The 57,671-nt window shown below is 44.1% G+C and carries 41 protein-coding genes (2 of these 41 running past the window's edge); 20 read left to right on the plus strand and 21 right to left on the minus strand.

Annotated features, from left to right (window positions below):
* From EMP01_RS07030 to EMP01_RS07055, 6 genes are all read right to left on the minus strand, one after another.
* On the minus strand, window positions 1–429 hold the 5' portion of the coding sequence (locus tag EMP01_RS07030) for a glycosyltransferase family 2 protein (protein WP_202616020.1). The gene continues 1,005 nt to the left of window position 1, outside the view; only the first 429 of its 1,434 coding nucleotides appear in the window; its start codon is at window positions 427–429; its stop codon lies off the left edge, out of view.
* Window positions 416–1,255, minus strand: coding sequence for a hypothetical protein (locus tag EMP01_RS07035; RefSeq protein ID WP_129020801.1), 840 nt, complete (start codon window positions 1,253–1,255; stop codon window positions 416–418). Before EMP01_RS07035 ends, EMP01_RS07030 begins: the two co-directional genes overlap by 14 nt.
* The gene (locus EMP01_RS07040) at window positions 1,255–2,478 is read right to left on the minus strand and encodes a YaiO family outer membrane beta-barrel protein (protein ID WP_129020802.1); all 1,224 of its coding nucleotides are present in this window, start codon (window positions 2,476–2,478) and stop codon (window positions 1,255–1,257) included. Before EMP01_RS07040 ends, EMP01_RS07035 begins: the two co-directional genes overlap by 1 nt.
* A 24-nt stretch (window positions 2,479–2,502) precedes the next feature.
* Window positions 2,503–2,859 (minus strand): response regulator transcription factor, encoded by a 357-nt coding sequence (locus EMP01_RS07045; RefSeq protein ID WP_129020803.1) that lies wholly within the window; start codon window positions 2,857–2,859, stop codon window positions 2,503–2,505.
* 1 nt (window position 2,860) lies between these two features.
* Window positions 2,861–5,269, minus strand: coding sequence for a response regulator (locus tag EMP01_RS07050; protein WP_129020804.1), 2,409 nt, complete (start codon window positions 5,267–5,269; stop codon window positions 2,861–2,863).
* A gap of 178 nt (window positions 5,270–5,447) precedes the next feature.
* Entirely contained in the window at window positions 5,448–6,245 is a 798-nt protein-coding gene (locus tag EMP01_RS07055) for a class I SAM-dependent methyltransferase (RefSeq protein ID WP_129020805.1), read from the minus strand.
* A 268-nt stretch (window positions 6,246–6,513) separates the two neighbouring features.
* On the opposite strand from EMP01_RS07055, the gene efp reads away from it, so the two are divergent.
* The 3 genes from efp to accC all read left to right on the plus strand — a co-directional run bounded on the left by efp (window position 6,514) and on the right by accC (window position 9,037).
* Complete coding sequence (gene efp, locus EMP01_RS07060; RefSeq protein ID WP_129020806.1) at window positions 6,514–7,080, plus strand: elongation factor P; 567 nt, start codon at window positions 6,514–6,516, stop codon at window positions 7,078–7,080.
* Between the two features lie 51 nt (window positions 7,081–7,131).
* On the plus strand, window positions 7,132–7,611 hold the full coding sequence (gene accB, locus EMP01_RS07065; protein WP_129020807.1) for an acetyl-CoA carboxylase biotin carboxyl carrier protein: 480 nt from the start codon (window positions 7,132–7,134) through the stop codon (window positions 7,609–7,611).
* 88 nt (window positions 7,612–7,699) lie between these two features.
* The gene (accC, locus tag EMP01_RS07070; protein ID WP_129020808.1) at window positions 7,700–9,037 is read left to right on the plus strand and encodes an acetyl-CoA carboxylase biotin carboxylase subunit; all 1,338 of its coding nucleotides are present in this window, start codon (window positions 7,700–7,702) and stop codon (window positions 9,035–9,037) included.
* Window positions 9,038–9,178: 141 nt separating this feature from the next.
* Here the strand turns inward: accC and EMP01_RS07075 are convergent, their stop codons facing one another.
* The gene (locus tag EMP01_RS07075) at window positions 9,179–11,221 is read right to left on the minus strand and encodes a M13 family metallopeptidase (protein ID WP_129020809.1); all 2,043 of its coding nucleotides are present in this window, start codon (window positions 11,219–11,221) and stop codon (window positions 9,179–9,181) included.
* A gap of 272 nt (window positions 11,222–11,493) precedes the next feature.
* Between EMP01_RS07075 and recD the strand changes: the two genes are divergently transcribed.
* The 3 genes from recD to EMP01_RS07090 are packed head-to-tail and all read left to right on the plus strand — an operon-like array spanning window position 11,494 to window position 19,874.
* Entirely contained in the window at window positions 11,494–13,275 is a 1,782-nt protein-coding gene (gene recD / locus EMP01_RS07080) for an exodeoxyribonuclease V subunit alpha (protein ID WP_161971247.1), read from the plus strand.
* Window positions 13,276–13,285: 10 nt separating this feature from the next.
* The gene (locus EMP01_RS07085; protein WP_129020811.1) at window positions 13,286–16,471 is read left to right on the plus strand and encodes an exodeoxyribonuclease V subunit gamma; all 3,186 of its coding nucleotides are present in this window, start codon (window positions 13,286–13,288) and stop codon (window positions 16,469–16,471) included.
* The gene (locus tag EMP01_RS07090) at window positions 16,455–19,874 is read left to right on the plus strand and encodes a UvrD-helicase domain-containing protein (RefSeq protein WP_129020812.1); all 3,420 of its coding nucleotides are present in this window, start codon (window positions 16,455–16,457) and stop codon (window positions 19,872–19,874) included. The genes EMP01_RS07085 and EMP01_RS07090 overlap by 17 nt, the downstream gene beginning before the upstream one ends.
* Before the next feature lie 64 nt (window positions 19,875–19,938).
* Here the strand turns inward: EMP01_RS07090 and EMP01_RS07095 are convergent, their stop codons facing one another.
* The 3 genes from EMP01_RS07095 to EMP01_RS07105 all read right to left on the minus strand — a co-directional run bounded on the left by EMP01_RS07095 (window position 19,939) and on the right by EMP01_RS07105 (window position 25,609).
* Window positions 19,939–20,316 carry a hypothetical protein gene (locus EMP01_RS07095; RefSeq protein ID WP_129020813.1) on the minus strand — a complete coding sequence of 126 codons (378 nt, stop codon included), beginning with the start codon at window positions 20,314–20,316 and terminating at the stop codon, window positions 19,939–19,941.
* Between the two features lie 296 nt (window positions 20,317–20,612).
* Complete coding sequence (locus EMP01_RS07100) at window positions 20,613–23,516, minus strand: T9SS type A sorting domain-containing protein (RefSeq protein ID WP_129020814.1); 2,904 nt, start codon at window positions 23,514–23,516, stop codon at window positions 20,613–20,615.
* Window positions 23,517–24,163: 647 nt separating this feature from the next.
* Window positions 24,164–25,609 (minus strand): glycine--tRNA ligase, encoded by a 1,446-nt coding sequence (locus tag EMP01_RS07105; protein ID WP_129020815.1) that lies wholly within the window; start codon window positions 25,607–25,609, stop codon window positions 24,164–24,166.
* A 926-nt stretch (window positions 25,610–26,535) separates the two neighbouring features.
* Between EMP01_RS07105 and EMP01_RS07110 the strand changes: the two genes are divergently transcribed.
* The 7 genes from EMP01_RS07110 to mfd all read left to right on the plus strand — a co-directional run bounded on the left by EMP01_RS07110 (window position 26,536) and on the right by mfd (window position 37,164).
* Window positions 26,536–28,062, plus strand: a complete 1,527-nt coding sequence (locus tag EMP01_RS07110) for a hypothetical protein (RefSeq protein ID WP_161971248.1) — start codon at window positions 26,536–26,538, stop codon at window positions 28,060–28,062.
* A gap of 49 nt (window positions 28,063–28,111) precedes the next feature.
* Window positions 28,112–29,374 carry a PKD-like domain-containing protein gene (locus EMP01_RS07115; RefSeq protein WP_129020817.1) on the plus strand — a complete coding sequence of 421 codons (1,263 nt, stop codon included), beginning with the start codon at window positions 28,112–28,114 and terminating at the stop codon, window positions 29,372–29,374.
* Between the two features lie 29 nt (window positions 29,375–29,403).
* Window positions 29,404–30,336 carry a T9SS type A sorting domain-containing protein gene (locus tag EMP01_RS07120; protein ID WP_129020818.1) on the plus strand — a complete coding sequence of 311 codons (933 nt, stop codon included), beginning with the start codon at window positions 29,404–29,406 and terminating at the stop codon, window positions 30,334–30,336.
* A gap of 157 nt (window positions 30,337–30,493) precedes the next feature.
* The gene (locus EMP01_RS07125; RefSeq protein WP_129020819.1) at window positions 30,494–31,432 is read left to right on the plus strand and encodes a hypothetical protein; all 939 of its coding nucleotides are present in this window, start codon (window positions 30,494–30,496) and stop codon (window positions 31,430–31,432) included.
* A gap of 63 nt (window positions 31,433–31,495) precedes the next feature.
* Entirely contained in the window at window positions 31,496–32,758 is a 1,263-nt protein-coding gene (locus tag EMP01_RS07130) for a PKD-like domain-containing protein (protein WP_129020820.1), read from the plus strand.
* A gap of 19 nt (window positions 32,759–32,777) precedes the next feature.
* Complete coding sequence (locus EMP01_RS07135; RefSeq protein ID WP_129020821.1) at window positions 32,778–33,710, plus strand: T9SS type A sorting domain-containing protein; 933 nt, start codon at window positions 32,778–32,780, stop codon at window positions 33,708–33,710.
* A 91-nt stretch (window positions 33,711–33,801) separates the two neighbouring features.
* On the plus strand, window positions 33,802–37,164 hold the full coding sequence (gene mfd, locus EMP01_RS07140; protein ID WP_129020822.1) for a transcription-repair coupling factor: 3,363 nt from the start codon (window positions 33,802–33,804) through the stop codon (window positions 37,162–37,164).
* 102 nt (window positions 37,165–37,266) lie between these two features.
* Here the strand turns inward: mfd and EMP01_RS07145 are convergent, their stop codons facing one another.
* The 3 genes from EMP01_RS07145 to EMP01_RS07155 all read right to left on the minus strand — a co-directional run bounded on the left by EMP01_RS07145 (window position 37,267) and on the right by EMP01_RS07155 (window position 40,206).
* Window positions 37,267–38,706 (minus strand): T9SS type A sorting domain-containing protein, encoded by a 1,440-nt coding sequence (locus tag EMP01_RS07145; protein WP_129020823.1) that lies wholly within the window; start codon window positions 38,704–38,706, stop codon window positions 37,267–37,269.
* 24 nt (window positions 38,707–38,730) lie between these two features.
* Window positions 38,731–39,357: a DUF4230 domain-containing protein gene (locus tag EMP01_RS07150; RefSeq protein ID WP_129020824.1), complete on the minus strand. Its 627-nt coding sequence runs from the start codon at window positions 39,355–39,357 to the stop codon at window positions 38,731–38,733.
* A 72-nt stretch (window positions 39,358–39,429) separates the two neighbouring features.
* Window positions 39,430–40,206, minus strand: coding sequence for an enoyl-CoA hydratase-related protein (locus tag EMP01_RS07155; RefSeq protein ID WP_202616021.1), 777 nt, complete (start codon window positions 40,204–40,206; stop codon window positions 39,430–39,432).
* Window positions 40,207–40,316: 110 nt separating this feature from the next.
* On the opposite strand from EMP01_RS07155, the gene EMP01_RS07160 reads away from it, so the two are divergent.
* Both EMP01_RS07160 and EMP01_RS07165 read left to right on the plus strand, forming a co-directional pair.
* Complete coding sequence (locus tag EMP01_RS07160) at window positions 40,317–41,360, plus strand: hypothetical protein (RefSeq protein WP_129020826.1); 1,044 nt, start codon at window positions 40,317–40,319, stop codon at window positions 41,358–41,360.
* A 7-nt stretch (window positions 41,361–41,367) separates the two neighbouring features.
* A complete protein-coding gene (locus EMP01_RS07165; RefSeq protein ID WP_129020827.1) occupies window positions 41,368–42,333 on the plus strand; it encodes a KpsF/GutQ family sugar-phosphate isomerase in 966 nt (321 codons plus the stop codon).
* An 87-nt stretch (window positions 42,334–42,420) separates the two neighbouring features.
* Here EMP01_RS07165 and EMP01_RS07170 read toward each other — a convergent pair whose 3' ends face one another.
* The 5 genes from EMP01_RS07170 to EMP01_RS07190 all read right to left on the minus strand — a co-directional run bounded on the left by EMP01_RS07170 (window position 42,421) and on the right by EMP01_RS07190 (window position 49,311).
* Window positions 42,421–45,078 carry a VWA domain-containing protein gene (locus tag EMP01_RS07170; RefSeq protein WP_161971249.1) on the minus strand — a complete coding sequence of 886 codons (2,658 nt, stop codon included), beginning with the start codon at window positions 45,076–45,078 and terminating at the stop codon, window positions 42,421–42,423.
* A complete protein-coding gene (locus EMP01_RS07175) occupies window positions 45,062–45,616 on the minus strand; it encodes an RNA polymerase sigma factor (RefSeq protein ID WP_129020829.1) in 555 nt (184 codons plus the stop codon). The genes EMP01_RS07170 and EMP01_RS07175 overlap by 17 nt, the downstream gene beginning before the upstream one ends.
* Before the next feature lie 174 nt (window positions 45,617–45,790).
* Complete coding sequence (locus EMP01_RS07180; protein WP_129020830.1) at window positions 45,791–46,321, minus strand: TonB-dependent receptor plug domain-containing protein; 531 nt, start codon at window positions 46,319–46,321, stop codon at window positions 45,791–45,793.
* A 170-nt stretch (window positions 46,322–46,491) separates the two neighbouring features.
* Window positions 46,492–48,516: an excinuclease ABC subunit UvrB gene (uvrB, locus tag EMP01_RS07185; protein WP_129020831.1), complete on the minus strand. Its 2,025-nt coding sequence runs from the start codon at window positions 48,514–48,516 to the stop codon at window positions 46,492–46,494.
* Between the two features lie 15 nt (window positions 48,517–48,531).
* A complete protein-coding gene (locus tag EMP01_RS07190; protein ID WP_129020832.1) occupies window positions 48,532–49,311 on the minus strand; it encodes an alpha/beta fold hydrolase in 780 nt (259 codons plus the stop codon).
* Window positions 49,312–49,444: 133 nt separating this feature from the next.
* Between EMP01_RS07190 and EMP01_RS07195 the strand changes: the two genes are divergently transcribed.
* The 3 genes from EMP01_RS07195 to EMP01_RS07205 all read left to right on the plus strand — a co-directional run bounded on the left by EMP01_RS07195 (window position 49,445) and on the right by EMP01_RS07205 (window position 53,306).
* Window positions 49,445–50,413: an AAA family ATPase gene (locus EMP01_RS07195; protein WP_129020833.1), complete on the plus strand. Its 969-nt coding sequence runs from the start codon at window positions 49,445–49,447 to the stop codon at window positions 50,411–50,413.
* 96 nt (window positions 50,414–50,509) lie between these two features.
* Window positions 50,510–51,280 (plus strand): head GIN domain-containing protein, encoded by a 771-nt coding sequence (locus EMP01_RS07200; protein ID WP_129020834.1) that lies wholly within the window; start codon window positions 50,510–50,512, stop codon window positions 51,278–51,280.
* A gap of 7 nt (window positions 51,281–51,287) precedes the next feature.
* Complete coding sequence (locus EMP01_RS07205; RefSeq protein ID WP_129020835.1) at window positions 51,288–53,306, plus strand: hypothetical protein; 2,019 nt, start codon at window positions 51,288–51,290, stop codon at window positions 53,304–53,306.
* Here EMP01_RS07205 and EMP01_RS07210 read toward each other — a convergent pair.
* Both EMP01_RS07210 and EMP01_RS07215 read right to left on the minus strand, forming a co-directional pair.
* Entirely contained in the window at window positions 53,253–53,759 is a 507-nt protein-coding gene (locus EMP01_RS07210) for a gliding motility lipoprotein GldH (protein WP_129020836.1), read from the minus strand. The genes EMP01_RS07205 and EMP01_RS07210 overlap by 54 nt on opposite strands.
* 10 nt (window positions 53,760–53,769) lie before the next feature.
* A complete protein-coding gene (locus EMP01_RS07215; protein ID WP_129020837.1) occupies window positions 53,770–54,648 on the minus strand; it encodes a YicC/YloC family endoribonuclease in 879 nt (292 codons plus the stop codon).
* 143 nt (window positions 54,649–54,791) lie between these two features.
* Here EMP01_RS07215 and EMP01_RS07220 point away from each other — a divergent pair, with 143 nt between their 5' ends.
* Window positions 54,792–55,631, plus strand: coding sequence for a hypothetical protein (locus tag EMP01_RS07220; RefSeq protein ID WP_129020838.1), 840 nt, complete (start codon window positions 54,792–54,794; stop codon window positions 55,629–55,631).
* Between the two features lie 159 nt (window positions 55,632–55,790).
* Window positions 55,791–57,419, plus strand: a complete 1,629-nt coding sequence (gene pafA, locus EMP01_RS07225; protein ID WP_129020839.1) for an alkaline phosphatase PafA — start codon at window positions 55,791–55,793, stop codon at window positions 57,417–57,419.
* A 74-nt stretch (window positions 57,420–57,493) separates the two neighbouring features.
* On the opposite strand, the gene EMP01_RS07230 is transcribed toward pafA, so the two are convergent.
* On the minus strand, window positions 57,494–57,671 hold the final stretch of the coding sequence (locus EMP01_RS07230) for an aspartate kinase (protein ID WP_129020840.1). The gene runs 1,091 nt beyond the window's last position; 178 of the gene's 1,269 nt are visible here — the last part of the coding sequence; the start codon falls outside the window, past its right edge; its stop codon occupies window positions 57,494–57,496.

A 57,671-nucleotide genomic window follows, 5' to 3' on the forward strand; every position in this document is an offset into this window, starting at 1 on the left:
GCCATACGAGGGGTTAGAAGATACATATATGCCCTTTACCATTTTTGTGGGAACCGTATCTATATACGCAACATCTGAAAGTATAAGGTCGAATGCTTTTGTAAGCACCTCCATGGAATTATCCTTACTACCATCATTTACTACAATAACATTAAAATTGTTGTAATTGATGCTAAGCAGTGAGTGGACATTTTCTTGTATTGTTTTTCCTTCATTATACGCAGGAGCAATCAGTGAGATACTTGGGGCATCCGGTAAGGCCAGCAAACTATTATAGCGTACGAAACGATTACGCCGGAAATACTCTTTTAATGCCGATGTAGAGATGGCCGCAAGGATAATATAAGAAGACATTACTGTTACGGCAAATATCATTATGACTGCATTAAAGTCATGCATCAATGGTAAAAGCTGTTCAGTCGTATTCATTGCTGATAAAGGTTTTAATACGCTCTTTAATACGGGCCAGATCCTGCTGGTGTTTCACAGTGGTCAGTTGCATGCCCGACTGCAACAGTGCCGGGTAGAAGGTGTATAACTGAAAAAAGTCAATGATGCGCGCTGCCAACAGCACCAGGCTTTCATTCCGTGATTTTAGCAGATAGGTAATGTCTTCAGGAAAGGTCTGTTGTTTTCGTTTCATGTTGAATATTATACAACTCTGACTCCAGTCATCGATATCGATCTGGTCTATTTCGGACTGATTCATCAGGGTGATTCCCTCAAGTGAAATCAGGCCGATCAACGCCTCCTTCTTCACAAGCTCGTTGTTATGCCCTAATGCGTCTCTTATTTCTGGTATTGCGTCCGTTACATTCAGCGCAGAAAGATCACGTATGCCCTCCACTTTATGTTTCCACCATATCGACCTTAATTTCAGGAGGGAGTATTCTGAAAGGTCTGATTTGGTGTAGAACTGCTCTAGGATCAGCTTCTGATTACCGGTGTAATTCTGATGTAAGGATACCACAGAGCGGATCATCAGTTTCTTGAACAAGTTGTCTTTGGGTATGGCCCAGTATTGTGCTATAACTTCCTTGATCGTAAGTTGTTCAAATATGAGGGCAAATAACATTGCCTCAATCTGTTCTATATAAACCTGCTTTTTCTTTTGTTTGATCAGTTTCCGTTTTCTCTTAATCAGTGTAGCACATAAAAATAGAATACCGGTAAGTGCAAACAATATGATTCCTGTTATGAGGAATAGCAAAGTAAGGTCTGTATTTTTTAAGGCTTTATAGAAATATATGTACATCAGAACCTTTTTGATAATATTAGTTGAATTGTATATCTGCTGCGATAAGCATCCGGTATGTACTCTTCTTTTTCAAACATCATTGCTGGTTGTACAAAGTAGTTCCTGCAGAGGCGCGCTTTGCCACTCAAACCGATGCGGTAAGCACTCAGACGGGAAAACAGGTCTGTAGTATAAAGGAAATAGGGAAGGTTGCCATACTGTGCATCGAACTGTATATAAGACTCCCTGTTGCTAAATGAGTGGCGCAGATAAGCTACATGCGAGAGTAGCGTTTTATTTTGCTGCAGCAGAATAAACGGCCTGTAATTCAGTGTCCAGGATTGTGCAGTACCTGCAATATGCCCGGTCAGCAGAATCGCGTCGGAATTTCGGGCAAAATACAGGTAACGCCCACCCATAGAAGCACTGAAATGAGGGGCTTCCTGGTAAAGTTCAGCACCAAGTTTAATTGCCGGGAAGACCGAACGCTTGTCTGATACACCTGCATTGAGGTAGACATAATTCTTTTTACCCAGTTTTACGTAAGCATCACTTTCCAGCATAAAACTGCTTTTGTCGTATGCATTAACATAGTTTAGCCGAAATAACTGTGTATGTGATTTAAAGGTACGGCCATACTCTACATATGCAAAGTGCTGTGTGGTGCTTTGGGGTTTGTTTACCCCGGTTTGCATATAACTTACACTGAGAGAATTTTTCTGTTTCTTCAGGATGGTCGTTAGCAGATAGGCCACATCTTTATGATTAGGTGCTGTTGCGGCAATGCTATCCAGTGCAATGATCGCATCTGTATCTTTGCCCGCCTGCTCCAGTGCCTGTGCCTTAAGGAAGAGGAACCTATGCTGCTCTTCAGAGAATAAAACGGATCCCTTTGCAGCCAGCTGAATAGCCTCCTCTGTGTTTTTTTGAGCAAGGGCAGCACGAATCAGCAGATCCAGGGCTTCCAGGTTGCTGGATGATTTGTCATTGCAAATGGTCTTTAATGTATAAGCAGCCTGTTTCGGATCATTGTTCCAGAAATGTAGCCTCGACAAGTATAGCGTATAATCTTCATTTTCTGGATAGCTGTTGTGCAGTTGTTGCATGACCGAAATAGATTCGGGGTACTTCTTATCCGCAGCAAGGCTCCGGGCTTTGCTGAATAGTGTGTCAGGCTGTTGGGCATAAAGCTGCCCTGTGATGCTGCAGCACAGCAACAAAGCAGGTAATAATTTCTGCATCTTGTATTTGATTTTAGCTTGAGATCAGAGGATCATTTTTTCTATTCTCCTTAATAAGGCCTGTGGGCTGAAAGGCTTTGCTATAAAGTCGTCTGCCCCCAGGTCGAATACTTCTACTTCATTAGTCTCTACAGACTGTGATGTGAGTACTACCTTTCTGATATTTCCAAAATCCTTACTGGCGTGCAGTACTTGTTTCCCTCCTGCAAAGGGAAGATTTAAATCTGTTATGATCAGCCTGATATCCTGATGGTGAAGTATGATATGATTAATTGCATCCTCCCCATTATCAAACTCTACTACTTCATACCCCTGAGATCGTAAAAAGAATGCCAGTGATCTGCGTAACATCTCTTCGTCTTCTATGAGTATAATTTTCATTTTACAGTTTATCTATTGTATTATTGATGAATGTTTGTAAATTTTGTATCTGCTCTTCCAGCTGCTGGATCAGTATGGGTTTCTGACTTTCGTCTGTTCCATGCTCCAGTGCATTCAATACAATGGTATTAGCACCTATAAGACTGAAGGAGGAGCGAAGCTTATGTGCTTCCTGTGATAGTTCTGCCGCCTGCTTATTGTTGTAATACTGCTGTATCAATACCATTGATTTAGCACTTTGTTCTATGAACAGTCGTAACATCTCTGATTCAAATATTTTATCTCCTCCGGAGAGCTGTCTTAAGCGATCCAGGCTGAATACAGTACTTGCTTTAACGGGTTCATCGGTATGCTTTGTCGGGTGCAGTAACCAGAAACTGACCTTATCCAGGAGCTCCTTTTTATCAAAAGGCTTGGATAGATAATCATTCATGCCCATAGCCAGGCACCTGCCTTTTTCTTTGATCATCGAATGGGCAGTAAGAGCAATGATAGGGACTTCAGAATTCAGTTCACTGCGAATAGCCTGTGTCGCCTGATAGCCGTCCATTTGCGGCATTTGTATATCCATGAGCACGAGGTCGTATTTGCCTTTTTTCAGCAGCTCAATGCCTTCCTGTCCGTTAGCGGCAATATCCAGGCTCCAGCCGGTATTTTCCATGAGCTTTTGGGTAAGATACTGTATCGTCTCATTATCCTCACACATCAGTATACGTCCTGATGTAGCCATCCGTTCAGCCGGTTTCTGCTGGGTAAGCAGTGTACTGATCTCTGATGGAGTAGCAAAAGCCAGGGAGAAGGAAAATTCAGATCCCTTTCCCTCTGTACTGCTTACAGATATAGTACCACCTTGTTTTTCTACCAGCAGTTTACAGATATTCAGGCCCAGGCCCGTACCACCATATTTGCGGGTAGTATCTTCTTCAGCCTGTGTAAAGCGGCCGAATATAGATTGTACTTTATGTTCAGGAATGCCAATACCAGTATCTGAAATGCGGAACTCCAGTGTTACCTTGTCTTCCTGTTGTGCCGATACGCCAATAAATAATTTAACGGCACCTTCTACGGTAAATTTAAGAGCATTGTCCAGCAGGTTCAGCAAGATCTGGGTCAGCCTGTGTTTGTCTCCGGTCAGGTAGGCCGGCACATCACTTTCAATGCTGAAGCTGAATTTTAATTGCTTGTTGGTGGCCTTAAGTTTGAGGATGGAGAATACATTCTCAATCACTGGTCTGAACTCAAAATCATCCATATCAAACTGGAACAATCCCGCTTCGATCTTACTCAGGTCCAGGATACCGTTTACAAGGTATAACAGGGTATCGCTTGCCAGCTTGATCGCTTCTATTTGTTTTCGCCGCTCCGGGTCCCATTCGTTCTCCAGCAATATATCGGTAAAGCCGATGATGGCATGGATCGGTGTCCTGAGTTCGTGGCTTATGTTGGCAATGAAATTGTCTTTTTGCTGATGCAATGCTTCCAGCGTATTGCGTGCCATTACCTCGCTGGTAATATTCTGAGCGATCATCGTAATGCGCACCAGTTCATCTTCCATATCCAGTACCGGATTGAAAGAGGCCAGCACCCATGTCTGGGCATTGTTTTTATGTATACATTGGTAAGATCCCACAAGCGCCTCGCCTTTGACCAGCCTTTGCCAGAAAGCAGCGTCTCCGTTAATGAGTTCATCTTTAAACAGGAACTGATAATTTTTACCCACCAGCTCATTTGGCTGGTAGCCCAGCAGGTGCTCGACAAGATCATTGGTGCTGAATATCGTTCCGTCAGGAAGAAACTCTATAACTGCATTGGATTTAGAAATAGCTGCAAATAAGTTATTGTAGGCCGCTTCCTGTAATTCGAGCTGCCTTTCTGTAAAAGCAACCTTCTGGCGCAAAACTGTTTCCAGCTCCATGCCCATATCTTTATTGTGCTTTGTCGTTTCAAGATGCAGCATCACCTGCTTGGCAATAATGCGTATTGCTTCTTTCTGTGCATTACTTAATTGCTGTGGTCTTACATCGGCAGTACATACGGTTCCGATATTATATCCTTCTATTGATTTTAGTGATATACCTGCGTAAAACCTTACACCATGCTCATTCTGTACATTTGGGTTATTGATCAAACGGGCATCTTCAACAGGATTGGTTATTTCCATGATATCATCTTCCAGCAGCGTGAATTGACAGATCGTCTCTTCCAGCATGACCTCATTATCTTCAGTGCCTACTTTTGCTTTGTACCATTGTCTCTTGTCATCAATAAAGGAAATAATCGCTATCGGTGTGTTACAGATAATAGCGACCAGCTTGGCCAGGTCATCATAAAAAGCTTCCGGGGGAGTGTCTATGATACCATAGGACAATAAAGCTTTTATACGTTTAATATCGTTGATCAGCGTTGTCAAGGTGACTAGTTTTGAATAAGTATTTTAAAAGTACAAAATATTTGACATTGACTAAAGAGAAACCTAAATTTAATATACACATCTCTCTTGTAGTCAGTGTTATTCTGTACATACCATAAGACAAAACCATAACCTTTACAGTTATGGTTTTGTACTGATATAAAAGGTTCTGTAGTATTTACTTTTTATCTACGCTGATGATGCTATACAGGCAGGTAGTAAAGAAGTCTCTCAGTACAGGTATAGCCTGTATGATCCTGAATTGTTTTCGTGGTTTAAGACCGAATTTTGTCTGGTAATTCGGGTTGATCAGGTAATAAGTTTGCAGGTCCGTTTTGTACCCGTTCTGGCGCACAATCCGCTGAAAGCGGTTAATGCTGATGCCGGTTTCCTTAATTTCTATCAGCTCCTTAATGGTACCATTGCTTTCGCCGAAAGTCTTCAGCATACCTTTGTATATGCTTTTCGGCAACAGGTGATAATAAGGCAGCTTGTTGAGCAGCTTGTGCTGGCACACCTGCTGATGTCCGCCGAAAGGCATACACCATGGCGGGAAGCCGAAGAAGACTTTGCCATCCGGTTTCAGGAACTTCTTCAGATGCTTCATAAACGTTGCCTGATCTGGAATGTGTTCAATGACATCCCTCAGCATAATCACATCAAATGTGCCGATCTGCTCAGGAGTAACATTGTAAATATTTTCGGCCATAAGGGTGACCTTAGTATTGTCAGAACAGTGTTCTGCGATATATACCCTTGCATTCTCGACCTGTCCTTTATTGATGTCCACGCCCACTACTTCACATTTACGTTCAATGAAAGGAACGAGGTTGCCCCCTTCTCCGCAACCGATCTCCAGCACACGGCTTTCCTGGGTTACCGGAATCACCTGTTCAATATAAGGGATAACAAATTTAGCCGTTGTATCTGCCTGTTCCAGAAAATACTGTTTCCTGTTGGTGTGTCTCTCTTGCATAATTAAATAATAGCCAATCAATATAAGACAAGGTCATATGTGCCTTATTGCCTTAAATTACATCATCCAAAAATAGTATAAATAATGGAAAGTATGTTGCCTAAGTACAGACCGCTTATTTGTATTGTGGAAAACGTCTTAAAAAGATTATTTTGCGGTATGAAAGGCCGTTTTAGGCTCAAAATCAGATATTAATACAAAAAAAATGACCTTTTTGTATTTAAATGAACTTAATTATTATTTTTGCAGGTCGAAAACATAGTAATCCATGGCAAATACAGGAGACATCCGTAATGGGATGATTTTAAAATTAGATAATAACTTATATTCCGTAGTAGAATTCGGACAAAATAAAACTGCCCGCGCTGCTGCTAAAGTATGGGCTAAACTGAAAGGCGTAGATAATACACGTACAATCGAGCATACGTGGAACTCTGGCGATACCGTTTACCCGGTACGTGTAGAGCGTCGTTCATTCCAGTTTTTATATAAGGACGAAAGCGGTTTTAACCTGATGGACAATGAAAGCTTTGAGCAAATCGTTGTTGGTGAAAACATGATTGATCGTCCGGGTTTATATAAAGACGGTCAGGAGTGTTCTGTACTGGTAAATACAGAGACTGAAATGCCTATGGGTGTTGAGTTACCAGCTTCTGTAGTGCTGCGTGTTACCTACACTGAGCCAGGTTTAAGAGGCGATACCGCTACCCGTACGCTGAAATCAGCTACACTGGAAACCGGTGCTACTGTAAACGTACCACTGTTTGTTGATACAGACGAACTGATCCGCATCAATACCTCTACCGGTGAGTATATGGAGCGTGTAAAAGGATAATTAAACCATATCACCTGAGTATCTACACATATCTATTTAAATTTATTTACAATGGAGTATAAACAAATCCAAGAGTTACTTAAAGCTGTAAACAAATCTAATATCAGCGAATTGTCTATAAAAGACGGTGATTTTGAAATCACAATTAAACAAGCAACTGCCGAAGCGCCGATTACGGCTATTCCTGTTGCTCAATATCAACCTATGCCACAGGTAGCTCCTGTAGCAGCTGCACCAGTTGCGGCACCGGCTCCTGCAGCACCAGCTGCACCGGTTGCTGAAGCTCCTGCAGCAGGTGGTAAAGTGATCAAATCCCCGATGATCGGTACTTTCTACCGCTCTTCATCTCCTGATAAACCACCATTCGTTGGTGTTGGTGATGAGATCAAAGCCGGCGATGTAGTATGTATCGTTGAGGCAATGAAACTGTTCAACGAAATCGAAAGCGACCTGGGTGGCCGTATCGTGAAAGTACTGGTTGATGATGGTACTCCTGTAGAATACGATCAGCCATTATTTATTGTAGAATAATCCAAACAAAGGTATAGGGTAAAGAATAATGCGGCGAAATGACCGCATTTTCTTTACCTGTGTTTTATCAATTATTCAAAGCGTGAAAATGTTTAAAAAAATACTTATTGCCAACCGCGGTGAAATCGCTTTACGTATCATCCGTACCTGTCGTGAAATGGGTATCAAAACCGTTGCGGTTTACTCCACAGCAGACAGAGACAGCCTGCACGTACGTTTTGCTGATGAAGCAGTATGTATTGGTAAGCCACAGGGTACTTTTTCGTACCTGAATGTACAGGCAATCATGGCAGCAGCCGAGATTACCAATGCTGATGCAATTCACCCTGGTTATGGATTCCTGGCTGAAAATGCCGACTTCGCAGAAATCTGCTCCCGTTATAATATTAAATTTATCGGACCTACTCCGGATATGATCCGCCGTATGGGTGATAAAATGACTGCCAAAGAAACCATGATTGCTGCCGGTGTACCGGTAATTCCTGGTTCTGAAGGCCTGCTTGAAAGCGTAGCTGAAGCTAAAAAACTGGCTGGTGAAATGGGTTACCCTGTAATCCTGAAAGCAACTGCCGGTGGTGGTGGTAAAGGTATGCGTGTAGTATGGCAGGAGTCTGAAATCGAAAAAGCATACGATACTGCTAAGGCAGAAGCCGGTGCTTCATTCAAAAACGACGGTATCTATATGGAGAAATTCGTAGAAGAGCCTCGTCATATTGAAATTCAGGTAGCCGGTGACCAGTTTGGTACTGTATGTCACCTGAGTGAGCGTGACTGCTCTATCCAGCGTCGTCATCAGAAACTGGTAGAAGAATCTCCTTCTCCGTTTATGACTCCGGAACTGCGTCAGCGTATGGGTGAAGCTGCAATCAAAGCGGCATCAGCCATCAATTATGAAAGCGTTGGTACAATCGAGTTCCTGGTAGACAAGCACCGTAACTTCTACTTTATGGAAATGAATACCCGTATCCAGGTAGAACATGGCGTAACTGAAGAAGTAACCAGCTATGACTTGGTGAAAGAGCAGATCAAAATTGCTGCCGGTGAACCAATCAGTGGTAAGAACTACGAACCAACCATGCACGCGATCGAATGCCGTATTAACGCAGAAGATCCGTACAATGACTTCCGTCCAAGCCCTGGTATGATCCAGGTATTGCATACACCGGGTGGTCATGGTGTTCGTATCGACTCTCATATCTATGCAGGTTACGTTATTCCTCCGTTCTACGATTCAATGATCGCTAAGATCATTGCTGTAGCACAAACCCGTGAAGAAGCGATTTCAACAATGGAACGCGCACTGAGCGAATATGTGATTGAAGGTGTAAAAACAACCATTCCTTTCCATCAGCAACTGATGAAAAATAAAGATTTCAGAGAAGGTAACTTCACTACGAAATTTACAGAAACATTTGAACTACGTTAATCCGGTTCACAGGTTATTATAATACATGAGGGCAGCTGAATCAGCTGCCCTCATGTATTATAGGCGAATGTTCAATCAGGGGATAAAGCATTGTGGCGCGCCTCCGGCGCGCCACAATGCTTTATGATATAAGGAAACTCCTTACCAGATATGCACCCGCTGTGCTGCAGGAATATACATTTTGTCTTTAGGTTTTACATTATAGGTATCATAGAATGCCTGTACATTAGAGAACGGACCATTCACACGGAACTTCGCCGGACTGTGTACATCCGTCAGCAGGCGGTTAGCCAGCTCTTCAGGACGCATATTGTACAACCAGCCATGTGCATAGCCCAGGAAGAAACGTTCTGCAGGACTCTGACCATTCAGCTTATTGTTTTTGGTATATTGCTTGGTTTTGATAAAAGCATCCCATCCCAGCAGCACGCCGCCAAGATCTGCAATGTTCTCACCCAGAGTGGCCTTCCCGTTGATATGTTTGCCCGGTAGTGGCTCATATGCATTAAACTGGTTGATCATTACTGCTGCGCGCTTGTTGAAGTTTTCTTCATCAGCCGCAGTCCACCAGTTCTGCAGGTTACCCTTTTCATCAAACTGACGACCCTCATCATCAAAACCATGTGTAATCTCATGTCCGATCGTAGAGGCACCGGCATAACCGTATACAAATGCATCATCCAGTTCCTCATCACGTTTGCCAGGAACGGTAAAGATACCGGCAGGTAATACGATCTCATTATTAGAAGGATTATAATAAGCATTATAGGTCTGCGGTGTCATATCCCATTCTGTACGATCCACAGGCTTGCCCAGTTTGTTCAGCTGGTACTGGTGCCACCATTTGCGGGCAGCCATTACATTCTGTGCATAAGACTGTTCTTTGATCTCCATTGCAGAGAAGTCTTTCCATTTATCAGGATAGCCCACTTTTTTGGTCATCGTAGCCAGTTTTAGCAATGCTTTTTCTTTGGTCGCCGGAGTCATCCATTCCAGATGCTGAATGCGGGTTTTCAATGCAGCGCGAATTTCTTCAACCATATCCTCATAGCGTTTTTTCGCTTTTTCATTGAAGTATTCTTTTACGAAAAGCTGTCCCAGTGCTTCACCCAGCGCATCTTCTTCCGTATTCAGTACACGCTTCCAGCGCGCCTGCTGCTTTTTGGAGCCCGACAGTGTCTGGCCATAGAACTGGAAGTTTGCTTCGGAGAACTGATCGCTCAGGTATGGTGCAAATGCATTCAGGATATGGCATTTCATATATGCTTTCCAGTCTTCCAGCGGAACAGCTTTAAGTGCTGCATCCAGTGTCTTCAGGAATTCTGGTTGGCCCACGATCAGACTGTCCAGTTGCGGTATGCCCACTGCCTGGTTGAACTTTTGCCAGTCGATCTGCGGCGTCAGTTTGGTTTTCAGGTCAGCCACACCGTATTTATTATAATTGGCATAAGGATCGCGCAATGCCTCCAGCTTACGGCTGGCTTGTGCGAGCTTAGTCTCGATAGCCATTACTTTCTGTGCATACTCACCTTCTTTACCCGCGTATAAACCAGCAAGTGTATACAGGCGTTCAATGTAGCCAGGGTAGGCTTTGCGCACCGCAACCGTTTGCGAATCGGTATTGAAGTAGTAATCACGATTCGGTAATCCGATACCACCCTGGTACAGGTATACCGCCATTGCCTCGCTGTTCTTGGCATCCTGTTGTACACCCAGGTTGACCAGGGTGCCGACACCAATCTTATTCAGCTCAGCAGCATACTGCAGTAAAGAGGCAACCGAACTCAGCGTATCGGCCTGCGATAGCAGTGCTGCCAGCGGTTTGGCCCCATCGGCATTCAGTTTGGTGCTGTCCATACCAGATTGCCAGAAGTTGGCGATCTGGTGGCCCACTTTCCCATCGGGGCTTTTAACCGCCTCTTCATTGATTAGCCTCAGGCGATCCTGAAGATCATCAATAACCAGTCGGGCAATGCCCGTAGAGCTATACTCATCCGGTATGGCATGGGTTTTGATCCATGTACCGTTGGCATAAGTAAAGTAATCGTCCTGCGGACGGATAGTGGTATCTATATTGGAGGATAAAGGATCAGCGCCCGATTTGTTTTTGTTGCTGTTAATGCCCTGGCAGGAAGCCAGAAGCGCTACAGCAGCAAGGCTGAGTATCCCTGTTTTGTGTAACATACTCGTAGAAAATTTTATGTTCAAATGTAAGCTTCTTCAAATCGAAAAACAAGTTTTCGCTCCCGCCCCGGCCTAAAATCACCCTTAGCGGGGGAGGGGGAATCTTGTTCTTAAGGAGGCATATCTGTGCTTTTGAATATAAAGACAGTATGCTGCATACAGATCCGGCCAAATGCCTTTTTTATGTATAAAATATGATACAGAAGGCCTGTAAACGCGTAAAAAATAATACTTTAGCATTTATAGAACGACAATGTCGGAGTCCTTATTATATGCAACAGAATACCAATGTACACCATGCTTTTGCCAGCTATTTTGCCAAAGACGACTTATATCCTTTTCTCTATCAGTTGTCCCGCAAAATGGCAGAAGGAAATGTATGCCTGTATGTAAATGAAGTAGCGGAAGAAGATGGACCAGCATTACCCGACCCGGAGATACTGAACCGGCATGAACTGGTTGGAAATCCCGAAGCATTGCGCCCCTTCATTCTTTTCGAAGATCGTCTATACCTGCATCGCTTTTTTCATTATGAGCGTAAATTTGTAGCACAAGTGAATGCCTTACTGCATAGGGAGCAGACGTACTATCAGTCCCGGCATGATTTTCTGGTGCAGCAGGAGGAGCTGATTGTCTCTCAATTATTCCCCGAGAGTAAAGGCAGCACACCGGACTGGCAACTGATAGCCTGTCTGAATAGTTTCCTGAACCAGTTCAGTATTATTTCCGGTGGACCTGGTACTGGTAAGACCACTACAGTAGTGAAGCTGCTGGCTTTATTTCTGCTGGAGCAACCGGATGCAAAGATCAAGATCTGTGCGCCTACCGGTAAGGCCAAAGTAAGGCTGGAAGAGGGATTGAGAAAAGCAAAGCGCACCTTTCAGCATACCAGCATTCCCGAACATATAGCGGATACCATTGCCACACTGCAGGCAGCCACCATACATAGTCTGCTGGGTTATATACCGGGCAGCATACATTTTAAACACCATGCACTGCATACCCTTGAAGCCGACATTCTTATTGTAGATGAAAGCTCTATGGTAGATATGGCCTTATTTCATAAACTGATGCAGGCGGTTGATACCAATCGTACAAGGGTGATCCTGTTGGGCGATAAGCACCAGCTGGCCTCTGTAGATGCGGGAAGCGTATTCCGCGATCTGTGTTCTGAAGAAGAGTATATCAATCATTTTGACCCCGAACGGGCAGCTTTACTGAACCAGTTTGTTATAGATCCTACACGGCAACTGGATGCCGCGTATCAGTCGGAAAATAGCAGCTATCCTTTGTTTCAGCATATTGTAGAACTACAACATAGTTACCGTTTCGATGACCAGAAGGGTATAGGCAAACTCAGTAAGGCTGTACTGCACTATGACGAAATGGCTATCCGTGATTTTGCAGAAACTCCCGCAGCAGAAGTCGGCATTTATCCGGCCAGTACCTTACAGGATTGGCTACAGGAATTTGCGGCATTGCTGAAAAAGGAACAGGGAGGATATATCGGTCAACGTGATATTACTACAGCCCTGGAGCGGATCACAGGTAGTACCATACTCTGTGCCGTTAAAGAGGGCAGGACAGGAGTTGCTGCACTCAATGAGCAGGTAACACGCTTACTCTTCCACCCGGATGAAGTGTTTTATGAGGAACGCCTGATAATGGTATTACAAAACCAGCCACAGGAAGGCATTTACAATGGTGATATGGGTATTGTGCGGAAAGATAATGCGGAAAAAAACGAATTGAAGGTCTTTTTCCCGCAGTCGGATACCGGTTATGAAAGCCTGAGTCCGGCACAGATCCTGTCCTGTGACAGTGCTTATGCAATGACTATCCATAAAAGCCAGGGTTCAGAATTTGACTCGGTATTAATTGTACTGCCCGAGCAGACTGATCATCAGTTACTGACGCGGGAGCTGTTGTACACGGCCATTACACGGGCCCGTAAGCGGGTCATCATCGTCGGCGATATAGATATTGTGCTGGCCGCATCGGCCCATACGGTACGTCGTATTTCCGGTATTCAGCAACAATTCGCAGCAGTATAAATCATTTACCATGTCACTCGAAATTTACATATCAAATCATATAAGATCTCTTTCCACAGCGATGATTGCGGATATGCAGCGTCATAAGCTGGGCGTTTTTCAGCCTTATGGACTGATTACCCAAACGGTGGGTATGAACAACTGGCTGGTGGTAAATATGGCACAACAGATGGGTATTGCGGCCAACCTGAAATTTATGAAACCTGCCGATCTTTTGTGGGAGATCTATGGAATGCTCGGCGGACAATCCTATTATAAAATTAACCGCCAGAATATTGACTGGCTTATATATGCAGTATTGGGCTCGACCGATTTTCAACGACGCTTTCCCCGTCAGGCTGCATATTATATAGAAGAGGGGACAGAACAGGAACTGAAAAAATGGGAATTTGCGGCCCGCATTGCCGATCTTTTTGACCAGTACCAGATCTACCGTAACCGGCTTATTGAACGCTGGAACCGGTATAGCTGGGAAGAGCTGGATGCGGATATGCAATGGCAGGCCTATATCTGGCAAAGCATTAAGGGCCGCTCAAGGGAAGCTTTTCCGGATGTGACCGATATCTATCACTATGTGCTGGAGCAATTGAAAGATCCGAATCAGCAGGAACGTATACGGGAAGCTATGCCGGTATTGTACCTGTTCGGATTGTCCATCCTGACTCCTTTTCACCTCCATGTTTTTTATGAACTCAGCCGCGTGATCGACTTTCGCTGTTACCTGGTCAATCCCGCACCGGACCATTACTGGTTTGAAGATGAGCAGGAGGAGCAAATCTTCCTGAAACAATTTAAGGGAAAGAATGTAGCACATTTAACGGTGGGTAATCCGCTGTTAACCAGCTGGGGTAAGATATTGCAGAATACCTATCGCCTGCTCTTCCAGGCAGATGAGTTTATCAATGCAGTCAATGAATTGCCGGGCGAGGTGCCGGCATCGCAGACACTGTTGCAGCAGATACAACATGACATCTACCATAACAAAATTGAAGATATCCATTTTTCAAAAGAACAGCTCTACGATAAGAGTATTACCATAACAGCGCATTACTCCATACCAAGAGAGGTAGAGGTATTGTACAATTACCTGCTGCATGCCATACAGGAGCAGACATATGAGGGCATAACAGAAAGAGATATTGTAGTAATGGTCAGTGATATCAATGCCTATGCTCCTTATATACGTGCGGTAATGGATAATGCTCCGTATAAATTCAGCTACAGTATTATTGATGAAAGCATTGCCCAGGGCGATTCTATCATTAGCGCACTGATGGCTTTACTATCCGTGAATGAGCAGCATATTACAGCAGAGCTGATCCTGGAACTACTGGAGTCACAATACATCCGGCAGCGATTCGGGATATACAAGATGGATTATCTCCGAAGTATGATCGAACAGGTGAATATTCGTTTCGGATTGGAGAACGATTATAAAGATCCGGTAGATGATACTTATCTCGTAAGCTGGAAGTACGGCCTGCAGCAACTAATGTATGGTGCCTGTTTTGACGGTCCGCAATGGTATACTGCCGGGCATATGGTCTATACAGCAGATGTGGCTGATAATATCGAAGACCTGCATCAGCTCACGGCCTTAAGCAATTTCATTCACGCATTGGAAGATATGATCAGGCAGCGTAAAGCGCCTAAATCGCTCAGTGAATGGAAAGACTATATTGATGAAGTGATCCTGACCTTTATGCTTAGCGAAGAGGAAGATAAAGACGAGGATTACTGGGAACTATTGACCCGCTTCCGTCAGAGTGAAATTATTGATACTTACCTGGAGGATACAAAGATCAGTTATGAAGTATTCAGTAAGCGATTGCTGAAAGCCCTGGGTAGTGAACAGCAGCAGCTCAACTTTATCAACAGAGGCATTACCTTCTGCTCTCCACTACCATTCCGCAGCATTCCGTTCAAAGTGATTGCTATGCTGGGCTTGAACTTTGATAGCTTCCCACGTAAGGAAGCCTATGTCGATTTTGACCTGATGGCGCAGAAACCTATGCTCGGAGACCGTAATGTCCGTAATAATGATAAGCACCTTTTCCTGGAATCGTTATTGTCTGCAGAGCAGGCATTATACCTCAGTTATACAGGAAGATCAATTAAAGATAATAAACCTTTACCTCCTTCAGTACTCATTGATGAGCTGCTGGACTATATACAATCGGGTTGTCGTAAAGAAGGTGTATCAGCCAGGGATGTACTGGTACAACAGCATCCGCTGCACAGCTTCAGTAAGCGATATAACCAGCCGGACAGTAACCTGATTCCGAATTACACTATTCATAAACCTGAGACCTTCCCGCATGTGACTGTTGATGCAGCACAGGAAGGACATGTACCCGAAGCGATATGGAACTTAAATGCCTTAAGTCGTTTTTTGACACGACCCGTGCAATACTATTATCAGAAAGTGCTGGGGGTGTATTTCAATGAGGAAGCAGCGCATATTGATGATCATGAGTATTTCAGCCTGGATAGCCTGAAGCGATGGACGGTACGCAATGCGCTCATCGAAGGAGCGTTACAAGATGATGTGCCGGAAAGGATCAAGGCCCTGTATTATAATGGAGATCTGCCACTGCGTAATATGGCTGAAACCTTTATTGCGGAGCAGAATCAGGTGATTAAACCAATCCATGAGCAGTATCGTAAACTCGTCGCAGATACAGCGATTGCTCCTGTACTATTGGAGTATCAGTACGGAGATATTACGTTTGAAGGAAGCCTTGAGCTGGCAGGGGATATGCTGGTTACTTATGTGCTGAAGCCGGCAGATAAGGCCTGGGCCGGCAAGATACGTACAAGCCTGCAATATTTGCTGGGCGTGGCTTGCGGTGTGGTAAAAGAGGCGTACCTGGTGACTCAGGATAAATTACTGAAAGCGGCTAGTCTTACACCGGCAGAAGCGAAGATGAGACTGAATGCACTGCTTGATTTTTACAAGGAACATCATCATACGATGATCATGTTTCATATTGATATTTACGATGCCAAAACAACTATAGATAATTACCTGGGCAAGATAGAAGATGCCATAAACCGTGAAGTCTGCTATGACGAATATGTGCAGCATGCTTTTGAATACATAGACCGGGAGCAGCAACAGGCCTTGTTTTCAGGCTTTAAAGATTTGATAGAACAATATATTTTACCCGTATTCGAGTATGGAAAAACAACATGAGATTTTTGATGTAAGGAAGGTTCCGCTGCAGGGAAAGAATCTCGTGGAAGCCAGTGCCGGTACCGGTAAGACCTATTCTATAGCCATACTGGTATTGCGCCTGATTATTGAGCAAAAGATCGGGATTGCACAGCAACTGATTGTAACATTTACCCGCTTTGCCGTTGCAGAGTTGCAGGAGCGTATCCGTCATTTTATCAAGATGGCTTATGATGCCAGCTGTGGATTACCTATTGCGGATGATTTGATCACAGCACTGGTACGGCAGGCAGAAGATGCTGATGGACTGAAAGACAGGCTGCGCGCAGAACTGCTGATGATGGATGAGGCCAATATCCTGACGATTCATGGCTTCAGCCAGCAGATACTGAATGAATTTGCTTTCGAAACCAAACAACATTTCGATGCCAGTCTGCAAAGTGATCTCAGTGATATCATCCGTATGGCTGTGAATCGCTTTTGGAGAACGGTGATCACTAATCTGCCGGTACATACCTTTACCCTGAAAGAAATGCAGGCGTTTAAAGAGTTACTGCCTTTACTGATACAGAAACACCTGAGCGGACAACGGTATGCAGCCTTTGATCCGGAAAAAGAATACAATGATTTTGAACCCTATCTTAACCTCGCTCAGATTCATATCGGACTGGAAGCGCAACGTGTACAACTCAGTCATTTATTAGAAACGCATTATGAAATAACAGCACAGAGTGTTGCGGCCAATGGCTACGCACGCAAGTCGCTGGAACCTTTGCTGGGAGACAGATCTGCATTTACAGAAGCTGCATTAAGTGCTGCAAGAAAAGGAACCGGTTATATACAGAAACTGGAAGGTCCGTTCTGGGAAACCCTCCGGGAGATCGTGTCGGCAGAACAGGAACTGGAAGCAAAAAGAGCTGCATTCAGGACCTATCTTTCTTACCATGTATTGAAATATTATGCAGTGCAGGTAACCGATTATGTGCAGCAAAACGGTATACTCACCTTTGATGCGATGATACAGGACCTGCACCGGATTGTGGTGACAGAGCAGAACGATCATTTGATAGAGCTGATCCGAAACCGATATCAGGCGGTGTTTATAGATGAATTTCAGGATACGGATACGGTACAGTTTTCCCTGTTTGAACGACTGTTTATGGAGCGTACCCTGACTAATGATACGATACTGTTCCTGATCGGCGATCCCAAGCAGAGTATCTATGCCTTTCGCAGTGCAGATGTGGCCAGCTATTTATCAGCCCGTGAAAAGGTAGAGCAGCTGTACTCCATGAATGTGAACTACCGGTCTACGGCACCTATGATCGGTTCGGTAAACCGTTTCTTCGGTGCAATCGGTGACCAGGCATTCGGATACGATGATGCGGATCAAAGCAGGATTACCTATATACCTGTAGAGAGTAAAGACCAACGCAGAACAATGTACTGTAATGGTCAGCCGGAACAAAACACACTGATACTTTCCGGTTATGATAAAACCGGTGCCGCAAGAGCAGCTATCGCCCGCGAGATCGCCTGGCTGCTGGACCCGGCGAATCGATGCATGATCGGAGATCCGGATAAGGAAGGTGGTATGCGCCCTGTACAGCCCAGCGATATTGGTATCCTGGTACGCAGTGGTAAAGACGGTGCCGAGATCAAAAAACTATTGAGAAGTTATAATATTCTAGCGGTGCCGATCGACGATACACGTGTATTGCGCACCGCAGAAGCCAGGGATATTGTACTGCTGTTGCAGGCCATGATAGAGCCTACCGCACAACATATCGCTACTGCATTGTACCTGAGCTTTATGAATACCCTGTTTTATGAGGAGCAGGGCGTACTGTTACAGCGTAAGTATATTGATGAAATTGCGATGATGGCCCTGTTCCGTGAATACCATCAATTGGTGATGGATCAAAAGATATACCAGGCTTTTCAGAAGCTTTTCAGCGATTTCAGTATACCGCAAAACATGTCCCGAAATACGCGATCCCTGCGCTCGCTGACTAATCTGTTGCAGTTAGTGCAGTTAGTACATCAGCAGCAATACCGGCGTAATATGCAGGCAGAAGATATTCTCGTCTGGTTACAGAATCCGGATGCAGCAGCCGTTGCAGGCGATACTTATGAGGTACAGCTTGAGAGTGATGAAAATGCGGTAAGTATCGTTACTATTCATAAAAGCAAGGGACTGGAGTATAATATTGTCTTTGTTTATGGAATCCATATTAAGGAAGGATTACGTTCTGGCTATAACCAGTTTAAAGATACCGATGGGCAGCTGACCTTTGCAGAAAAAGAGCAGCTAAGTGAAGAACAGGAAGCCCGCATATTAAAACAAGCAGAGCAGGAACAAAGGCGCCTGATCTATGTAGCATTGACCCGTGCGGTCTATAAATGCTATATTTATTTTGCGAAGACAGGATATAAAGATTCAGGACTGGCAAGGTTTGTTCAGCAGCTGAATGGGGCAGAAGGCATATTGCCGGAGTATGAGAGTCCGGAAGAAGTGCAGGCCTATCATGCAGTGCATGATCAGCTGGTACTGACCCCGGTTACCTTTGAAGAATCAAAAATACAGAGCAGCCGTTCTCCCTGGTCTATGGTCAGTTATTCTGCATTGAATGTAAAGCATGAGCATATCCCTAAGGCTCGTAGCCCGGAACTTACAGGCTATGATCATTTTGTGTTTAATGAATTGCCCCGTGGGGCCGATGCCGGAACACAGTTGCATGAAATGCTGGAACAGCTTGATTTTACACGTGATTACAGCAGCCTGGAGCAGCTGAATCGATATGAATTAATGTTGCTTTCGGTATTTAATGTGCGCAGTAAGGATGAAATAAAGATTGACCGTACAGACTGGATGAGACAGCTGATAACACATATTGTTCAGGCAGAGCTCTCGATCGGAGGACGTGTGTTTCAATTACAAGAAATCGCTAATCAGTATAAGCTTAATGAACTAGAATTTAATTTTCCTGTACAGTCTGCTGCTATGCAGAACCGCTTAATCCCTTTACTGGAGTCCTTTGGCGCAACTATGAATGATAAGTATTTCAGTCTGCAGGGGATGATGAATGGTAAGATAGATCTGCTGCTGGCGCATAAAGGACAATACTATGTACTGGACTGGAAATCGAATTACCTGGGTTGTACGCTTGAAGATTATGAAGGCGATTTATTATACGATGCCATGACAGAGCATAACTATCATTTGCAATACCTGATCTACACCGTTGCCGTACATAAATACCTGCAGCAACGCATGGGAGATGAATACGACTATGATACCCATTTCGGAGGGGTGATCTATGTCTTTTTCAGAGGCGTAAGAAGTGGAAGCCGATCAGGTATATTTACCGTAAAGCCGCCACTGGAGCTGATTGAGCAGTTGACTCAGTTATTACATTCATAATTGTATATAAAAACGGAGTTGCACATAATGTTGCAACTCCGTTTTCTTTTCTGATACGGTAAAATTAAAATTGATGTCCTGCAGAAGCGCTTAAATACTGTCCGCTGGAAGTACCTTCTTTTACCATTTTGCCATCAACATAGATCTGAACTTTCAGGGTAGAAGAAGCGTTTGCTCCATCGGCATTAACGGCAGCGTTAGCACTCAAAGAGCCCGCTGGAGCCGTGATCTCAGGACTGGTCCAGGTAGTACCACTCAAGCTGGTCGCAGTAGTTGTATTGCCATCAATACCGTATACTGCTACGGAAATATTACTGCCGGCAGATGCTTCCGCTTTAAATTGTACTTTGTGTGTGGTCACTTTATCTTTTGTGCAGGATGCAAAAGCCAACACACCAAATGCTGCAACCGCAGCCATCATAATCATTTTTCTTTTGTTCATAGTTCTTGTTTGTAATGAGTAATATAGAGGAATAAGGACAAATATATAGGCTAATGCTTTTGCGCTGCGATAATTAAAATATAATTAACAGGTTGAGGAATATGCGGTGTATTGCTGATGCGTTTACTTTATTTTTTCATCAGCTATTCAATACAGCTGTGGATTTGAGTCGATAATACTGAATATATCATCAGGGAATCGTAGGCATATTACCCTTCATCAATGATCAAAGAAAAGGCACTTTGAAGACTCAAAGTGCCGGGTTCAAAACATGAACTTTACAACATTATGTTTCTTTATTCTTTTACAATTTTAGCACTGGTTATGTTGCCATTGTCATTGACAGTCACCAGGTAATTGGCTGCAGCCAGTCCGGTCAGGTCTACCTGCTCCATATTGCTTTTTATGGTCAATTCTTTAGCCATGCTGCCATTTATATTGTAAATACTGACTTTACTGTTTATCGTAGCATTCTGGATATAAATTACATTTTTAGCTACTGTCGGGAATATCAGAGTTTCCTTCATACAGTTTACAAATGCATTTGCAACTGTACTGTAGGTAAAGCTCCTGTCATTGTCTACCAGTTTAAGTCTGTAGTACAATTTTCCTTCGGCAGATACATCTTTGAACATGTACTTGCTATTGGATCCTGTGGGTGATACAGTACCTATTTCAGTAAAGTTTTTACCATCATTACTTCTTTCGACTCCAAACTCGCGGAATTGTATTTCGGTGTTTGAAGCCCAGCTTAGGATTGCATTACAATCTTCTACCGTGGCGCGGAAGTAGGCTAGTTCTATAGGCAATGGCTGTGTATAGGTAACAGTGTATGTAGCAGCGGTTGCATCTGGTAAATTTGCAGCATCATAGGTGACATAAGTGAATGAAGTATTCAATGTGCCGCCCGGAGTGGAAAGAGACGGTGCGATGGATAATAATGAAGGATCATAGCTAGTGATAATACTTCCAGCAACCAATACAGAACCGTTATATTTCAGTATAAACGCTGCGGTAGGCAGGGTAACTATTTTCAGTTTTTTAGTATTCCAGTTTACCTGAACGCCTGCATTGTCTTCCATGTCAGAGCCCTGTAAGGGTACATCACTTAAGGATACAAAGGAGTTGTATACCGGAGCTCCGCTAACATTTTTATTCCGGTTATAACTTTCCGGTAAGCGATCATATGCGAACGTGATTTGTGTAACATCAGTAGTTGTATTTACCGGTGAAACCGAGATCATCGGATTGACGGCAATGATGTTGCTTCCGGACAGGTTATTGGTGCCAGAATTGCTTCCGGTAAAGACCCAGTTGGAGGGCAAAGAACCTGCACTGTATACAGAACCATTGATCATACTATTGCTGCTGATCGCAACTTTATACTCGGCATACGAGGGTGCAAAAAGGCTGAAAGAGCCATCGGCAGCCACTGTAGTACTACCCAGAATATGATCGTCCTCAGGATCGATAAGGTAAGCATAAATAGCAGCTCCGGAGAATGTACTGATGGTAGCACCATCTACCAGACCGTTTTCCATACCATTGGCATCGTTATAAACTCTGCCCGCTATTTTGAATGATGATTTACGCAGGAAGAAGTTGTCAAAATACGCATCATTACCGGCCACATCAGATGAAGTAACAATAAAGTAAACACCGTAGCTGCCGCTGTTATTAGCAATAAAATCGGTGAATGCCTTATTCCATCCTATGTTTACACTATCCGTAGCATTACTGGTGGTGGGTACTACCGAAATAGAACCTAAAGCAGCTGTATCTCCGGTAGATATTCTTTTTACAAAATATTTCACTACCGTAGGTTTGGCTACTGCAGCACCCTGTTGCCATTTGTTTGCAGACTTGCCATAGAAGCCCATGGAGTAAGTATTGCCGGCATCCAGGGTAACCGTATCGGCAAATATTCTGGCATTAAGACTGCTGTCCTGAAGAGAACTACCATTGATGGCCAGGAAGCGGTCATTCCATGCGCCGCTTGTTGCGCCGGTAGATATTCTCCATCCGAAAGTGGCATTATTGAGGATACCTTTTAACTCCATATCTGTACTTCCGGATTCTAAAAATACGGTGCCTAGGAAGTCCGTAACCAGGTATTTACCTTCATCCCAAAGGAAGCCATTTGTACCATAGTTGCTTCCGCCCTGGTATCCATAATTGCTTCCTGTTGTATAACCGGTCACATTAGAATATAATTCCGGGTGTGAAGCAGTTAAAGAAAAATACTTCGCATTCGGATGGTTCAGTACAAAATTATTTCCGGTTGAATCAGATGAACCAAATGTACCATTAAAGGCATTTGTAACAAGATTGGGGTTTTCTAATACAGGGCCATCAGTGGTTACTTTTGGGTCTAAAAAACCAAAATTAATTTCTCCCGACTGGCTATATTGATTCGCATTGATGTTAGAAAACAAGAAGCTGCCATCAGCCGTCAATGAAGGAAAGTTTAAGCCCGATTGTGGCATAGGCTCTGTTCTTGGTTGCAGGCTTCCGGATGGTGCCGCAGCCACAGCAAAGATTTCTAAGCCGTTCAGTACAGAAGCATCAAACAGATATGAGCCGTCTTCTCCTGAGGTCGTCATGGCTACGGGTGTTGCAGTAGATAATTTTTTAATCCATACTTTAACGCCCGGAACGGCAGGCTCACTGCCGCTTTTTACATTGTTCAGATCGTAATCTTTGAACACTTTGCCACTGATATAGAAGTTGTCAAATAGTTCCAATTCGGTCACGCGCATACTAACGATAGATAAGTTTACTATCCTGTAATAGCGATATGCGGTGTTGTTGTTGATCGCAAAAAACTTACGGGAAGCTTGCGTTTTTTCCCAGCTGTTACCGGCACGTGTATCAAGTGTTACATAGCCTGTTGTTGCGCTGTTAGAAGCCTCAATACGCCAATTGGTGGGGAGATTAGTGTTGTTGTCCTGGTTGGTCAGGCTGTAGCCGGTAATCACCTTCGCAGTACCAAGATCGACTCGAAATGTGGCACTTGCAGAGATGCTGCCGTAGCTATCAGATGCATTGTCAAGAATGTTGGAAGCGCCGCTTCCGGAACTTAAAGAAACAGGTGTAGACACTGTGGTCACATCTGTTAATGGGGTTTGGGCTGTCAGTGCATGACTTGACAGCAGGGCACTAAGTGCCACAACCCAGCGGAGGGTAGAATCTCTCTTCATATACAGTCAATTTAAAAACCGTTATTATGATCGGAATTCCCTACGATGGACCTTTTAGCGATGTCAATTCTAAAAATAGAATTCAGTTACTTTTGAAATACAGATTATTATAAAAAGGCCACTTAGCTCAAAGTATTTTTTATAGAATCATGTAATAGTGACAGGGTGGGAATTACAATCATCAACACCTAATGAATATTGAATTATGAGAACATATTTCTGTAACTCAAAAATGATGTTGTTCGTGATATTGAGAAAGTCTTTTATCCAGCTCAAAGAATAATGATCTTATTCATTATCACGGTTTTCCTTTTTGCTTTTTTCATTCCATACGCTTTGCATTTTTTGCTGTACAAAAGTAAATGCATTTCTTTTTATAAAAATAATTTTTGTTTAATATGTTTTGCTTACATTGATAATATTGTAGATATATTATTTCTTTTTTGTGTGATAAGTGTTGCAGTCGGGGAGCGGATAAAAGGTCACTATAAATAGAGTTCTTCTTTTGTTATTAGTAAGTGTTGAGATGTATGGAGGTTTACAGATCTTTAGTTAATTACAAAGGCTAGGTATAATAGTAAAATCAAATTAAAAGAGCTATGGCCTGCGCCATAGCTCTTTTAATAAATATAAATTTGATCGCTGTCTTACAGAGATTTTAATACCAGGTCTTTTACCGCGCTGATATGAATGCGCTCCTGCACCATAGTATCGCGATAACGGATGGTTACGGTCTGGTCTTCTTTGGTCTGGTGGTCAATGGTTACACAGAAAGGAGTACCGATGGCATCCATTCTTCTGTAACGTTTACCGATTGCATCTTTCTCTTCGTAGAAGCATTTGAAATGCGGGCGACACTCATCCAGTAAAGCTTTTGCAACTTCCGGCAGGCCATCTTTTTTCATTAATGGTAATATCGCCAGTTTCACAGGAGCCAGTTTCGGGATGAACTTCAGTACCACACGGCTGTCTTGTTTCTCTTCCGTACTCAGGTCCTCTTCGGTATATGCTTCGCTCATTAACATCAACACCGTTCTGTCGAGACCTATAGACGTTTCTACAACATACGGAATGTAGTTGCCATAAGCCTTTCCGGTTTCAGGATCGATATCAGCATCAAAATATTGTAATTTCTTTTTGCTCAGTTCCTGGTGATTTTTCAGATCGAAATCAGTACGACTGTGTATCCCTTCCAGCTCCTTAAAGCCCATAGGGTATTCGTACTCGATATCGCAGGCTGCATCTGCATAGTGCGCCAGTTTTATATGATCATGGAAACGGTATTTAGCTGGATCAATACCCAGGGTACTGTGCCATTTCATGCGCTCTGTTTTCCAGTATTCGTACCACTCTTTCTGAGAGCCCGGACGTACGAAGAACTGCATTTCCATTTGTTCGAATTCGCGCATACGGAAGATGAAGCCACGCGCTACAATTTCGTTACGGAATGCTTTACCTACCTGTGCAATACCGAACGGTATTTTCATACGACCGGTCTTCTGTACATTCAGGAAGTTTACGAAAATACCCTGTGCCGTTTCTGGTCTCAGGTAGATCTTACTGGCTTCGTCTGCAACAGAACCAACCTCTGTAGAGAACATCAGGTTAAACTGACGAACGTCAGTCCAGTTAACGGTTTTGCTGATCGGGCAAGCAATTTTATTTGTTTCGATCAATGTTTTTAAACCCACGAAATCATCAGCCGCAATATGCTTTTCCATTGCTGCGATCAATGCTTCGCCGTCTTCTTTAGACAGGGTTTCTGCATATCCTTCGATCAGGTGATCTACACGGTAGCGCTTCTTACTGTCTTTATTATCAATCATCGGATCGCTGAAGTTATCTACGTGTCCGCTTGCTTTCCATACTGTCGGATGCATGAAGATTGCGGCATCAATACCGACAATGTTCTGCTCGTTCATCTGGGTCATCCATTTCCACCAGTACTCGCGTACGTTTCTTTTCAATTCCACGCCCCACTGACCATAATCATATACTGCTCCCATACCATCATAAATCTCGCTGGAAGGGAAGACAAAACCATATTCTTTTGCATGGGCAATTATTGCCTGTAAAGTATTTTCATTCGCCATAGGCTGCAAAGATAACCGTTTCTGGAATATTTAGACAAATTGAGTATCTGCTTAAAGGAAGCAAAGTCTGGCAGTATGATTTAAGTATCTTATATCAATTGATACCTTTTGCTTTGATGCAAAAAGAAGGTACCGCCAAAAAATTAAGGCTGTATCCATCCCTGGCTAAAAATCAAGTTGTTGATCGGTCGCAAACCAGACTCACTTCGTTCGGACAAAAGGACGAATAAAATAGTTGACTATATGCGGATAGTTAGCAGATATTAAAGCGACATATACTAGTATAGCATTAGGGACAAAAAAAGGGCAATTTATTCTTGTAATGAGAATTGATTTCCGAAAAATGGAATATATATAAATATTATGTTATTGTAAATATTTGATTTTCAATTATTTTTTGTTTTGGCACACTATTGGCATATAACTTATTGTAATCGGTAATAAAGTTTACTGATTTAATATAGGGTTTATTATAGTATAAGGTAATTTTTAGGTATTCTTCTTTACAGAATCAGATTGAACAATTTTGCCATTAACGACTTATTAAGAAAAAAAATATTAAAAAAGCTTTCATATTAATTTCTCTATGTTTAGTTTTGTGTCCGAAGAGTTTACTAATTTCCTTTCAATACCTACCTACCCTTAGAAAGAAAGAGTATTCAAGATTTAAAATAGCTAACCGGAACTGGTACATACTGTATATGCTTTAGTATATACGGATATGACTCATCTTTCATGATGTTCGGAAGGCAGCTGTAGCAAAAATGAAGAGCATATTTGCGATACTAACCACGTTAGTGTTGTTACTGTATGCGCATGTAAGTAAAGCACAATGTACTGGCACCACTAGTCAGGGCACGGCTGGATATATATGCGTGGGTAACACCCTTTCTCTCGGTTCCGTCCCCGGCAATAATTATTACCTGGTGAACGTAATTGGAGGGCTCACTTATAGTGTCACCTCCACACGTAACACGGGTATTACTGCAAGGACAGCCGACGGAAGTTCCGTTATTAATTTCAGTACTTCCAGTTCCCTTACTTTTACCCCAACTTATTCCGGCCAAGCCAGAATTGTCAATTGTTCGTCTCAAAGTGCGACCATGACGATCAGCGTGAGCGGTGGATCTAATTCTGTTGATGCCCAGACCAATGCAGGTACTAATGCATGGGTTGAACATTTTTACAAACGCCTTGATGCAACTGCCGGAGCGCCTAGCGATGCTAATGCATTTGGCCGTTACCTGGGTACTTCTCTTTCAGGCCAGACCGAAACGTTCTCTTCCACATTTGGTGGTGGTGATGATGTTACCTGTAACCCGGTATATTCTCAGAGCACACAACGCTCAACCTACCTCAATTCTTACTTTGCTGTTCGCTATAGAATGAATTCTACTAAAGCGAAAGGCGTATATCTGGCCGATATGGCGGCTGATGATGGTGTACGCTTAACAGTTGACGGAACACTGGTGTTCAATCGCTGGCAAGAACAGGGTGTTACCAGTTATACAAAAGAAATTTTCGCGCTTACAGGCACCAGCAGTTTACTGCTGGAGTACTATGAATCGGGAGGAGCAAACGAGTTGTCCTTTACAAACTTCAGCCGCGTTTCCAATACCATTAGTACTGCAGATCAGACCATTTGTTTTGGTGGCAGTATTACAGCCTTATCTGCCACAAATACACTTACTGCAGCACCGATTTCCAGTGATGCACGTTTTACCATTACCTACCAGTGGCAGCAGTCGACCGATAATGTAAACTTTACCAACATTTCCGGAGCTACCAGCCAGAACTATACACCCACTGTTACTGCAGCTGGTGTATACTATTTCCGTCGTATTGCGAATGTAAGCCGTACCAATGATGGTATGCCCAGTGCTTTCAACTTACCGGATGAGAGCAATTCTGTAAAAGTTACGATTATGGCTACCCCGGTAGTGACAATTACAGGCGGTACATCAGTATGTCAGAATGCAACAGCACCCAACCTGACCTTTACCAATCCGCAAACTACAGCTATCACTGTAATTTATAAAATAAACGGTGGTACTAACCAGACCGTAAATATTCCGGCCAGCAGTAGTACAAATGTTTCTGTAGCAACGGGTACTGCCGGTACCTTTAGCTATGTTGCCAACAGCGTAGCTTATCAAACAGCTCCTAACTGTACCAATACCGGTATCAGTGCGTCGGCTTCTGTAATTGTGCGGCCTTTACCCAACGGTACACTGTCATCTGGTGCTTCACCAGTCTGTCAGGGTACACAAGTACAGCTGCGCTTCACATCCAGTGCTGGTACAGGCCCGTTCAGCCTGGTTATTAACGGAACAACCTATAACAGTATTACCAGCGGTACATTATTTAATGTGACGCCAAATATAAATAGTACGACAACATTTAACCTGACCAAAATAACAGATGCCAATACCTGCGTTCTGCAGAATCCATAAGCCTAAAAACTATATAAACAATAATCCATTAAAATTAAAAATGCAAAAGATGAGTAAAATTAATTACACCCGACGTTTTTTCAGCCTGCTACTGGCAATGGTTTCAGGCCTGGTGCTGGTCAATGTGACCCAAAGCGCCGCGCAGATCAGCAGTACCTCAGTAACGGTACATGACTCTTCTTCTACCACCTTACCATCGGCAGCTTCAGCTTCGGCAAGCCCTGCCAGCTTCTGTACCGGTAGTGGTACAACTTTAAGCATCAGCGGCGGTCGCCTGGGTTCAGGTACTCCGGCATCTCAATGGGTATGGTATGCTGATGCTTGTCCTACAGCAACTGCCACACCAGTTGGTACCGGCGCATCTATCAACGTGTCTCCTACTAACCCGGGTACACAGCCAATCACAAAAACTTATTATGTACGTGCAGAAGGAGGCTTCTGTAACTACACTACCAAATGTGTACCGGTAACCGTAACCATCAACCCTACTCCGGCAGTTACCGCACCTGCAAACCAGGTATACTGTGCTAATGCTACAGCTGCTGCTATCGTGCTGAACGGTACTCCAACCGGCGTTACTTATGCGATCAGTGGTGGTGCAAGTGTTGGCCTGGCTAATGCTACCGGTCTGACTCAGATCCCTTCATTTACCGCAATCAATGCTACATCAGCACCGGTAACGGCAACGATCAGCATTACACCATCTGCGAATGGTTGTACTGGTACTGCGGTAACCTATACTATTACGGTTAACCCAACTGCTGCTATGGTAGCTACCAGCGACATCACCAAGTGTAATGGTAATACCGTTCCTGCTATTGCATTCAGCAGCCCGACTACCGGTGGTACTGTAACATACTCATGGACTAATGATAACCCATCTGTAGGTATTGCTGCAAGTGGTACAACAAGTTCTATCCCATCATTCACTGCGACTAATGCAGCATGTACCGATGCGGTAGCGAACATTGTAGTTACTCCAATCTATACCAACGGCGGACAAACATGTAACGGTACTCCGGATACATTTGTAGTAAGAGTACGTCCTACGCCGAACGCAACACTGGCCGCGGTTAGCGCCGAGCTGTGTCAGGGTACTGCAGTACAGGTTACTTATACAGCTACTTGTGGAACAGCACCGTTCAATGTAGAGATCAGACAAGATGGTACTACTCCATTCCAAACCTATAATGGTGTAACCAGTGGTTCTAATATCACCATCACACCAACCCCAACCAGCCAGGGTGCTCATACATATGATCTGATGAAGATCACTGATGCGAACGGCTGTACTAACCCTGTAACCCCATAATGAGGTTATAGTTCTTGACAGAGAACAACATGAAACAGATAATCAAACATATAGTCCCATATTTAATCGGCCTGTTATGGACCGGAGTGATCTGCACTCCGGTTCCCGGCAGGGCTCAGATATCGACTGCGAGTGTGCTGGTGCTGAATACCCCGGTAATAGATTCTATTACATATAAGTGTTATGGCGGTATACCCATTCAGGTGTATGTCTCTAATCAGATAAAGCCTTGTGTATATTCGATCGTCAGTACGATACCGGCGCAGCCGAGTTTTGCTCCACTGGCGGTCAATAATACTGGTACATTCTATAATGTAACGGGAATTACCGATGCAGTCTTCAGGGTACATAACGGATCGTGTTATACAGATCAGGCCATACATTTTGACTGTAATGGTATGCCACTTCCGGTTATCCTGCAGGATTTCAGTGCCAGACTGTATAAAAACAGCCAGGCATTACTGAACTGGGAGGTAACACAGGAAAGAGGAATCATCCGTTATGAAGTAGAAGAATCTACAGATGGCAGGACCTTTACTTACCTGGGTAGCGTAACAGCCAGCGGCAGCGAGCATTATGAATATACCGATGAAAGCCTGCAACAAGGTTATAATTTTTACAGATTGCGTATTATAGATCAGGACGGAAGTGTGCAGTACAGTGCAGTGCGTTTTGTAATCTATAGCCGCGACAGAGCCATGGTATGGTATCCTAATCCGACCAATCATTACCTGTACCTCGAATTCTATAATGAAGATGGTGCGGAAAATCTCTCTGTAAAAGTATATAACAGTATAGCTGGTACACAATGGGTAGACCAGAAGTATAAATTGTCAAAAGGGCTGAATAAACTGGCGATAGATGTAAGTTTATTATCCGATGGGTCTTATTTCCTGATGTATGGTTATGAAGGTAGCCGTCAGCAGGCAGGCAGCATCAAGTTTCAGAAAGTGAGTCAATAAATCTTTTTGCATTTTTCTATATAACAGGCACCGGCTTTCTAGCCGGTGCTTTTTTTGTGCCAGAAATCTATTATTCTCTTTTGTGAGATAAAATTTTTCATTTAGTATTCATAAACTTAAATGGAATGTTAAAATATGTTACATTTGTTATTGAGAAATGAAACAACTCAATCCAGGTTTGCACCATCGTGGAAAGCGCAGCTTTCTATGCGTAGCTGTGTGCCTGTTTTTCCTCTTGCTGAGTATAGCAACGGAGAGCAGGGCGCAGGTAACCAACATTGTGCTAAGTCCTAACACGGGATCCTATTGCCAGGGAGATTCTGTAACGATTACATTTACCGTTGCAGGTTTAAGTCTGGTGCCTACAACCACCATTGATATAGCCAACTCTTCCAATACCTCTCTGACTACTTTATATTCAGGAACCGGCCTGCTCAACCTTGGTGGCGGACAGTTCAGTATTAAAGTCGTCATACCAGGTACACCAGCCGGTATTTTCGGTACGGCGCGACATTTCAAAATATCTTATAGCGGAATTCTAGGTAGCGGAAACGGTAACTCTGCTGATTTTGCATTATATGCCACCACGGTAGGAGGGACGGTTGCTTCGGCACAAACCATCTGTAGTGGTACAAGCCCATCCAATCTTACCTTAAGCGGGCATACCGGATCTGTTGTAAAATGGCAGCGTGCAACAGACGCAGCATTTACCAGTCCTACAGATATCGCCATCACCAGCGCTACACTAACCAGTGCCAATATTGGTAATCTTACTGTAAACACATATTTCCGTGCGGTGGTACAGAATGGAAACTGTACTGCAGCAAATTCCAGCTCAGTACTCATCACGATGAGGCCTAACCCAGCCGGAACGCTATCTACGGTTGTGACGCCATTATGTGCCGGCACACAAACGCAGTTACGATTTACATCCAGCGCCGGAACCGGACCTTTCAGCCTTATCATCAACGGTACAACTTATAACAGTATAACCAGTGGCACAGCGTTTAATGTCACTCCGAATATAACCACGACCACAACATTCAACCTTACTAAAATAACCGACGCCAATGGATGTATACTTCAGAATCCTTAAAATAAATCAACAATAACAATCAGAAATCAATCCACTATCTATCACAATTTAAAGTGCAAAAAGATGAACAAGAACAATTACACATTAAGATTTTTTAGCCTGCTGCTGTTGCTGGTATCAGGCATACTGCTTGGCAGTACGATGCAAAGTGCTGCGCAGATCAGCAGTGTTACGGTAACGGTAAATGACTCCTCGTCCATTACCTTACCTACTGCCGCCACGACTGCGGCTAGTCCTACCAGTTTCTGTACCGGTAGCAGTACAACTTTGAGTGTTACCGGCGGACGTTTGGGCTCTGGTACACCCACAGCTCAATGGGTATGGTATGCTGATGCCTGTCCTACAGGTGCAGCTACACCAGTAGGTACCGGTGCTTCGATCACCGTTTCTCCGACCAATACCGGTACGGCACCGATTACCAAAACATACTATGTACGTGCCGAGGGTGGTTTCTGTAACTACACTACACCATGTGTACCGGTGACCGTAACCATCAATCCGACTCCAACTGTTACCGCACCTGCTAACCAGGTATATTGTGCGGGCGCAGCAACTACTGCGATTCCATTAAGCGGTACACCTACCGGTGTTACTTATGCGATCAGTGGTGGTGCAAGTATCGGTCTGGCAGATGCCAGTGGTCTGACTCAGATCCCTTCATTCACACCGATCAATGCTACATCTGCTCCGGTAACGGCAACCATCAGCATTACGCCAACGGCAAACGGATGTAGCGGTACTGCAGTAACCTTTACCATTACGGTTAACCCGACTGCAGCTATGGTAGCGACCAGCGACATCACGAAGTGTAATGGCAATACCGTTTCTGCTATTGCATTCAGCAGTCCGACTACCGGTGGTACCGTAACTTACTCCTGGACAAATGATAATCCATCTGTAGGTATTGCTGCAAGTGGTACAACCAGTTCTATCCCATCATTTACGGCCACCAATGCAGGCTGTACAGATGCGGTTGCCAATGTAGTCGTAACACCAATCTATACAAATGGTGGTCAGACTTGTAACGGTACTCCGGATACATTTGTAGTAAGAGTACGTCCTACGCCAAATGCAACGCTTGCCGCAGCTAATGGACAGTTGTGTGAGGGCACTGCAGTACAGCTGACCTATACAGCTACCTGCGGAACTGGTCCGTTCAATGTAGAGATCAGACAGGATGGTGCAATACCGAATCAAATATATAATGGAGTAACTAATGGTGGCAGCATTACCATCACACCTACTCCGACCAGCCAGGGTGCGCATACCTATGATCTGATGAAGATTACAGATGCCAATGGCTGTACCAATCCTGTAACGCCATAGGGCTTGCAGAAACAAACAGATGAAACGAACCAGTAAAAATATCATTCAGGTTATTTGCTGCCTGTGCTGTAGTGTGCTGTTTTCAGCACCACTACAGCTGCGGGCACAGATTGCCAGCACCAGTGTACTGGTGCTGAAAACACCTGTCATAGATTCTGTCGGATATCACTGTTCTGGCGGCCTGCCTATTCAGGTGTATGTCTCTAACCAGATTGCGCCTGTAGTCTATTCCATACAGAGTACCGTTCCTCCTGTTGCCCCCATACCCACCAATCATTCCGGAACATTCTTCAATGTATATGGTATTACAGATGCGGTGTTCAGGGCACATAACGGATCCTGCTATACCGATATGGCGGTGCATTTTGACTGCGGAGGTGATCCGCTTCCCGTTACTTTGCTGGATTTTACCGTAAAACTGTATCAGGATAATAAGGCATTATTAAACTGGACCGTAAGCAGGGAAGATGGTCTTGCACGTTATGAGGTAGAAGAGTCAACTGACGGAAGGACTTTTAAATACCTGGGAGCAGTAGTTCCGGTCAATGGTCAGGGGCCTAAAGATTATGAATTCACAGATGACCGGCTGGAGCAGGGCTACAACTTCTACCGTCTGCGTATGGTAGACCAGGACGGAAGTGTACAATATAGTGCCGTACGCTTTGTTATCTACAGCCGCGACGGAACAATGGTGTGGTATCCTAATCCTACCAGCCGATACCTGTATATGGAATTCTATAATGATAACCGGGCGGAGACTATTGATATACGGATCTATAACAGTATATCCGGAAATGAATCGGCCAAACAGCAGTATAAACTGGAACGCGGCCTGAACAAACTGGCTGTAGATGTGAGTCTGCTGCCGGACGGATCTTATTTCCTGATGTACAGCCTGGGAGGGGACCGGCGCCATGAAGGCACGATCAGGTTCCAGAAAGTGAGTCAGTAAATTACTTTTTGCATTTTTTTAATATAAGCACCGGTCATATGGCCGGTGCTTTTTATGTCTGAATACTGAATTTAATTACCTTTGCATTCTTATGAACCTGCAAACATTGCAAGGCTTATATCATTCCGATATCCGCTTGAAAGAATTAGCGGCAGCCCTTAGTTTATCCCAACCCAAAGATTTTATCCTTAAAAATGTCAAGGCCAATGCGGTGTCTTTTATAGCGGAAGCGGTCTGGCAGCAGTCTGATGTGAATCATGTATTCGTTTTGGACGATAAGGATGAAGCTGCATATTTTCACAACGACTTCGAACACCTGAGCGGAGCCCTGGATGTATTTTTCTTCCCGGATTCTTATAAAAAGACAGGGGTCTACACCGCAGCGAACAGCAGTCATATAATGCTGCGTACCGAAGCGCTGAATAAGTGGAGCGGTACATCGGTACATAAAAAAGTACTGGTTACCTATCCCGATGCCCTGTTCGAAAAAGTGGTACAGGCAAAAAGCCTGAGTAAAAATGTGATCCAGATAGTGGTCAATCATACCCTCGATGTAAAGAGCCTGCTCGAACGCCTGACAGGATTGGGCTTCCGGCATGAAGACTTTGTGTACGAGCCGGGACAGTTCTCTATACGTGGTGGTATCCTTGATATTTACTCTTTCGGTAATGAGCATCCATATCGCATAGAGTTGTTTGGAAATGAAGTAGACAGCATCCGTTTGTTCAACCCGGAAACACAGTTATCTGAACGAAAACTGCTACAGGTGTCCATCCTGCCAAATATTGAGACCAGCTTTGAAACAGGAGAGAAGGTTTCCTTCCTTGATTTTGTGCCGGCTAATACGGTCTTCTGGTTTAAGGATCAGCAGTTGCTGGAAGATAAACTTGCCTATTTCCAGGTAAAGCTGGAAGAGCAGCTGAGCCAGGCCGGAGGTGATGGCATGAAGGTGCATCATGATGATGAAGAAGAGACCAGAACAGTGACCACGGATGATTTTGAAGATGCCGGCTACTGGGCTGAAAAATTAAAGCAGTTCCATCATATACATATGAATAAACCTGCACCTGCAGGTGGTATTGCTATTGACTTTAATACAGAACCACAACCAACATTCAATCGTAATTTCGATTTACTGACCAGCAACCTGAAAAAGTGGACTGCTGATAAATATACCGCATACATATTTGCTGAGAATGCAAAACAATTAGAGCGCTTAAGGGTTATATTCGAAGATACCAATGCCGAGATCAGCTTTGTGCCGATTCCGGTATCTATAAGTAACGGATTCATCGATCATGACCATAAGATACTGGTCTATACCGATCATCAGATCTTCCAGCGTTTTCATAAATACAAGATCAAACAGGCCTACAGCAAAGGAAAGGCCATTACCATCAAATCCTTAAGGGAACTGCAACCCGGCGATTATGTAAGCCATATTGATTATGGAGTAGGGGTGTACAGTGGTTTACAGAAAATTGACGTAAACGGTGCCGCACAGGAAGCCGTCAGAATTATATATAAGGACAATGATGTCCTGTATGTAAGCATAAATGCCTTACATAAAATATCCAAATACTCAGGTAAGGAAGGTACGAAGCCTAAGGTGCATAAACTGGGTAGTGATGCCTGGGAGCGCCTGAAAAACAAAACCAAGAAACAGGTTAAAGATATTGCAGCTGATCTGATCAGGCTGTATGCCAAACGTAAAGCGGCAGAAGGTTTTGCCTTCAGTCCGGATAGCTATTTGCAGACAGAGCTCGAAGCCTCATTCTTCTATGAAGATACACCAGATCAGTCCAAGGCTACTGCAGATGTGAAGCGTGATATGGAAGCGCCTAATCCTATGGACCGCCTGGTCTGTGGAGATGTGGGCTTTGGTAAAACCGAAGTAGCCGTTCGTTCTGCATTCAAGGCCGTAGCCGATAGCAAACAGGTGGCTGTATTGGTTCCTACTACCATTCTCGCTTACCAGCATTATCAGACGTTTAAAGATCGCCTGAAAGAATTTCCTTGTACCGTAGATTACCTGAACCGTTTCAAATCGGCTAAGGAGAAAAAAGATACACTGCAAAGGTTAGAAGAAGGTAAGATAGATATCCTGATCGGTACGCATGCCTTGCTCAGCAAAGACGTCAAGTTCAAAGACCTGGGTCTGTTTATTGTAGATGAAGAGCAGAAGTTTGGTGTAGCCGCAAAGGAAAAATTAAGAGAGCGTAAACTAAATGTAGATACACTGACCCTTACCGCAACACCTATTCCGCGCACACTGCAGTTCTCCCTGATGAGTGCCCGTGACCTGAGTATCATGAATACTCCTCCGCCAAATCGCCAGCCGGTACACACCGAACTGATCGGTTTTGATGAAGAGTTTATCCGTGATGCTGTCTATTATGAAACCGAAAGAGGCGGCCAGGTATACTTCATCCATAATCGGGTACAAAGCTTGCCGGCTATGGCAGAAAAATTGAAAGCACTGTGTCCTGATCTGGAGATTGCCGTAGCACACGGACAGATGGAAGGTGCAAAACTGGAGAAAACCCTGCTGGACTTTATCAACTATAAATATGATGTGATCTGCTGCAGTAATATTGTGGAGAGTGGAGTAGACATCAGCAATGCGAATACCATTATTATCAATAATGCACATCAATTCGGATTGAGTGACCTGCACCAGCTGAGAGGTCGTGTAGGTAGAAGCAATAAAAAGGCATTCTGTTATCTCGTAGCACCGTCCTTGCTGACGTTACCGGATGACAGCCGCAGAAGATTGCAGATACTGGAGCAGTTCAACGAACTGGGTAGTGGTTTCCAGATTGCCATGCGTGACCTGGATATCCGCGGCGCCGGTAATATACTGGGTGGTGAGCAGAGTGGATTTATTGCTGATATAGGCTTTGAAATGTACCAGAAGATCCTGGCAGAAGCTATACAGGAACTGAAATCCAGCGACTTTAAAGATGTATTTGCAGCCGAGCTGGATCGTAAGAAAGAGTTCGTGACAGACTGTACGATTGATACTGATCTGGAGATCCTTATTCCGGAAGAGTATGTGTCCAGCATTACTGAGCGCCTCTCTTTATATACGCAATTAGATGATCTGGATACAGAAGAAGACCTGACTGCTTTTGCCGATATGCTGACCGACCGTTTTGGTCCGATGCCACAGCAGGTACAGGATCTGTTTACGGTTGTACGTTGCCGCAAAATGGCTAAAGAACTGGGCTTTGAGAAGCTGATTATTAAAAATAAAGTGATGCGTCTGTATTTTATCAACAATCCGGATTCTCCTTATTATGAGAGTGAAACCTTCCGTAAAATTATGGATTATATACAGATCGGAACCAACCAGGCAAAGATGAAACAAATGGGAACCGTTTTCCTTTTAGTAGTAAACAATATCCGCAATATGAGCGATGTGAAATTCTTCCTGGAAGGTGCTCAACTATAACACGAGTATGTTCCAACTATAAACAACGAAGCATCCCATTGGGATGCTTCGTTGTTTTATCTTTTAGATATGCGCAAATGCTGCGGAGACAATATTTTTGAATTATCCTTTAATAAACTTTACCGTTCCGGAATAGTTCTCCAGGTTCACAGTTAGTATATAGGAGCCTGCAGGGAGACCTGCAATATCGATTCTGTTCTGATGCAGGTTAACGAAACGCTTGATCAGTCTTCCTTCAATACTGCTGATAGAGACCTGCGCATGACGAAGATCTTTGTCTGAAGAAAGTGCCAGATAATCAGAAGCAGGGTTAGGATAGATCGTAACCTGTAGCGGTGTTATAACCTTCTTTATATTATTGGGCGGAGTAGTATCTGTAACAAAAGCATAGTAAATTTTGGTCCGGTAATCTGTATTGGTATAAGGAGGTTGATTGTCAAAGTTATTATGGATCATGCACACTATATCACTATCCTGATCCCGTTCTATTGTGATCTGCCATATATTCAATGTATCATTGGTCGTCAGATTTACTTCCTTTCGGGTTGTCTGCATTAATAAATTATTGACATACTCATTCTGGTATACCCTGAACCAGTGCATTGTAGCGTCGATTTCTTCAGATACATTATTGCCGGAATAGCTGTATTGTTTGTAACTGTCAAATGTCAGCGGACTACCCGGATAGGCTTTTTGCTTTATTACTTTTGATACCTGGTCGTTGAGATTGTATTGGTAAGAAAATTCCTCCTGGTAATTATTGTGCCGGGTTAAGGTGGTTTTACTAAGCTTACCCGCAATGTAGACATAATTTATCTCCTCCAACTGGAACCAGCTATTTTGATTTTCGTAACTAAACTTTTTATGGGTAAGTAATTGATCATTGTTATATGCCCAGGTCTCCTTTTCATAATACTGCGGCGGTGCGAGCGGGTTATTAATATCCCATTTTCTACTGACCATTTGGGTAATGTGCCCGAGATTGTCGTAAGTGTAAGTATAGTCGAACCGTGGTATAATATCGTAGCTTATGGGATATAGATCATAATCTACATCACTCACTGTACGTAACGTAGTTTTTCCCTCGGCATTCAGTACAAAATCGATATGCTCTTTTTTGTCAACCGTCTGTGTAGAAAAATCATAATCTCCACCAAACGTTTGTACGTTGCCGGGACTGAATTTATTAATATACCCGTAATCCTTTCCAATGAACTTGTTATATAGCCACAGGCTATCCAGTGAAAAGAGCAGGGCGGGGGTTTCCTTAATGTAAAGATTTACATAGTCCAGTAAATATCCTTCATATTCACTGGCCCGTCCTTCTGAAATAGGGCCTGTCAACATTAGTTTTGCCGGATCAGGCATGGTATAACCGTTTCGGTTATAGATGCGGGTAGAATCCAGGTATTCCCAGGACGTATCGTTAGCGATAATGCCTTGTGCAAAACTAAATGCCTGTATCTTTTTGGTCTGTGCATGCGCATATCGGGTACACATAGCCATCATCAAAGTCGTAAAAAGCAATAAGCGGTACATCATAGAAATTTGATTATATGAAAATAATTAATTCAAAGAAGGGAAAAGTTGCAGCCCGCTTTCCTTGCCGAATGTCACCTCAACTTTCTTCTGCATCGGCTGGTAATACTGTTTCAGGATAGTAATGATTTTTGCTTTGGCCTGTTCTGTATTCTTGGAGCTTTGCTCCATCTGTCTGCGGGTCTGTTCGTACAGTTTTTTCTGTACCTGGTTATAAGCCGCATTGCTTTCCGATTGCATCCAGCCCAGTTTACTGCTATTGCTCGCTTTGTCCAGGCGCATTTCAAAACTCAGTAATTGTGGTTCCGGAAGGTAGATGTGAATGATGTCTTCCTCCTGTACAATCCGCAGATCATTGGAATCGGTGCGTACACCATATTTAGCAATATATGGAATGCTGATCTGTATCGTGTTCTCTACAAACAATTTTCTTAAAGCATCCGACCAGCTACCGTCATTGCTTACATTACTTTCCGTAATAGAGGCATTGCCCTGCACCTCCAGACTGGAGAGCTCAGCAATCTGTTTGATCAGCACTTCGTTTGTGGCGATCTGTGTGATCTGTGTCGTACCTTTTTGCTTCCCTATATAATAAGCAGCAAAGCCGATTCCGGCAATCAGGACCAGGATCACTAATAGATGTCGCAGTTTCATGCCCTGTTTATTTAAAATTTAAAATGGGTGTTGCGCGCCGCAGGCGCGCAACACCCATGAATATGAATGCAATTATATACCTTTAAATTCCGGCTTACGCTTTTCCAGAAATGCCTGGATGCCCTCATCGAAATCTTCAGTTTCGCCACAGGCAGCCTGGTATTCTTCCTCCACAGCCAGTTGCTGTGCCAGGTTATTGGTTACCGTTTTATTCAGTGCCAGTTTTGTATAAGCAAATGCTTTAGTCGGCATTTTAGCCAGGTGCAATGCAATCTTCTTACTCTCTTCCACAAAGGTTTCAGCAGAGAAATATTTATAGATCATGCCCAGTCGTTCTGCTTCTTTCGCGTCGATATTATCCGCCATCATCATCAGCGCAGATGCTTTCTGGAAGCCAATCAGGCGTGGCAGGAAGAAAGTTCCGCCACAATCAGGAATCAGCCCAATCTTGCTGAATGCCTGAATAAATGTAGCCTGTTCTGTAGCCACAACGATATCACAACACAGCGCTATATTGGCACCGGCACCGGCAGCAACACCATTAACAGCACATACTACAGGCTTTTCAATGTTGCGGATGCGTTCGATAATAGGATTATAATGTCCGTGTACAATACTTCTCAGCGTTGGTCCGTCTGGATCTACAGCTTCGCCCAGGTCCTGTCCTGCACAAAATGCTTTTCCCTCAGCAGTCAGGTATACCGCTCTCACCTCATCATCACGCATACACTCATCCAGCGCCTGCTGCAGTGCAAGGGCCATCTCTCTGTTGAAGCTATTGAATTTTTCGGGTCTGTTCAGGGTAATGAAAGCAACATTGTCGCTCACTGTTTTCAGTATGAAACTCATAATATGATTAGTTGTTTTCCCAAAGATAAAGCATATGTTACAATTACTGTAACGCTAAACATCAATGATTCAGAATTATTAACTTTGAACGGAAACAACCGGAAACCCATATGAAACTGAATCAGAAGGAGGCCTCCCTGCTGGATCGCGCTATTGAAAAATGGGAGGAGGAGGACCTGATCGACGGCCCTACTGCTCAGAAACTAAAGGCATCTTATGAATCAAATGCAGGTGATTATAAAGCACTGACTTTTTATGCTTTTATCGCCGCGGTGTCCTGCGCCTTACTGGCCTTTGGGGCGCTGGTATTGGATGAGAAATGGATTGAGCGCATGAGGCGCTATTTCGCATTCTCTGAAATTACGATCGGGCTTATCTTTGCAGGTTGTACAGCCGTGCTGGCCTGGTATATCTGTAAACGGAAGCGAAAATTTATACAGGCTGTGTGGGCCAATGAATCCCTGAGTATACTATTGGGCCTGAGTGCCTGCGTCTCCGTTGCCTATTTCGGCAAAGGATTGTCGGTGAACAGTGACCAGTATTATTGGCTTATCTTTGCCGTGGCTATTGCTTTGGGAGGTCTGGCCTATGTGGTCAAATCGCGGATGTTATGGGGTGCTATGATGCTTACCCTGGGAGGCTGGTGGGCCGCCTATACAGATGCAGCGGCACATCATGGTCCTTATTTTTTAGGAATGAATATGCCCTTGCGCTTAACCTTGTTTGGATTAGCTGCAATAGTATTTTCCTGGCTGGTACAAAGGGTTAAAGCCCTTTCCGAATTTGGGATAGTCAGTTTTTTTATGGGCTGGATATTGTTCCTGGTTGCAGCATGGGGATTATCTATTTCAGGAAATTATTCATTCCAGGAGTGGACCGCTTTCCGGCAAAGTAAAGTACTGGTATGGGCTGTAGCTTATACACTGCTGCTGGCAGGTATCCTGGTATATGCCATCAAGCGAAAGGACAATGCTTTGCGGGATACGGCTCTGTTGTTCCTGTTGCTCAACCTGTACACCCGGTATTTTGAATACTTTTGGGATGTGACCAATAAAGGTATTTTCTTTACCATACTGGCCTTGTCTTTCTGGCTGATCGGTAAAAAACTGGAGCAGTACCGCAGAAAGAATGCCCATGATCAATTAAAAGCTTAAATCGAAGATGTCGACAGATATAAATATACTTAAAGTAGCACAAGATACTATTGCCAATGAAATAGAAGCCTTGCAGAAAATGCAGGCAGCTATTGCTGCAGATTTTGAAGCAGTTGTTCGCCTGATGGCTGCCTGTACCGGCAGAATAGTGATCAGCGGGATCGGTAAGAGTGCCGTGATTGCACAGAAAATAGTGGCGACCATGAATTCAACCGGTACACCGGCCTTGTTTATGCATGCAGCAGATGCTATTCATGGCGATCTGGGCATGATACAACAGGATGATGTTGTCGTGCTGATCTCTAAAAGCGGCGAAAGCCCGGAGATTAAAGCCCTGATTCCTTTCATCCGCAACTTTGGAAACAAGATTGTTGCCATCTGTGGAAAGGTTTCCTCTTATCTTGCTACCCAGGCCGATTATTTACTGGATACTACCATTGACCAGGAAGCCTGCCCCAATAACCTGGCACCGACAACCAGTACAACGGCACAACTGGTTATGGGAGATGCGCTGGCTGTATGTTTGTTGCAGCTCAAAGGCTTTACTGCCCGTGATTTTGCCAAATACCATCCTGGTGGCGCACTGGGTAAAAGACTGTACCTGCGCGTGTCCGATCTGAGTGCACAGAACCCGCGTCCGGCTGTAGCCGCAGACGCGAATATCAAGGAAGTGATTGTATCAATTTCTGCAAACCGCCTCGGGGCAACGGCAGTTTTGCAGGGAACACAATTGTTGGGGGTCATCACTGACGGAGATCTGCGCCGTATGCTAGAGCAGCATATGGACCTGAGCAATCTAAAGGCCCTGGATATCTGTACTAAAAATCCTAAGACAATTGCTGAAGAAGAAATGGCCGTGGCTGCAATGGAACTGTTGCGCCAATATAATATCACACAATTGCTCGTTACGAAAGACGGTGCTTATGCCGGTATGGTGCACCTGCACGACCTGGTCAAAGAAGGACTGATATAAGATTACGATTATCATAAAATCAAAGGCGGGGCAATGAGTTACTCATTGCCCCGCCTTCTTTACAGAAGCCAGTATCAACAATCCCTTTTATTTTGTGGCTTCTATTAATTTAACCAATTCTGTTTCTTCTTTATTATCCTTGTCAATGGCTTCTTTTGCAAATGAAGCAATATGGTTTAATGATTTGTCCGGAACCAATTTAGAGTCTCTTAGCTGCAATCCAAACCAGGCAACACTTGCAGCCAGTCTGAAATCTTTGGACATCAATTTTGCCGGAGTCAGGTTGTTTGGAATCAGCTGGGTCATTAATTTGCTGGTATCTTCATTCGGCTCTTTATACCTGAATTGCACGCGGGCCAGTTCATTTGATTGAGTGAGGGTGCTGTCTGCAACAGCGGTTGTATACCTGCGGGCTATCCCCTCAACTGCATAAGGACTGGAAACGCCTTTGGGAATAATCTCATATAAAGCCGTAACGGTGTGTCCACTGCCCAACTCTCCCGCATCTATAGCATCATTAGCAAAATCTTCTGCATTCAGTTTACGGTTCTCATAACCGATCAGGCGATAAGACTGTACCAGAGCAGGATTAAATTCAATCTGTATTTTTACATCCTTTGCTATGGCAAACATCGTAGCACCAAATTCTTTCTGTAAGGTCTTCTGTGCCTCTGCCAGATTATCGATATAAGCATAGTTGCCATTCCCTTTATCCGCCAGGAGCTCCATTTTACTGTCTTTATAATTACCCATTCCGAATCCCAGGCAGGTAAGGAAGATATTGTCTTTTCTTTTCTCCTCGATCAGCTCCTGCATACTGCGATCGCTTGAGGCGCCTACATTGAAATCTCCGTCTGTAGCCAGTATAATGCGGTTATTGCCATTGGGGATAAAATTTTCCTTAGCCACCTTGTATGCCAGTTCTATACCCGCGCCTCCGGCTGTGCTGCCACCTGCATTCAGACGGTTAATCGCATCCATAATTTTCTCTTTCTGATCACCACTGGTGGAGGGCAATACCAGACCAGCCGCACCCGCATATACTACAATCGCGACATGATCTTCTTTACGCAGCTGGCGTGTCAGCAGTTCCATAGACTTTTGTACATAGGGCAGCTTATTGTGATCACTCATAGATCCGGATACATCGATCAGGAATACAAGATTGCTTGGCGGTATCTGATCCTGTGGAATAATGCGGCCCTGTAAACCGATCTTCAATAATCGGTGCTGCGGATTCCAGGGGGCATCGCTGTATTCCGTATTAATGGAAAACGGCTTGCCTGCTTGTGGCTGCGGATACTTATAAGCAAAGTAATTGATCATCTCTTCAATGCGTACCGCATCTTTAGGCACTTTCGTGCCACTATTAATAAATCGGCGGATATTGGCATAAGAGGCCTTGTCTACATCGATAGAAAATGTCGACAGCGGTTGATTCAGCGGACTTTCAAACTTATTCTCTTCAAACAGCTCATACGCTTCCTCATTGCTGGTTTGCTCCTTTTTATCAGTTTGCTCTTCGGTTTTTGCAGGCTGTTTTTGCTCTGTTGATGCTTCAGTTTTCTTACGTTTACTTTTACGTTTGAAGATATTGTCAAAAAGATTGCCCTCTTCTATTACTTCTTCTTCACCTCTTTTAGTGGTAACCAGGATGACGCCATTGGCTGCACGGGCACCATACACGGCTTTAGAAGTTGCATCCTTTAAGATAACAATGTCTTTTATGTCTGCAGGGTTAATGCTGTTTAATCCGCCGGAATATGGAGCACCATCCAGTACGATCAGGGGAGCACTGCTGCTACTTATAGAGCCCATGCCGCGCACCATAATGTCCGGATTGGAACCCGGCTGTCCGCCACCTTTAGTTACCATTATGCCAGGTGCTGCTCCGTCTAAGGCAGCTGCTACACTGGTTACGGGCCTTTTGGCAATTTCCTTTGCGGTAACGGTACTGACTGCACCGACATAGGATCTGGAATCAAGCTTTGCACCATAAACAGTCACTTCATCAACTTTTGTACTATTATAGCCCACTGTAATCCATTTTGACTGTAATCGCTTTAAAGAAACTTCTTGCGTTTCCGCTCCGAATGTCTTCACGATCAGGATGGCATTACTGTCCGGAACCTGTATACTAAAGTTTCCATTATCATCACTGATTACCGATTCTGAGGTCCCTTTTAATTGTACCACTGCGCCGGATATGGCTTCCATATCCTTATCAATAACCATACTGTTAAACAGGAAGGCTTTATTGGATGCAGGGTTGGCGGCAATAGCACTATTTGCCTGTTCCGACTGCGCAAGAGTCCTGTGCTTTACGGAGGTTGCAGCTACATGCTGATCTGTATTTTCTTTAGGCGTTTCATTGTTGTATTGCTTAACCGGTGCCTTAGGTGCCACCGCAATTATGGCCGTCTTAGAAGACTTGATCACAGTCTTGTTACTATCTGCATCTGTTACCGGTATTTCAGTTGCTTGCTGCTGTGCTGTATGCTGCGCCACTTCTGTTGCCGGTGTCGTATTTTCATCACGACTCAGCTGCCATACAATACCAGATCCTACCAGCAATACAACCGAGGCTGCCATATATTTTACCCAGGGCACAAATGCACGGCGTTTTTCCGGTTCCTCATCCAGGCGTGATTCTATACGCTCCCAGAGCTGCTCTTTGAAGGGTACTTCCTCTTCCCCGTCTGCAGCCGCTTTGAACTCATCAAATATGTTATTTTGCAATTCCATTTTTAGTAGCATTTTGATAGTAATGAACATTTACTAATTGTTGCAGTTTGTTTTTGGCAACATTCAGCTGTGATTTTGAGGTCCCTTCTGAGATCTGTAGCATGGCTGCAATTTCTTTGTGCGAAAAACCTTCTATCGCAAAAAGGTTGAATACAGAACGGCAGCCATCCGGCAGGTGCTGTAGCAGCTGTAGCAGATCCCTGTGCTCGATCGGATGATCCGGCGCACGGTCATAAACCGGTTCCTGTTTGACATCATCCAGGGTGAGGTTGAAGTTGGTCTGCTTACGCAATACCTGCAGGCATTGATTGGCAGCGATTCTTCTGGCCCAGGAGACAATAGCAGCAGCTTCTCTTAACGTATGGATTTTGGTAAAGATGGCGACGAATACTTCTGTGAGTACATCTTCAATGTCGGCATCTTGTTTTAAGTATCGTTTGCAGGTGCTGTATAGCTTGGGCGAGAGGTAATCGTACAAGCCTCGCTGGGCTTGCCGGTTGCCTTGCTTACATTCGTTTATCAGGGATTCGTTGATCACAGTCAGTCGCTTTTGTATTAAGGATGCAATTGCATAACTAAAGGTTGGAATAGTGTAGGAAAAATTTGGTCTAAGATAATATAAAAAGCCTGCATATACTTTTGAGCATATGCAGGCTTACCACCGGGATAAATATATCAGCCGGCTGTACTGTCTTGGGCTAATGGTAATACGCTATTTGGATTTGTCCTTTTTGTTTTTCTTTGTGCGTGGAGGGGCTTCACTTTCTGGACGTGGCTCATATGTCTTTGTGGTGATCACCACTACACCATTAGCACCGCGTGCACCGTAGCGTCCTTTAGACACTACGTCTTTCAAGACCTTTATTTCTTTTACATCATTAGGGTTAATGGTACTGAGCGAGCCGGAGTAGGGGGCACCATCGACTATGATCAGCGGATCAGAACCTCCGTTTAGTGTGCCCAGACCACGGATGACAATGCGCGGATCATTCATTCCTCCGCTCACTTCCACTCCGGGAGCAACACCTTCCATAGCCCCGGCGATATTATTCACAGGGCGTTTACTGATTTCTTCTGAGGTAATGGTGGTATTACCACCGGCATTGCTTACACCTGGCGCAGGTGTAAAAATATCAGCTACTTCTGATACCTGAGGAATAGTAGCAGTGCTGTCTGTACCTTGTGCAAACAGTACACCACCGGAACATAATATGGCGATTGATAACAGGCTTATATATTTCATGTGTTTGAATTTTATTGGGTTATATTTTATGTAAATATATTAAATATGTTTTAAAGGGCGTTTCAGTTGCTGGGCGGTCGGACAGAAAGGTGTTGTGTTGTGAAATAATTTTGATAGAAATGTCATATAAAAAATACCCCGGATCAATGTACGATCCGGGGTAAATATCATTACATAGCTTTTAGCTCCTGCTCCATAGCGAACATCTGGTCTCGAAGACGGGCCGCCTCCATAAAGTCAAGATCTTTAGCTGCTTTCTGCATAGACTTCTTCGTTTGATCGATAGCCTTTTGCAAAGAAGCTTTAGATTTATATTCCACAAATTCTTCAGCGGCAATATCCTGGTTTGGCTCAATCGCTAACGGACTGTCTTCGTCATAGTTTTTGATATCCAGTACCGAGGTCTGCTTCATGATCTGTTCTACCGATTTGCGTACAGTAGTTGGGGTAATACCATGTGCTGTATTATGTTCAATTTGTTTCTCTCTTCTTCGCTGTGTTTCATCGATCGTGCGCTGCATACTGTCCGTAATTTTATCGGCATAGAAAATAACCATACCATCAGCATTACGGGCTGCACGGCCGGCCATCTGGGTCAGCGAGCGTTCATCTCTCAGGAAGCCTTCTTTATCGGCATCGAGGATAGCCACCAGCGTTACTTCGGGCAGATCCAATCCTTCCCGGAGCAGGTTTACACCCACCAGTACATCGATATTGCCCAGGCGCAGATCTCTTAAGATCTCTACGCGTTCCAGCGTATCTACCTCACTGTGTATATAGCGTGAATTGATATTGATGCGTTTCAGATAGGTATCCAGTTCTTCGGCCATACGCTTGGTCAGTGTGGTTACCAGTATGCGCTCATTGCGTTTGGCTCTCTGATCTATTTCATCCAGCAGGTCATCGATCTGGTTCAGACTAGGGCGTATTTCTATCGGAGGGTCCAGTAATCCTGTAGGGCGTACAACCTGCTCTACGACCAGACCTTCTGTTACGTTTAATTCAAAGTTGCCCGGCGTTGCACTGACAAACACCACCTGATTCAACAGGCTTTCAAATTCATGAAAATTCAAAGGGCGGTTATCCAGTGCTGAAGGCAGGCGGAAGCCGAAATCAACCAGGTTCATTTTACGGGAACGGTCACCACCATACATACCGCTGATCTGTGGAATGGTTACGTGGCTCTCATCAATAAACAACAGGAAATCTTTAGGGAAATAATCCAGCAGGCAGAAGGGGCGTGTGCCCGGTCTTCTGCGGTCCAGGAAGCGGGAGTAGTTTTCGATACCACTGCAATAGCCCAGCTCCTGCATCATCTCCAGGTCGTAGTTTACCCTTTCTTTGATCCTTTGCGCTTCGATATGCTTGCCTTCTCTTTTAAAATACTCTACCTGTGCAAACAGTTCATCCTGTATTTCGCGTACAATCTGTCCCATCTGATCTTTTGGTGCGACATAGAGGTTGGCCGGGAAGATGGCCGCAGCCTCAATCTTACTGATACGTTTGCCATTTTCAATATCAAAACTTTCTATCTCTTCGATTTCATCTCCGAAGAAAGTGATGCGATATCCATAATCAACATAGGGCAGATTAATATCTACGGTATCACCCTTAACACGGAAGGTACCCCGTGCAAACTCTCCCTGGGAGCGGTTGTACAGAGAATTGACCAGTGCGTGCAGGAATCCGTTACGGGATACTTCCTGACCCTGCTCAATGCGGATAATCCCATTTTCATATTCAGTAGGGTTACCCATACCATAAATGCAGGATACAGAAGCCACGACCAGTATATCTCTTCGGCCACTTAACAAATCTGTAGTGGTACGCAGACGCAGTTTTTCCAGCTCTTCGTTGATAGCAAGGTCCTTTTCAATATAGGTATCACTTACCGGCATATAAGCTTCCGGTTGGTAATAGTCATAGTAAGAAACGAAATAGTTAACCGCATTGTCCGGAAAGAATTGCTTGAACTCTCCGTATAGCTGGGCCACCAGTGTTTTGTTGTGGGTAAGGATGAGCGTTGGCTTTTGTACATTCTGGATGACATTGGCCATGGTAAATGTTTTACCTGATCCTGTTACCCCCAGCAAGGTTTGAAAAGCATCTCCTTCATTCACGCCAGTGGTCAGCTGTGCTATGGCAGAGGGCTGATCGCCGGCGGGGCTGTATGGTGCCTGTAGATTAAACTTCATAATTGAATTCGTTTTTTACATACTGTATACAAATGATGCGAATGCCGCAAGGTCCGTTGCCAGACGCTCAGGGTACTCCATCATACTCATATGGCCACAGTTACGGTAGAGCTGCACATCATTTCTTTGTGACAGGTAGCACTGCGCGAGGGCCTCTTTCATTGGGGTAGCATTGTCTTCCTCACCAATGATCCACTGCACGGGTATGCGCTTATTAGCTTTAAGCCATTCGGTTTTATCGCTTCGGTCCATGATCGCCTGGTAGAATGCTGCCAGTGCTTCGGGGCTGAGCTGCATACCGTTTTGCCAGATCTCTTCTATGCCTTCCGGATGCGCTACTTTGTAGCTTGCTGCAAACAGGTTTTCAGCCATAGCCTTAATAAATGTCTTTTGTCCGATAGGGCCGCCCAGTATCAGTTTGATTGATTTTCTGCGCGTTTCTTTTTTTTCTTCGCTATCGGCAGAGGCCAGGGAATGCACCAGGGATATAGCTTTTACCCGGTCAGGATATAAAGTCGCCAGTTCCAGGATGGTGTAGCCCCCCATAGAGTGGCCTGCAAAGACAGCCTGATTGATTTGTTCTTTGTCCAGAACTGCAATAAGGGCATCAGCCATTTTGCCTAAAGTAAGCTCAGGCTGGAAGGCACTTTTGCCAGCTCCCGGAAGATCAGGAATGATGAGTTTGTATTGTTGTGACAGGGCAGGAATAATCGTATTCCAGTTGCGGCCGTCATTAGGGAAACCATGAACCAGGACAATCGGCTGACCGGTTCCCGCTACTGTATAATGCAACATGTATGTTTCTGATTATTTTAACTCAAAAATACAATCATTCATCCGATAAATTCCGTTAAAAAAGGCGTTATATTTTACAAATAATGTAGTTTTGAGAAGATATCATACAGGACCTTTTATAAATACAGATCAGATGGAAGCAACAGTTGCGGCACAGGGTAAGATAGGGCAATTGATCACGGAAATGGAAACGGTGATCAGGGGAAAAAGACAGCAGGTAGAACAGGTGATTACTTGTCTGCTGGCAAAGGGTCATATCCTGATGGAAGATAATCCAGGTACCGGTAAAACGGTGCTGGCCAGAACACTGGCTCATGCAATTAGCGGATCGGGGGCGGGAAATGCAGTCTTTAAGCGCATACAGTTTACACCAGACCTCTTGCCTATGGACCTGATCGGTGCGTATATTTTTGATGATCAGCGCAAGGATTTTATTTTTAAAAGAGGACCACTGTTTTGTAATATCCTGCTGGCCGATGAGATCAACCGTGCCTCCCCGAAAGTACAGTCTGCTTTACTGGAAAGTATGGCTGAAGGACAGATCACGATAGGAGAGCAAACGGTAAAGCTGCAACAGCCCTTCTTTACGATTGCTACGCAGAACCCGGTAGAGACAGAGGGTACCTATCCTTTGCCTACGGCACAGCTGGATCGTTTTTTTATGAAAATTTATTTCGGCTATGTTGATGAAAAAACAGAGCTTGAAATATACCAGCAGTACCTGCAGATCAATGATAACCTGAATCAATTGAAACAGATTCTGTCGCTGCAGGATATACTGGACCTGCAACAGGCTGCGGAACAGGTATATATTCATCCTGAGATCGTGCAGTCTGTGGCAAACCTGGTGCGGGCAACGAGAAATCATCCGGATATTAGTCTGGGAGCATCTACCCGTTCTGGTATTACGTTTATTAAATGTCTGAAAGCTTTTGCACTGGTTAAGGGGAGAGATTTTGTTATTGAGGATGATGTGCAGTATATCGCTAACCCGGTACTGGCGCACCGCCTGATCTTCCGTAGTAAAGAGGCCAGAACGCGTGTACTGGAGGAGTTGATTGCGGCTGAGATGCAAAGACTGCAGGCTTTAAAATTATATTAAGCGACATTTACCGAGTAAATAAACCAATCTACCGAAAGAGCCATGGAAGAAGCGTGATGGCAGGCTACTTTTGAATAAAATTTAAAATAGTTTGTTATGAAAAAAATATTCCTCTTCTTCGTTCTGGCTGCAGCACTCGGTACCTTAACAGGTATCTTCAGTTCTTGTAATAATGTTACGATCAGCAAAGACTCTGATCACAATTTCGAAGACAATACACCTGTTGTCGGTGGCACAAAACAATATACATTTAATAACTTCCGTAACATTGAACTGAATGGCTATGCCAAGATTTACCTGAAGCAGGACAGTGTCTTCAGTGTAGTGGCCAAAGGAAGCAATGAAGCGTTGCGTACACTGAAAATCGGTATGGAAAACGGAACCTTGCTGATTGAGCGTACCGGAACCTTCGATATATTTGACGGAGATGAGTCTGAAGAAGTTGCAATCTATATCAGTATGCCTAACCTGGATAAGATTGAAGCGAGCGGTGTAGGGGTAATACAGTCTCAGACTGTGTTTAAACAAACTACGCCACTGGCGATCGATATATCAGGTGCCTGCGATGTGGATATGCATGTAGAGGTACCTTCCTGTACCGTAGAGTCGAGCGGGGTAGGAGCTGTGAAACTGATAGGTGCGGCACCATCGCTGGATATCGACATCAGCGGAGCCGGAAATATAAATGCACTGGAGTGTATCTCTGACTCGGTAAGCGTAGAAACATCAGGTGCAGGAGAAGCGAAAGTGTATGCTGCAAAATACCTGAATATTGATGCCTCTGGAGCAGGTAATGTACAATACAAGGGTACACCAACTATCGTGAAGGATATCAGCGGGGCAGCAGATATAACTCAGATTAACTAATATAAATTTGATATTTAACCCACGTAATATAATAATAGCTATTGCATTAGTCGGAGCAGGTACTACATCAGTACCTGCTCAGTCTCTTGCTGACCTTAATGCTGCCAAGCGCTATGAAATAGATGCGAAGCGGCAGGGGGTGGATATGACCCGTGAAGAGGCAGTGCCTGCTTCCCGTGAGTTCATCCGTATTGATAGTACTTATTATGTTGGCTGGATGATACAAGGCATTTTTAATGCTGAACGTGCCGCAGATTATAATGGCTATAAGCTGGCAATTGCTCCTCTTGAAAAGGCATTGACGCTAATAGAGCGGGATTATGCAACCATTTTGCGCACCCGTACGGCCGATCCCCTGGAATATGTAAAGCTGTATAAGCGCCATGCGGATTACAGCAACACGGCCAACTATCTGTTTCAGGCTTATCAGAATGTGGAGCAGAACGAAAACAGCTATAAGCTACTGCGCAGGATACAGCAATGGAATATGCAGAAAGAGATTGTGCTGAATGGTTATAACATGCTTTCCTGGATTGTACACCGTAATCGTTTTTACACATACCGTACCTATGATTTTCTGAAGGGAAACCTGGAGGAGAATGAGGTATTGTCGGATCGTTTTCTAGATAGCTCTCTGGCGCGCATACAAGCAAATCAGTCGGTCAACAGGCAGGTGTTCCCTGAGTCTTCGTTGCAATATGAATTGCAAAATGTATATCATTATAAAGCCATTCTCCACGCTTATCATTTGCGTATAGATTCTGCCTTGTACTACTTCCGTCTTATGGAGAATGGCGGGCTGATGTCTTACAATAACTATGGAACCTTTTGCGCCATACAGGCTAAATTCAGTGAGGCCGAAGAGGCTTATGCAGTGGCCAGTATGCAGGATGCCGGAGATAAGCGCCTGCAGGAATGGGCTTACTACAGCTCCATTGTAGATATTTATAAAGGCATGCCTATGCAGGCTGCGATCAGTATGAGGGATATTATACATTCTGTGGGTTCTACTCCCGGATTTGGCTGGTATAATATAGCCCTGGCACGTGCCTGTAGTTATGAAGGAAATCTGGCGGAAAGCCAGCGCTTTCTGGATAAAGCAGCGCAGTTTAAAGAAGTGCATATTGGCACTACCCTTGGTGAGTCTCATTATGAATTCAGCATAAACCTGCTGCGGCTGATGAATAAGAAAAAGGAGATTCGGCAACAGCAGTTCGAAGATAAAAACTGGTGCTGGCATCCGCGTGCTTTGTGGAGTATTGCGATGCTGAAAGGAGAGGCTTACCTGCAACAGTACCTGGTAGCGAACCAGCTGGCGGCTAATCCTGAGCGGGAAAATGTAGTCTACAAGCTGTTCTCGACAGAAAGTACTATTTCCTGGGATGAGATCTGGTACCTGATCCGCGGCTACAGTACTGCATATTTTTATAATAAATTCGAAAGCCAGTTGAAGGTTGATCCCAGACCTAAGGTCTATAAATATTTCAATCTGTACCTCGCGCGCCTGGATATGGAGCAGGGGCATTACCAACGTGCTCAGGAGCGACTGGTACGTACCTTGTCATTTGCAGAAGATATTGAAGAGGATTATGAAAAGCTGTTCCTGGCAAGGGTTTATGAGGCATTGATTATCTGCGCTGATAAAAATGATCAGGATGCAATGTGGAAAAGCAGCCTGGTCAATATGTATCGCCTGTACCCGCAGTTAATGCCATATGCAGAATTCAAAATGCACTTCCGCCTGAAGGTTTCCGGTAGTAATAATGCGGTATTGTCTGCATTGAAAAAATATAATATTGACCTGGATGAGCAGGATGCAGCTTTGCCGCTGGTGTCTCTGAACTTTACTGCTGCCGGCAATAAAAAATCGGTAACTTATTCAGTTACCGATGCTGATGGAAAACGTATTGTATCGTCAACTACACTGGTGATCAATGATATTGATGAGACCGTACGCAGTATTGCTTATGGTTTATTTAAGATCCAGCCGCTCGACACGCAGCCCGATGTTAATCACGGAGGGTAGCGGATTCTCTCTCATAATCTGTTCCAGTTTTACCGTATATGTTCCCGTTTTAGAAAACTTCGGATAATCTTTCCCTGGTTTCAACAATATTTTATGTTCATAGATAGAGCCTATATCTGAGCCAAGCCATTGGCCATCTGTCGCTGCCAGCGGCGCTTCTATGCGAATACCTGCATCAAATTGTTTAGCTTCCGGTTGTTTGGTTTTAAACCTTACCCAAATATTAGAATTAGGGAAGGCCGCATCATGACGCAGGATCAGGTATACTTTATATTTCGCCGTTGTGTCGGGGATGTCAAACTGGAATTCCGGCTGGAATTTATAATCCCATTTGGCTCCGGGAATACCTACCTGTTTCTGGTACGCCGTTTCTGCAGGCTTTCCACAGGCTGCCAGCAATGTAATCGCAATGACCGGTAATGATTTAAAATATTTTTGCAGCAATAATTTCATGTCCTTGATTTTATACAATATTCAATACCTGTTCTTTCGCTTTTTCCAGTTCATCTTTCATCTGCACAACGATCTGCTGCATCGCTGCATCATTGGCTTTTGAACCCAGGGTGTTGATTTCACGACCTACTTCCTGCAGTACAAATCCCAGTTTTTTACCAATGCCTTCAGGTCCGGCTGTTTCGGCCAGTTCTTTGAAGTAGGTGCAGTGCGCTCTCAGTCTTTGTTTTTCTTCAGAAATATCTATTTTTTCAATATAGTAGATCAGTTCTTGCTCAAGGCGATTAGCATCCCATTTATCATTACCCACCCATTCTTCCAGCATAGTCACCAGGCGCTCTTTGATGCGCTCGATACGTTTTGGCTCATGTACCTCTGCCTGAATCAGTAATTTTTCGATCTGATCAATACGATCCAGCAGATCGGCACCTATAGGCTTTCCTTCAACCATACGGTGATTCACCAGCTGTTCTGCAGCAGTGTTTACCAGTCGCTCAATCACAGCCCAGTCTTCTTCCGTTACACTCTCTGCTTCCGGTGCTACTACTTCCGGTAGGCGCATCAGTGTAGGTAATATCTGTTCTTCAGCAAGACCTAATGCAGATGAGATTTCTTTTATAGAAGCATAGTAAGATTGCGCCAGGCTGGTATTGATTTTCATCGGCTTGGCTGCGCCATCCTGTTTTACAAATATGGCGATATCTACAGATCCGCGCTTCAGTTGTCGGGAAACGATTTTACGGATATCCGCTTCGTACGCTTTCAGTAATGGGTTTAATTTATTCGTAATCTCAAATTGCTTGCCATTCAGCGATTTCAGCTCTACAATAATTTCTTTATTTCCTGTATGTCCTTCTGCTTTACCAAAGCCGGTCATGGAGTATATCATATGTGTACTATGTTTTGAGGAACAAAAGTACTCAAATTATTATAAGCATTACAAATTTCCGAATGGCTATATTTACAAATATTTAAAGATAATGGAGTATACTTTTGACTTACTTTTGTGTTAACCACTAATTATATGTTGTTATGAGAAAATATTACATACTACCTGCCACATGTTTATCATTAGGATTTATGCTGCTGGCTTCCTGCAAAGGAGGAGAAACCGATAAGACTGATGCAAAGACGGCGGATACGGTGGAAACCGTTACTCCGGAGAAAACCGTTAAGATTGCACCGGTACCGGCCTCTCCAGACTTTCCTGATGCTGCACTGTCGATCAAAGATGTAAGCACAGAGCCGGTGGGCAAGGATTCTGTAAAAGTTACGATTAATTATACCGTAGCGAATTATGAACTGAAAAAACAAACTGAAGCTGCGGTATCTAAAGAATGTAACAATTCTGCACAGGGTCAGCATATTCACTTTATCCTGGACAATAAGCCATATACTGCTTTATATGAGCCTAAGCATACCTTTACCGTTGCGGTAAATTCTCAACATGATGTCATGTCTTTCCTTTCCCGCTCTTACCATGAGTCTGTAAAAGGTAAAAATGCAGGTATCCTGCTGCGTTTTGCGATTGATGCGAAAGGGACATATAAGAAACTGGACAATCCGACTACCCCAATGATCTTCTACAGCCGACCTAAAGGCGATTATGTAGGGAATGATACGAAGAATGTACTGCTGGATTTCTATGTATACAATACAACATTATCTGAAACCGGCGATAAAGTAAGGGCTACAATTAACGGCAATACTTTTATGATTAATAACTGGGCGCCACAGTTCATTCAGAATGCTCCTATGGGCACGATGAAAGTGAAGCTGGAGCTGCTGGATAAGGATGGTAAAGCGATCACAGGCGAGCATACAGTGGTTGAGCGTGATGTGCAGCTGGCACAACAAGAACCAATGAAATAAACGCTTCTTCAGCGATTTATAAACGATACAAATAAAGGGGCCTTCGATCATGATCGAAGGCCCCTTTATTATTGCATATTTTTGGTTCTATGCTTTAAGAATTAGATAATACACATGGTAGTCAAATATTTCGGAAATTTGCAGCCTAATCAGCTGAACATGAATTTTAAGAAGATAGTAGTTACTGCTGTGCTGGCTGCTGCCATCGCGAAACCGTCCCTGGCTCAGGAGCCGCCAAGACCCAAACTGGTTGTAGGTATTGTACTGGATCAGATGCGATGGGATTATCTATACCGTTATGCAGACCGCTATGGTAAAGGGGGCTTCAAGCGTTTGTTATCTGAAGGGTTTACCTGCGAAAATACTACCATCAATTACCTACCCACATATACAGCACCAGGTCACTCCTGTATCTATACCGGGTCTGTACCCGCGCTGCATGGTATAGCGGCTAACGAATGGATTGATAAACGTACCGGTAAGGAGGTTTATTGTACCGATGATGATGCCGTAAACAGTGTCGGTAACCAGAGCGATGCCGGTAAGATGAGCCCTAGAAATCTGCTGGCCACAACGGTTACAGATGAATTAAGACTCGCCACCAATTTCCGTGCAAAGACAGTAGGGGTGTCGCTGAAAGACAGAGGCTCGATCCTGCCTGCAGGACATACTGCTTCGGGTGCTTACTGGTTTGATGGTAAGGATGGTAAATTCATTACCAGTACTTTTTATACAGATAAATTACCTGCCTGGGTAGAAGCGTTTAATGGACGGAACTGTACAGACAGCCTGTTACTACAGGACTGGAGCACGCTATATCCTATCAATACTTATGTGCAAAGTACTGCTGATAATAATGCTTATGAAGGGAATCTGAAAGGGGAGACTGCTCCTGTATTCCCACATAAGCTGGCACAATTTTCCGGTAAGGATCGCGGCATTATCCGTACTACACCTTGGGGCAATACGCTGACCCGATTAATGGGTGAGGCAGCTATTGCAGGTGAGCAGATGGGTAAAGATGATATTACTGATTTCCTGGCAATCAGTTTTTCCAGCACCGATTATATCGGACATATGTACGGACCTAATGCGATCGAAGTGGAAGATTGCTACCTGCGTATGGATAAGGAGCTGGAGCTGTTCCTTAAATACCTGGACAAACAGGTAGGCAAGGGAAATTATACGGTGTTCCTGACTGCCGATCACGGCGGCGCACATAACGTAACCTTCCTGAAAGATCAGCGTATACCGGGCCAGAACTTTGATTCCCGAAAGGTGGGCAAACTGCTGAATGAGGAATTGAAAAAGCAGTTTAATGCCGATAGCATTGCTGTATTTGAGAACTACCAGGTATATTTTAATGAGGCGGTTATCACACGCAATAAGCTGGATGCAGAAGCCGTGAGTGAGGCTGCTAAACATATTATGGAGCAGGTAGAGCATGTCGCTTATGTACTGGACATGAAAGATAAGGACGGACATGTGCTGCCGGAGCAATTATGGCAGATGGCTGTGAATGGCTATAACCGTAAGCGCAGCGGTGATCTGCAGGTGATCCTGGAGCCCGGTCATTACAGCGGCTACGGTGGTACAGGTACTACACACGGTAGCTGGAATCCTTATGACGCGCATATTCCGCTGGTTTTTTATGGCTGGGGAATTAAGAAAGGGGCTAGCGTACAACCGTATCATATGACGGATATTGCTGCTACTATTGCTGCTCTGCTACACATTCAGGCACCGAATGCCAGCATTGGTACGCCGATCAGGGAGGTGCTGAAATAATCAAACGAGTTATTATACATAAAGAGGGCTGTCCATGACAGCCCTCTTTATGTATAATAACAAGATATATTTCTTTAGAAATTACTCATTACCGCTTGTACGGTGACCCTAGATTTCTGTTCCAGTAGTACTTTACGGTCTTTGGTCAGTCGCTCAAACGTAGGATCATTATAGTGACGGATGGTCAGCAATTCGGCATCCTCGTTTCTGCGGATCTGGTAGTTCAGGGAAAGATCGGAAATCAATGGTTCG

This window comes from Edaphocola flava, assembly GCF_004118155.1.
GTDB lineage: Bacteria > Bacteroidota > Bacteroidia > Chitinophagales > Chitinophagaceae > Edaphocola > Edaphocola flava.

Coding starts and splice junctions, on each gene's coding strand:
- EMP01_RS07035 (WP_129020801.1), bottom strand. CDS start 1,255: ATGTACATATATTTCTATAAAGCCTTAAAAAATACAGACCTTACTTTG.
- EMP01_RS07040 (WP_129020802.1), bottom strand. CDS start 2,478: ATGCAGAAATTATTACCTGCTTTGTTGCTGTGCTGCAGCATCACAGGG.
- EMP01_RS07045 (WP_129020803.1), bottom strand. CDS start 2,859: ATGAAAATTATACTCATAGAAGACGAAGAGATGTTACGCAGATCACTG.
- EMP01_RS07055 (WP_129020805.1), bottom strand. CDS start 6,245: ATGCAAGAGAGACACACCAACAGGAAACAGTATTTTCTGGAACAGGCA.
- efp (WP_129020806.1), top strand. CDS start 6,514: ATGGCAAATACAGGAGACATCCGTAATGGGATGATTTTAAAATTAGAT.
- accB (WP_129020807.1), top strand. CDS start 7,132: ATGGAGTATAAACAAATCCAAGAGTTACTTAAAGCTGTAAACAAATCT.
- accC (WP_129020808.1), top strand. CDS start 7,700: ATGTTTAAAAAAATACTTATTGCCAACCGCGGTGAAATCGCTTTACGT.
- EMP01_RS07075 (WP_129020809.1), bottom strand. CDS start 11,221: ATGTTACACAAAACAGGGATACTCAGCCTTGCTGCTGTAGCGCTTCTG.
- recD (WP_161971247.1), top strand. CDS start 11,494: ATGCAACAGAATACCAATGTACACCATGCTTTTGCCAGCTATTTTGCC.
- EMP01_RS07085 (WP_129020811.1), top strand. CDS start 13,286: ATGTCACTCGAAATTTACATATCAAATCATATAAGATCTCTTTCCACA.
- EMP01_RS07090 (WP_129020812.1), top strand. CDS start 16,455: ATGGAAAAACAACATGAGATTTTTGATGTAAGGAAGGTTCCGCTGCAG.
- EMP01_RS07095 (WP_129020813.1), bottom strand. CDS start 20,316: ATGAACAAAAGAAAAATGATTATGATGGCTGCGGTTGCAGCATTTGGT.
- EMP01_RS07100 (WP_129020814.1), bottom strand. CDS start 23,516: ATGAAGAGAGATTCTACCCTCCGCTGGGTTGTGGCACTTAGTGCCCTG.
- EMP01_RS07105 (WP_129020815.1), bottom strand. CDS start 25,609: ATGGCGAATGAAAATACTTTACAGGCAATAATTGCCCATGCAAAAGAA.
- EMP01_RS07115 (WP_129020817.1), top strand. CDS start 28,112: ATGAGTAAAATTAATTACACCCGACGTTTTTTCAGCCTGCTACTGGCA.
- EMP01_RS07120 (WP_129020818.1), top strand. CDS start 29,404: ATGAAACAGATAATCAAACATATAGTCCCATATTTAATCGGCCTGTTA.
- EMP01_RS07125 (WP_129020819.1), top strand. CDS start 30,494: ATGAAACAACTCAATCCAGGTTTGCACCATCGTGGAAAGCGCAGCTTT.
- EMP01_RS07130 (WP_129020820.1), top strand. CDS start 31,496: ATGAACAAGAACAATTACACATTAAGATTTTTTAGCCTGCTGCTGTTG.
- EMP01_RS07135 (WP_129020821.1), top strand. CDS start 32,778: ATGAAACGAACCAGTAAAAATATCATTCAGGTTATTTGCTGCCTGTGC.
- mfd (WP_129020822.1), top strand. CDS start 33,802: ATGAACCTGCAAACATTGCAAGGCTTATATCATTCCGATATCCGCTTG.
- EMP01_RS07145 (WP_129020823.1), bottom strand. CDS start 38,706: ATGATGTACCGCTTATTGCTTTTTACGACTTTGATGATGGCTATGTGT.
- EMP01_RS07150 (WP_129020824.1), bottom strand. CDS start 39,357: ATGAAACTGCGACATCTATTAGTGATCCTGGTCCTGATTGCCGGAATC.
- EMP01_RS07155 (WP_202616021.1), bottom strand. CDS start 40,206: ATGAGTTTCATACTGAAAACAGTGAGCGACAATGTTGCTTTCATTACC.
- EMP01_RS07160 (WP_129020826.1), top strand. CDS start 40,317: ATGAAACTGAATCAGAAGGAGGCCTCCCTGCTGGATCGCGCTATTGAA.
- EMP01_RS07165 (WP_129020827.1), top strand. CDS start 41,368: ATGTCGACAGATATAAATATACTTAAAGTAGCACAAGATACTATTGCC.
- EMP01_RS07170 (WP_161971249.1), bottom strand. CDS start 45,078: ATGGAATTGCAAAATAACATATTTGATGAGTTCAAAGCGGCTGCAGAC.
- EMP01_RS07180 (WP_129020830.1), bottom strand. CDS start 46,321: ATGAAATATATAAGCCTGTTATCAATCGCCATATTATGTTCCGGTGGT.
- uvrB (WP_129020831.1), bottom strand. CDS start 48,516: ATGAAGTTTAATCTACAGGCACCATACAGCCCCGCCGGCGATCAGCCC.
- EMP01_RS07190 (WP_129020832.1), bottom strand. CDS start 49,311: ATGTTGCATTATACAGTAGCGGGAACCGGTCAGCCGATTGTCCTGGTT.
- EMP01_RS07195 (WP_129020833.1), top strand. CDS start 49,445: ATGGAAGCAACAGTTGCGGCACAGGGTAAGATAGGGCAATTGATCACG.
- EMP01_RS07200 (WP_129020834.1), top strand. CDS start 50,510: ATGAAAAAAATATTCCTCTTCTTCGTTCTGGCTGCAGCACTCGGTACC.
- EMP01_RS07210 (WP_129020836.1), bottom strand. CDS start 53,759: ATGAAATTATTGCTGCAAAAATATTTTAAATCATTACCGGTCATTGCG.
- EMP01_RS07215 (WP_129020837.1), bottom strand. CDS start 54,648: ATGATATACTCCATGACCGGCTTTGGTAAAGCAGAAGGACATACAGGA.
- EMP01_RS07220 (WP_129020838.1), top strand. CDS start 54,792: ATGAGAAAATATTACATACTACCTGCCACATGTTTATCATTAGGATTT.
- pafA (WP_129020839.1), top strand. CDS start 55,791: ATGAATTTTAAGAAGATAGTAGTTACTGCTGTGCTGGCTGCTGCCATC.